The sequence below is a fragment of the Burkholderia sp. BE12 genome (assembly GCF_002959955.1).
GTDB lineage: Bacteria > Pseudomonadota > Gammaproteobacteria > Burkholderiales > Burkholderiaceae > Burkholderia.
In genome coordinates this window covers 113,081-159,899 of record NZ_PREY01000018.1, presented here as the reverse complement: position 1 = coordinate 159,899, position 46,819 = coordinate 113,081, and the positions used below count along the sequence as shown (strand labels likewise).

The 46,819-nt window shown below is 66.6% G+C and carries 45 protein-coding genes, 1 tRNA gene and 2 pseudogenes (1 of these 48 only partly in view); 28 read left to right on the top strand and 20 right to left on the bottom strand.

Features of this window, described 5'->3' with window-relative positions:
* The 7 genes and pseudogenes from C4B30_RS21270 to C4B30_RS21240 form a co-directional block, all read right to left on the bottom strand.
* A pseudogene (locus C4B30_RS21270) lies at positions 1 to 319 on the bottom strand (acetyl-CoA C-acetyltransferase); the annotation flags it as partial.
* Positions 320 to 609: 290 nt separating this feature from the next.
* Complete coding sequence (phaP, locus tag C4B30_RS21265; RefSeq protein ID WP_027785442.1) at positions 610 to 1,197, bottom strand: TIGR01841 family phasin; 588 nt, start codon at positions 1,195 to 1,197, stop codon at positions 610 to 612.
* Positions 1,198 to 1,700: 503 nt separating this feature from the next.
* Complete coding sequence (locus C4B30_RS21260; protein ID WP_027785443.1) at positions 1,701 to 2,465, bottom strand: ParA family protein; 765 nt, start codon at positions 2,463 to 2,465, stop codon at positions 1,701 to 1,703.
* A 102-nt stretch (positions 2,466 to 2,567) separates the two neighbouring features.
* Entirely contained in the window at positions 2,568 to 3,191 is a 624-nt protein-coding gene (locus tag C4B30_RS21255) for a DNA-3-methyladenine glycosylase (RefSeq protein ID WP_027785444.1), read from the bottom strand.
* Positions 3,178 to 3,707, bottom strand: a pseudogene (gene mug, locus C4B30_RS21250) (G/U mismatch-specific DNA glycosylase). The gene C4B30_RS21255 and the pseudogene mug overlap by 14 nt, the downstream one beginning before the upstream one ends.
* Before the next feature lie 122 nt (positions 3,708 to 3,829).
* Positions 3,830 to 4,384, bottom strand: coding sequence for a single-stranded DNA-binding protein (locus C4B30_RS21245; protein WP_027785445.1), 555 nt, complete (start codon positions 4,382 to 4,384; stop codon positions 3,830 to 3,832).
* A 103-nt stretch (positions 4,385 to 4,487) separates the two neighbouring features.
* The gene (locus C4B30_RS21240) at positions 4,488 to 5,675 is read right to left on the bottom strand and encodes an MFS transporter (RefSeq protein ID WP_027785446.1); all 1,188 of its coding nucleotides are present in this window, start codon (positions 5,673 to 5,675) and stop codon (positions 4,488 to 4,490) included.
* Between the two features lie 263 nt (positions 5,676 to 5,938).
* Here C4B30_RS21240 and uvrA point away from each other — a divergent pair, with 263 nt between their 5' ends.
* Together uvrA and C4B30_RS21225 are read left to right on the top strand one after the other, a co-directional pair.
* Complete coding sequence (gene uvrA / locus C4B30_RS21230) at positions 5,939 to 8,824, top strand: excinuclease ABC subunit UvrA (RefSeq protein WP_027785447.1); 2,886 nt, start codon at positions 5,939 to 5,941, stop codon at positions 8,822 to 8,824.
* Positions 8,825 to 9,066: 242 nt separating this feature from the next.
* Positions 9,067 to 10,149, top strand: a complete 1,083-nt coding sequence (locus C4B30_RS21225) for an AI-2E family transporter (RefSeq protein WP_027785448.1) — start codon at positions 9,067 to 9,069, stop codon at positions 10,147 to 10,149.
* 93 nt (positions 10,150 to 10,242) lie between these two features.
* Here the strand turns inward: C4B30_RS21225 and purU are convergent, their stop codons facing one another.
* From purU to C4B30_RS21200, 5 genes are all read right to left on the bottom strand, one after another.
* Positions 10,243 to 11,127 (bottom strand): formyltetrahydrofolate deformylase, encoded by an 885-nt coding sequence (gene purU / locus C4B30_RS21220; RefSeq protein WP_027785449.1) that lies wholly within the window; start codon positions 11,125 to 11,127, stop codon positions 10,243 to 10,245.
* A 61-nt stretch (positions 11,128 to 11,188) separates the two neighbouring features.
* On the bottom strand, positions 11,189 to 12,055 hold the full coding sequence (locus C4B30_RS21215) for an NUDIX hydrolase (RefSeq protein ID WP_027785450.1): 867 nt from the start codon (positions 12,053 to 12,055) through the stop codon (positions 11,189 to 11,191).
* Positions 12,056 to 12,060: 5 nt separating this feature from the next.
* Positions 12,061 to 12,675 carry a LysE family translocator gene (locus C4B30_RS21210; RefSeq protein WP_027785451.1) on the bottom strand — a complete coding sequence of 205 codons (615 nt, stop codon included), beginning with the start codon at positions 12,673 to 12,675 and terminating at the stop codon, positions 12,061 to 12,063.
* A 65-nt stretch (positions 12,676 to 12,740) separates the two neighbouring features.
* Entirely contained in the window at positions 12,741 to 13,307 is a 567-nt protein-coding gene (locus C4B30_RS21205; RefSeq protein ID WP_027785452.1) for an adenine phosphoribosyltransferase, read from the bottom strand.
* A gap of 77 nt (positions 13,308 to 13,384) precedes the next feature.
* Positions 13,385 to 15,391: a monovalent cation:proton antiporter family protein gene (locus tag C4B30_RS21200; RefSeq protein ID WP_027785453.1), complete on the bottom strand. Its 2,007-nt coding sequence runs from the start codon at positions 15,389 to 15,391 to the stop codon at positions 13,385 to 13,387.
* 125 nt (positions 15,392 to 15,516) lie between these two features.
* Here C4B30_RS21200 and kdsD point away from each other — a divergent pair, with 125 nt between their 5' ends.
* The 11 genes from kdsD (at position 15,517) to C4B30_RS21145 (ending at position 24,760) form a co-directional block, all read left to right on the top strand.
* Positions 15,517 to 16,500 (top strand): arabinose 5-phosphate isomerase KdsD, encoded by a 984-nt coding sequence (kdsD, locus tag C4B30_RS21195; RefSeq protein ID WP_027785454.1) that lies wholly within the window; start codon positions 15,517 to 15,519, stop codon positions 16,498 to 16,500.
* On the top strand, positions 16,500 to 17,036 hold the full coding sequence (locus C4B30_RS21190; protein ID WP_027785455.1) for a KdsC family phosphatase: 537 nt from the start codon (positions 16,500 to 16,502) through the stop codon (positions 17,034 to 17,036). The genes kdsD and C4B30_RS21190 overlap by 1 nt, the downstream gene beginning before the upstream one ends.
* A 3-nt stretch (positions 17,037 to 17,039) precedes the next feature.
* A complete protein-coding gene (gene lptC / locus C4B30_RS21185) occupies positions 17,040 to 17,654 on the top strand; it encodes an LPS export ABC transporter periplasmic protein LptC (RefSeq protein WP_027785456.1) in 615 nt (204 codons plus the stop codon).
* Between the two features lie 20 nt (positions 17,655 to 17,674).
* Positions 17,675 to 18,340 carry a lipopolysaccharide transport periplasmic protein LptA gene (lptA, locus tag C4B30_RS21180; RefSeq protein ID WP_012329239.1) on the top strand — a complete coding sequence of 222 codons (666 nt, stop codon included), beginning with the start codon at positions 17,675 to 17,677 and terminating at the stop codon, positions 18,338 to 18,340.
* Positions 18,337 to 19,113 (top strand): LPS export ABC transporter ATP-binding protein, encoded by a 777-nt coding sequence (lptB, locus tag C4B30_RS21175; protein ID WP_027785457.1) that lies wholly within the window; start codon positions 18,337 to 18,339, stop codon positions 19,111 to 19,113. The genes lptA and lptB overlap by 4 nt, the downstream gene beginning before the upstream one ends.
* Before the next feature lie 171 nt (positions 19,114 to 19,284).
* Positions 19,285 to 20,790, top strand: coding sequence for an RNA polymerase factor sigma-54 (locus C4B30_RS21170; RefSeq protein WP_027785458.1), 1,506 nt, complete (start codon positions 19,285 to 19,287; stop codon positions 20,788 to 20,790).
* Positions 20,791 to 20,948: 158 nt separating this feature from the next.
* Positions 20,949 to 21,308 (top strand): ribosome hibernation-promoting factor, HPF/YfiA family, encoded by a 360-nt coding sequence (gene hpf, locus C4B30_RS21165; RefSeq protein ID WP_006477786.1) that lies wholly within the window; start codon positions 20,949 to 20,951, stop codon positions 21,306 to 21,308.
* 195 nt (positions 21,309 to 21,503) lie between these two features.
* On the top strand, positions 21,504 to 22,016 hold the full coding sequence (locus C4B30_RS21160) for a PTS sugar transporter subunit IIA (protein ID WP_027785459.1): 513 nt from the start codon (positions 21,504 to 21,506) through the stop codon (positions 22,014 to 22,016).
* 129 nt (positions 22,017 to 22,145) lie between these two features.
* Positions 22,146 to 23,114, top strand: coding sequence for an HPr(Ser) kinase/phosphatase (gene hprK / locus C4B30_RS21155; RefSeq protein WP_006483133.1), 969 nt, complete (start codon positions 22,146 to 22,148; stop codon positions 23,112 to 23,114).
* 74 nt (positions 23,115 to 23,188) lie between these two features.
* On the top strand, positions 23,189 to 24,097 hold the full coding sequence (gene rapZ / locus C4B30_RS21150; protein ID WP_027785460.1) for an RNase adapter RapZ: 909 nt from the start codon (positions 23,189 to 23,191) through the stop codon (positions 24,095 to 24,097).
* 27 nt (positions 24,098 to 24,124) lie between these two features.
* Positions 24,125 to 24,760, top strand: coding sequence for an LON peptidase substrate-binding domain-containing protein (locus tag C4B30_RS21145; RefSeq protein ID WP_027785461.1), 636 nt, complete (start codon positions 24,125 to 24,127; stop codon positions 24,758 to 24,760).
* Between the two features lie 103 nt (positions 24,761 to 24,863).
* Here the strand turns inward: C4B30_RS21145 and mutY are convergent, their stop codons facing one another.
* Positions 24,864 to 25,970 carry an A/G-specific adenine glycosylase gene (gene mutY, locus C4B30_RS21140; protein ID WP_027785462.1) on the bottom strand — a complete coding sequence of 369 codons (1,107 nt, stop codon included), beginning with the start codon at positions 25,968 to 25,970 and terminating at the stop codon, positions 24,864 to 24,866.
* A gap of 24 nt (positions 25,971 to 25,994) precedes the next feature.
* Complete coding sequence (gene mutM, locus C4B30_RS21135) at positions 25,995 to 26,822, bottom strand: bifunctional DNA-formamidopyrimidine glycosylase/DNA-(apurinic or apyrimidinic site) lyase (RefSeq protein WP_027785463.1); 828 nt, start codon at positions 26,820 to 26,822, stop codon at positions 25,995 to 25,997.
* Between the two features lie 246 nt (positions 26,823 to 27,068).
* Between mutM and C4B30_RS21125 the strand changes: the two genes are divergently transcribed.
* The 8 genes from C4B30_RS21125 to hisC all read left to right on the top strand — a co-directional run bounded on the left by C4B30_RS21125 (position 27,069) and on the right by hisC (position 34,226).
* Positions 27,069 to 28,892: a tetratricopeptide repeat protein gene (locus C4B30_RS21125; protein WP_027785464.1), complete on the top strand. Its 1,824-nt coding sequence runs from the start codon at positions 27,069 to 27,071 to the stop codon at positions 28,890 to 28,892.
* Entirely contained in the window at positions 28,892 to 29,512 is a 621-nt protein-coding gene (gene lolB / locus C4B30_RS21120; protein ID WP_027785465.1) for a lipoprotein insertase outer membrane protein LolB, read from the top strand. The genes C4B30_RS21125 and lolB overlap by 1 nt, the downstream gene beginning before the upstream one ends.
* Before the next feature lie 26 nt (positions 29,513 to 29,538).
* A complete protein-coding gene (gene ispE, locus C4B30_RS21115) occupies positions 29,539 to 30,420 on the top strand; it encodes a 4-(cytidine 5'-diphospho)-2-C-methyl-D-erythritol kinase (RefSeq protein WP_027785466.1) in 882 nt (293 codons plus the stop codon).
* Between the two features lie 55 nt (positions 30,421 to 30,475).
* Positions 30,476 to 30,552, top strand: a tRNA-Gln gene (locus tag C4B30_RS21110).
* Positions 30,553 to 30,596: 44 nt separating this feature from the next.
* Entirely contained in the window at positions 30,597 to 31,559 is a 963-nt protein-coding gene (locus C4B30_RS21105; protein ID WP_027785467.1) for a ribose-phosphate pyrophosphokinase, read from the top strand.
* 158 nt (positions 31,560 to 31,717) lie between these two features.
* A complete protein-coding gene (locus tag C4B30_RS21100; RefSeq protein ID WP_027785468.1) occupies positions 31,718 to 32,323 on the top strand; it encodes a 50S ribosomal protein L25/general stress protein Ctc in 606 nt (201 codons plus the stop codon).
* A gap of 120 nt (positions 32,324 to 32,443) precedes the next feature.
* Complete coding sequence (gene pth, locus C4B30_RS21095) at positions 32,444 to 33,043, top strand: aminoacyl-tRNA hydrolase (protein WP_027785469.1); 600 nt, start codon at positions 32,444 to 32,446, stop codon at positions 33,041 to 33,043.
* 115 nt (positions 33,044 to 33,158) lie between these two features.
* Positions 33,159 to 34,226 carry a histidinol-phosphate transaminase gene (hisC, locus tag C4B30_RS21090; protein ID WP_027785470.1) on the top strand — a complete coding sequence of 356 codons (1,068 nt, stop codon included), beginning with the start codon at positions 33,159 to 33,161 and terminating at the stop codon, positions 34,224 to 34,226.
* Between the two features lie 81 nt (positions 34,227 to 34,307).
* On the opposite strand, the gene C4B30_RS21085 is transcribed toward hisC, so the two are convergent.
* The 3 genes from C4B30_RS21085 to rsmD form a co-directional block, all read right to left on the bottom strand.
* Positions 34,308 to 34,574: a YfhL family 4Fe-4S dicluster ferredoxin gene (locus C4B30_RS21085; protein WP_027785471.1), complete on the bottom strand. Its 267-nt coding sequence runs from the start codon at positions 34,572 to 34,574 to the stop codon at positions 34,308 to 34,310.
* A 59-nt stretch (positions 34,575 to 34,633) separates the two neighbouring features.
* Positions 34,634 to 35,131: a pantetheine-phosphate adenylyltransferase gene (gene coaD / locus C4B30_RS21080; protein ID WP_027785472.1), complete on the bottom strand. Its 498-nt coding sequence runs from the start codon at positions 35,129 to 35,131 to the stop codon at positions 34,634 to 34,636.
* 111 nt (positions 35,132 to 35,242) lie between these two features.
* Positions 35,243 to 35,857, bottom strand: a complete 615-nt coding sequence (rsmD, locus tag C4B30_RS21075) for a 16S rRNA (guanine(966)-N(2))-methyltransferase RsmD (protein WP_027785473.1) — start codon at positions 35,855 to 35,857, stop codon at positions 35,243 to 35,245.
* A 216-nt stretch (positions 35,858 to 36,073) separates the two neighbouring features.
* On the opposite strand from rsmD, the gene ftsY reads away from it, so the two are divergent.
* On the top strand, positions 36,074 to 37,234 hold the full coding sequence (ftsY, locus tag C4B30_RS21070; protein ID WP_027785474.1) for a signal recognition particle-docking protein FtsY: 1,161 nt from the start codon (positions 36,074 to 36,076) through the stop codon (positions 37,232 to 37,234).
* A gap of 93 nt (positions 37,235 to 37,327) precedes the next feature.
* Here ftsY and maiA read toward each other — a convergent pair whose 3' ends face one another.
* Entirely contained in the window at positions 37,328 to 37,972 is a 645-nt protein-coding gene (maiA, locus tag C4B30_RS21065) for a maleylacetoacetate isomerase (protein ID WP_027785475.1), read from the bottom strand.
* Positions 37,973 to 38,152: 180 nt separating this feature from the next.
* On the opposite strand from maiA, the gene ybiB reads away from it, so the two are divergent.
* Both ybiB and leuA read left to right on the top strand, forming a co-directional pair.
* On the top strand, positions 38,153 to 39,127 hold the full coding sequence (gene ybiB / locus C4B30_RS21060; RefSeq protein WP_027785476.1) for a DNA-binding protein YbiB: 975 nt from the start codon (positions 38,153 to 38,155) through the stop codon (positions 39,125 to 39,127).
* A gap of 376 nt (positions 39,128 to 39,503) precedes the next feature.
* Entirely contained in the window at positions 39,504 to 41,150 is a 1,647-nt protein-coding gene (gene leuA, locus C4B30_RS21055) for a 2-isopropylmalate synthase (protein WP_027785477.1), read from the top strand.
* Between the two features lie 142 nt (positions 41,151 to 41,292).
* Here the strand turns inward: leuA and C4B30_RS21050 are convergent, their stop codons facing one another.
* Together C4B30_RS21050 and pagL are read right to left on the bottom strand one after the other, a co-directional pair.
* Positions 41,293 to 41,676, bottom strand: coding sequence for a nuclear transport factor 2 family protein (locus C4B30_RS21050; RefSeq protein WP_027785478.1), 384 nt, complete (start codon positions 41,674 to 41,676; stop codon positions 41,293 to 41,295).
* Positions 41,677 to 41,721: 45 nt separating this feature from the next.
* Positions 41,722 to 42,291 carry a lipid A 3-O-deacylase PagL gene (gene pagL / locus C4B30_RS21045; RefSeq protein ID WP_027785479.1) on the bottom strand — a complete coding sequence of 190 codons (570 nt, stop codon included), beginning with the start codon at positions 42,289 to 42,291 and terminating at the stop codon, positions 41,722 to 41,724.
* A 359-nt stretch (positions 42,292 to 42,650) separates the two neighbouring features.
* Here pagL and rpoH point away from each other — a divergent pair, with 359 nt between their 5' ends.
* The 4 genes from rpoH to cydB all read left to right on the top strand — a co-directional run.
* Positions 42,651 to 43,586 (top strand): RNA polymerase sigma factor RpoH, encoded by a 936-nt coding sequence (gene rpoH, locus C4B30_RS21035; protein ID WP_027785480.1) that lies wholly within the window; start codon positions 42,651 to 42,653, stop codon positions 43,584 to 43,586.
* 360 nt (positions 43,587 to 43,946) lie between these two features.
* On the top strand, positions 43,947 to 44,234 hold the full coding sequence (gene cydP, locus C4B30_RS21030) for a cytochrome oxidase putative small subunit CydP (protein ID WP_027785481.1): 288 nt from the start codon (positions 43,947 to 43,949) through the stop codon (positions 44,232 to 44,234).
* Entirely contained in the window at positions 44,224 to 45,804 is a 1,581-nt protein-coding gene (locus tag C4B30_RS21025; protein ID WP_027785482.1) for a cytochrome ubiquinol oxidase subunit I, read from the top strand. Before cydP ends, C4B30_RS21025 begins: the two co-directional genes overlap by 11 nt.
* A 31-nt stretch (positions 45,805 to 45,835) precedes the next feature.
* On the top strand, positions 45,836 to 46,819 hold the 5' portion of the coding sequence (gene cydB / locus C4B30_RS21020) for a cytochrome d ubiquinol oxidase subunit II (protein ID WP_027785483.1). The gene runs 153 nt beyond the window's last position; the window shows 984 of its 1,137 coding nt (coding positions 1–984); it begins with the start codon at positions 45,836 to 45,838; its stop codon lies off the right edge, out of view.

Here is a 46,819-nt window from a genome sequence, read left to right as displayed (position 1 = left end):
CGTCGCCCGCGACGATCGCGTTCGCCGCCAGCATCACGGCCTTCAGGCCCGAGCCGCACACCTTGTTGATCGTCATCCCCGGCACCGCGCTCGGCAGCCCCGCCTTGATCAGCGACTGCCGCGCCGGGTTCTGCCCCGAGCCGGCCGTCAGCACCTGGCCCATGATCACTTCGCTGACCTGCTCGGGCTTCACGCCCGCACGCTCCAGTACCGCGCGAATCACCGTCGCGCCCAGTTCGGGCGCCGCGATCTTCGCCAGCGAGCCGCCGAATTTGCCGACCGCGGTCCGTGCGGCCGATACGATCACTACATCCGTCATGTTCAATCCCTGCATTGAAATCAGTTCGTCGTTCCGACGCCGGCACGAGGCCGCAGCACGTGGCGATGGCGTGCGGCGGGCCATCCGGCGCGGGCGCGGTCGCATGCCGTCGCATGGTGGGCAGCGCCTGTTCGCACCGTCGGCACGGCACACCGCGGCACGGGCAACCGTGCACGGTCGTCTTGCGGCGCATCGGACGTTCGTCGGACCCCGTGTGGCACACGCGGCGTCCGGCGCCATCCGGCGCCGATCAATCGTGTCGCGCCTGCGCGCGACACGCACTCACGCGGTTACGTAGCCGATTCGCCGCGCGCAGCTGCTGCGTCCTTGCGGGCGGCAGACGCCGTCTGCTTGGCGCCGCGCGTGGCCGTTTCGCTGACCGCGTCGAAGCCGCTCTGCGCCGCTTCAATCGCCTGCCCCGTCGCCGCACGCACGGAGTCGGCCGCGGCGGTCGCCGCGGACAGCGCCGAATTCAGCGCGGCCACCACCGGTGCCGAGCCGGCCGGCGCATGCTTCGACAGTTCGCCAAGCACGTCCTTCAGGCGCTTGTCGTTCTGCTCGTACTGCGCCTGCGCGACCTTCGCCCATTCGGACTGCGTCGACACCGCGATGTCGAACAGATGGCGGCCGTACGACACGGCCTTGCCGGCCGCTTCCTGCGGCGCGGCAACCTGCTGCGCGAGGCCCGCGGCCGGGTTGTTGCTGTTGAACGCGTTCTTCAGCTTGTCCTCGTATTCCTCGAGCGCCGTCCGGGCCGCCTGCAGGTTGAGTTCGACGACGGCCTCGAAACCGTGGATCGCCGGACGGGCGATCGCGAACCAGGCGGCGATACCGGATTGATAATCGGCGGCGAGTTTTTCGGGGGCAAATACGGACATCGGGCACGCTCCTGTTAGCAATGCGAGAGACGACTTGAAGAAAAATGGAAGCTTGATCGACAGCTGCTTCCTTATTGACGACCCGTTACCTGTTTGAGCACGGGCAGTTGAAGGAAGCCATTCTAGAGCGATTAATTGTCAATTAAGTGGCATTAATGATAGGTGTAAACCCTTATTACCCTTTACGGCCCCCGTCGAAGCCCGCGGCATGCCGATTTCGCGACCGGAGATACCCACCGACTCCGACCCGCAACGCCTTTTTACCTTTTTACAGCATAGCGCATCGTGACTTCGCGCAATATTTACCAATTCATTATTCCGCTTATTAGAAAACCGGCCCTCATTAAAAATCTGGCGGCGACCCATGTAATCGTTTTTTTCGAGATTTATTATGAAATCGTTTTCGGTATTATTAATAACGAATTCAATAATCGGACGAATTGCGGATTGCGATAAAAAAAGGCCGCTCGAAGCGGCCCCGGTCGATGCGGTCGGGCGCGGGATCAGCCGGCCAGTTCACGGTGCAGCGCGCGGAACTCCTGCGCGAGCTTGTGCGTCGGCTCGAGATGGATCACCGGCATCGACTGCTGATGCGATTCGCGGATCTTCACCGACGCGGACAACCGCGACGCGAGGACCGGCAGCCCTTCGTCGACGAGCTCGTCGACCAGCCGTTGCGGCAGGCTCGCGCGCGGCTGGAACTGGTTGATGACGATTCCTTCCACCTCGAGCGCGGCGTTGTGGTCCTGCTGGATTTCCTTCACGTTCTCTAGCAGCGTGTACAGCGCGCGGCGCGAGAAATCGTCGCAGTCGAACGGGATCAGGCAGCGCTCGACCGCGATCAGCGCCGAGCGCGTATAGAAGTTCAGCGCGGGCGGCGTGTCAATGTATACGGCGTCGTACATGTCGAGCTCGTTCAGTGCGTCGCGCAGCTTGTAGATCTTGTAGCGCGATTCGAGCTTGCCGTGCAGCGTGTCGAGATCCGGATGTGCGGGCATCACGTCGAGCCCGTCGAACGGGGTCGCGTGGATGAACGACGCGACGTCGACCGGACGGAAGTTGAAGGTCAGCGCGGTTTCGAAGAAGCCGGCCACGCCCGGTCGCGCATCCGCCGCGGCGTCGCCGAGCAGGTAGCGCGTCGAGTTCGCCTGCGCGTCGAGATCGATGACGAGCGTGCGCAATCCTTCGCTCGCGCTGATCGCCGCCAGGTTGCAGACGATCGTCGACTTGCCCACGCCGCCCTTCTGGTTGAATACGACCCGCCGCATGGTGTCCCCTCGATCGAAACGTCGAAACGGCCAGCTTAGCCGCTCAATCATGGCGGCCGCGTGACGCAGATCGAATCGGACGCGACTTGTGCGCGGCACACGTCACATGCGCGGCACCGCGCCCGATACGTAGCGGTTGCCGGGCACGCTCCACCGCCACGGGAGATCCTGGCCGACGCGAATGCCGATGCGCGGCCCGCCCGCCAGATCGTCGGGCGGCGCCATCCCGTCGTCGACGATCGCGAACCCTTCATGCGCACCGACCAGGTCGACGCCATCCTGCGCGCCGCTGATCCCCATCGCCTGCGTCAACCGTGCCGGCCCGCGGCACAGGTCGCGATCGCGCGTCCGCGGCGGCCGCGCCGCACGCATCAGATCGAGCCCGTGCAGCGGCTCCAGCGCACGGATCAGCACGCCCGTTCCGGCGCCGTCCGGACCGCACACGCAGTTGCAGCACCAGTGCATGCCGTACGTGAAATAGACGTAGAAGTGCCCGGGCGGCCCGAACATCGTCGCGTTGCGCGGCGTCTTGCCGCGATAGGTGTGCGCGGCCGGATCGAGCGCGCCCGCATACGCTTCCACTTCGACGATGCGGCCGGCCCGGCCGTCCGCGGCCGCGAGGATCTTGTTCAGCAGTTGCGGCGCCACCTCGGTGGCCATGCGGTTGAAGAATGCGCGCGGCACGATGGCGCCGGGCCACGCAGCCGCCGTCTTACTGCGTCGCATCGTGCCTCTCCGTCATCGCCGCGAGATGAAGCTCACGATACGCATCGACCAGATCGCCGAGCCGAATGCGAGGTTTCTCCCGCTGGGATTGGGCAGCACCCACACTCGCGCATGCCGGATGCGTGATGGCTGCAACCCCCACGCGACTTCGCGTTGCCCGGACAGCGCCGAATACGCCGCCTTGCCGAGAAACGCGACGAAGCGCGGCGCATGCTGCGCGACCTTCTGCTCGAACACGGCGGCCGCGGCCATGAATTCCGCGCGCGAAAGCTGATCGGCACGCGCGGTCGGCCGCGGCACCACGGCCGTCAGCCCGCAGCCGTACTGAAGAATCGCGCGATCGTCCTGCGGCGAAATTTCCGTCGGCGTGAAGCCCGCGAGATGGATCACGCGCCAGAAGCGGTTGTTTCTTCCCGCGAAGTGATGGCCGGTCGCGGCCGCGACCAGGCCGGGATTGATCCCGCAGAACAGGACATCGAGATCGGGAGCGATGAGGTCGAGGAGTGCGTCAGCCAAGTTTCATCCGGAGCGCGACGGGAAGGCGCGACGTAAACGAAGCAAGGCCCGAAGACCCGTGCCAAGCGACTGGCTTGACTCGGACATTCGGGCCCATCGTGATACGCGGGTGCGACTCGCGATCAGAACGGAATATCGTCGTCCATCTCGTCGAAGCCGCCGCCAGCCGGTGCGCTCGGACGGCTCTGGCCGCCGCCACCCGCACCGCCACGCGCCGCGCCGCCGGCACGACCGCCGCCGCCACCGCCGCGCTCCGCCTGCTCGCCGCGACCGCCGCCGCCACCACCGTAGCCGCCGCCATAACCGCCTTCGTCACCGCCGCCACCGCCGCCGCCCGAACCACCGCGGCCGCCGAGCATCTGCATCTGTTCGGCGACGATTTCGGTCGAGTAACGGTCCTGGCCGTCCTGGCCCTGCCACTTGCGCGTACGGATGCGGCCTTCGATATAGACCGACGACCCCTTCTTCAGGTATTCGCTGACGATTTCCGCCAGACGGCCGAAGAACGCGACGCGATGCCACTCGGTCATTTCCTTGAAATCGCCGCTCGCCTTGTCTTTATAGCGATCGGTCGTCGCGAGACGGATGTTCGCAACCGCGTCGCCGCTCGGCAGGTAACGGACTTCAGGATCGGCGCCGAGATTGCCGACGAGGATGACCTTGTTGACGGATGCCATGTGTTTCTCCAGTAAATTCGATGCGGGGCCGCCCGCGAAAGCCGTCGGAGCGGCCCGCCGGGCGAGCCGGCGAACGCCGCCCGTGCCTGCCCGACAATCAGATTCAGGCCTTGCGCGGCGGCGCTTTCATGCTGGCCGCGATTATAAGCCACGCGGCAACGAGCCCAGAACACGTGTAAAACACCGTGTTCGCGCCGCCGTGCTTCAGCAGCCAGCCGCCCACGATGCCACCGAGTGCGAGCCCGATCGACTGCGTGGTGTTGTAGACGCCCGTGGCCGCGCCCTTGCGCGAACCCGGCGCGAGCTTCGACACGAGCGACGGCTGCGACGCTTCCAGGATGTTGAACCCGAGGAAGTACACGAACAGGATCGCCGCCACAATCAGAATGGTATGCGGTGCGCTGCCGAGCAACAATTGGCCAATCAGGATAGCCAGAATGCCGCCGAGCAGTACCGGCTTCATCTTGCCCCGTTTTTCCGCGACGATGATCGCCGGCACCATCATCACGAACGCGAGCCCCATCACCGGCAGATAGACCTTCCAGTGCGCGGCGACCGGCAGCCCGCCGTCCACCAGCAGGCGCGGCACGACGAGGAACAGCGCCGTCTGCGTCGCATGCAGCACCAGCACGCCGAAGTTCAGGCGCAGCAGCTCGACGTTGTGCAGCACCTCGGCGAACGGCGCGGGCACGTGCACGGGCTTTGCCGCATCGGGCACGATCCACAGGACGACGCCGATCGCGAGGATCGACAGCACGCCGACGATCGCGAACAGCCCGCTCATCCCGACCCAGTGGAACACGATCGGCGCGCCGACGATCGCGACCGCGAACGACACGCCGATCGAGCCGCCGACCATCGCCATCGCCTTCGTGCGGTTCTGCTCGGAGGTCAGGTCGGCGATGAACGCGAGCACCGCGGACGACACCGCGCCCATCCCCTGGATCACGCGGCCGACGATGATCCACGTGATGTCGTGCGCGAACGCGGCGACGAAGCTGCCGAGCGCGAAGATCACGAGGCCCGTGGCGATCACCGGCTTGCGGCCGAACTTGTCGGACGCCCAGCCGTAGAAGATATAGAACAGCGACTGCGTGACGCCGTAGGCCCCGAGCGCGACACCGACGAGCAGCACGTTGTCGCCGCCCGGGATGGTTTTCGCGTAGACCGAGAACACCGGCATGATCATGAACAGGCCGAGCATGCGCAGCGCGAAGATCGCCGCGAGCGACGTGGTCGCGCGCAGTTCGGGCGCAGTCATGCGGGAAGACGTGGCAGACGGATTGGACATCGGGAATGAATTTCGAATGATCGGAATGTCCGCCCGGCAGCGGGCGGCGGAAGATCAGGACCGGCGGCCTGGCGGCCTTTCGGACGACACGTCGGGGCCGGATGCAGGCGGCCTGCGAACCGCCCGGAACGTGCGGCGCGACCGCTTTCCCCGGCGCAGGTGTCGCCTTGCTGCCACTTGCCGTAAAGGCTGGGGGCCGTAAACGACGGTCTCGAAAAGCCGTTATAGTAGCAGGTTTGGTTCCCTCCATTTTCGCCAGGTTCATGGAACAGATCCGTATCCGTGGGGCACGCACCCACAACCTGAAAAACGTCAATCTCGACCTGCCGCGCCACAAGCTGGTCGTGATTACCGGGTTGTCCGGGTCGGGCAAGTCGTCGCTCGCGTTCGACACCCTTTATGCCGAGGGCCAGCGCCGCTACGTGGAAAGCCTGTCCGCGTATGCCCGCCAGTTCCTGCAGCTGATGGAGAAACCCGACGTCGACCTGATCGAAGGGCTGTCGCCGGCGATCTCGATCGAGCAGAAGGCAACGTCCCACAACCCGCGTTCGACCGTCGGCACGGTCACGGAAATCCACGACTACCTGCGACTTTTGTACGCACGTGTCGGCACGCCGTACTGCCCCGACCACGACATCCCGCTCGAGGCGCAGAGCGTGTCGCAGATGGTCGACGCGGCGCTCGCGCTGCCCGAGGAAACCAAGCTGATGATCCTCGCGCCCGTCGTCGCGAACCGCAAGGGCGAGCACGCCGAGCTGTTCGAGGAGATGCAGGCGCAGGGCTTCGTGCGCTTTCGCGTGCGCTCGGGTGGCGGCACCGCGAACGAAGGCGTCGCGAAGATCTACGAGGTCGAGTCGCTGCCGAAGCTGAAGAAGAACGACAAGCACACCATCGACGTCGTCGTCGATCGCCTGAAGGTGCGCCCGGACATGAAGCAGCGGCTCGCCGAATCGTTCGAGACGGCGCTGCGCCTCGCCGACGGCCGCGCGATCGCGCTCGAGATGGATACCGACCGCGAGCACCTGTTCAGCTCGAAGTTCGCGTGCCCGATCTGCTCGTACTCGCTGCAGGAGCTCGAGCCGCGCCTGTTCTCCTTCAACAACCCGATGGGCGCGTGCCCGGAATGCGACGGCCTCGGCCAGATCACGTTCTTCGACCCGAAGCGGGTCGTCGCGCACCCGTCGCTGTCGCTTGCCGCCGGCGCGGTGAAGGGCTGGGACCGCCGCAACCAGTTCTACTTCCAGATGCTGCAGAGCCTCGCGGCATTCTACGAATTCGACATCGACGCCGCATTCGAGGATCTGCCCGAAAAGATCCGGAAGGTGCTGCTGTTCGGTTCGGGCAAGCAGACGATCCCGTTCTCGTACATCAACGAGCGCGGCCGCACGACGATCCGCGAGCACGTGTTCGAGGGGATCATCCCGAATCTCGAACGCCGCTACCGCGAGACCGATTCGGTCGCGGTGCGCGAAGAGCTGTCGAAATACCAGAACAACCAGCCGTGTCCGTCGTGCGACGGCACGCGCCTGCGCCGCGAGGCGCGCCACGTGCGGATCGGCACCGGCGACGACGCGCGCGGCATCTATGAAATCAGCGGCTGGCCGCTGCGCGACGCGCTCGGCTATTTCGACGGGCTGACGCTCGAAGGCGCGAAGCGCGAGATCGCCGACAAGGTGATCAAGGAAATCGTCGCGCGCCTGACGTTCCTGAACAACGTCGGCCTCGACTACCTGTCGCTCGAGCGCAGCGCCGAAACGCTGTCGGGCGGCGAGGCGCAGCGGATCCGGCTCGCGTCGCAGATCGGCTCGGGGCTGACGGGCGTGATGTACGTGCTCGACGAGCCGTCGATCGGCCTGCACCAGCGCGACAACGACCGCCTGATCGGGACGCTCAAGCATCTGCGCGACCTCGGCAACTCGGTGATCGTCGTCGAGCACGACGAGGACATGATCCGCACGGCCGACTACGTCGTCGACATGGGCCCCGGCGCGGGCGAGCACGGCGGCGTGGTCGTCGCCGAAGGCACGCCGAAACAGGTGCAGTCGAACCCGCAATCGCTGACCGGCCAGTACCTGCTCGGCAAGCGCGTCATCGAGTACCCGGACGAGCGGCTCGCGCCCGATCCGGAGCGGATGCTGCGCATCGTCGACGCGCACGGCAACAACCTGAAGCACGTCGATCTCGAACTGCCGGTCGGGCTGCTGACCTGCATCACCGGCGTGTCGGGCTCCGGCAAGTCGACGCTGATCAACGACACGCTGTATCACGCGGTCGCGCGCCACCTGTACGGCTCGTCGGCCGAGCCGGCGCCGCACGAGGCGATCGAGGGCCTCGAGCACTTCGACAAGGTGATCAACGTCGATCAGTCGCCGATCGGCCGCACTCCGCGCTCGAACCCGGCCACGTACACGGGCCTGTTCACGCCGATCCGCGAGCTGTTCTCGGGCGTGCCGACCTCGAAGGAGCGCGGCTACGATCCGGGCCGCTTCTCGTTCAACGTGAAGGGCGGCCGCTGCGAATCGTGCCAGGGCGACGGCGTGCTGAAGGTCGAGATGCACTTCCTGCCGGACGTCTACGTGCCGTGCGACGTGTGCCACGGCAAGCGCTACAACCGCGAAACGCTCGAAGTGCAGTACAAGGGCAAGAACGTCAGCGAAGTGCTCGACATGACGGTCGAGCACGCGTACGAGTTCTTCAGCGCGGTGCCGGTCATCGCGCGCAAGCTGAAGACGCTACTCGACGTCGGCCTCGGCTACATCCGCCTGGGCCAGTCGGCCACGACGCTGTCGGGCGGCGAGGCGCAGCGCGTGAAGCTGTCGCTGGAGCTGTCGAAGCGCGACACCGGCCGCACGCTGTACATCCTCGACGAGCCGACCACCGGCCTGCACTTCCACGACATCGCACTGCTGCTGGAAGTGATCCACCGGCTGCGCGACCAGGGCAACACGGTCGTGATCATCGAGCACAACCTCGACGTGATCAAGACGGCCGATTGGGTGATCGACCTCGGCCCCGAAGGCGGCGCCGGCGGCGGCCAGATCATCGCGCAGGGCACGCCCGAGCAGGTCGCGAAGACGAAGGCGAGCTTCACCGGCAAGTACCTCGCGCCGCTGCTCAAGCGTGCGGCCCGCAAAGTCGCGGCCGGCTGACACCCGTTCCGCCCTTCCCCGCGCGCGGCCGCCCGGCCGCGCGCGCGCCGAAGGAAGGCCGCGCCCCCTCGTTTTCCCTTCTGCGTTTACACCACGCGCCAAACGGCCCGATTGCGGACCATAATGGCAGCTATACTTTACGGTCGTAAGGTTCGCCATCCGCACCAATCCGGTGCGGCGCCGGGCGGGCGGCGCTCTGCCGCGCGGCGCCCGGCACGACACACGGACGACAGGAATCCACGATGGAGAAGCAACAGGAGTCGCGCGACACGCAGAACCGCGAGCCGCATCTGCGCAGCGTGCGGCTGACGAGCGACTTGAGCCTGCCGAAGCTGTCGGCGCTCGAGGTCGGCAGCTATCTCTTCGCGCTCGTCATGATGTGGCTCGTCCTCGAGCTCCGGCTGCTTGGCGGGATGCTGGCCGGCCTGCTCGTCTATCAATTGATCCACACGATCGCGCCCGTGATCGAGCGCCATACCACGAGCATGCGCGCGCGCTGGGTCGCCGTCGTGCTGCTGTCGATCGCGATCGTCGGCGGGCTCACCGGCCTGACGATCGGCATCATCGAGCATTTCGAGCACACGGTGCCGAACCTGCAGAGCCTGCTCGACCAGCTGATGCAGATCGTCGAGCAGACGCGCGCACGCACGCCGGCCTGGATCGCGAATCTGCTGCCCGTCGATGTCGAACAGATGAAGACGAAGGCGGCCGTGCTGATGCACTCGCACATGGACCAGCTCCAGCAAAGCGGCAAGAGCGTCGCGCGCGGCTTCGGCCACGTGCTGTTCGGGATGATCATCGGCGCGATGATCGCGATCGGCGTCGAGCAGGGCAAGGTGCGCCGGCCGCTGTCGACCGCGCTCGTCACGCGCGTGTCGCGCTTCTCCGATGCGTTCCGCCGCATCGTGTTCGCGCAGATCAAGATCTCGGCGATCAACGCGACCTTCACCGGCATCTACCTGCTCGTCGCGCTGCCGATCTTCCACCAGCGGCTGCCGCTGTCGAAAACGCTCGTGCTCGTCACGTTCATCGTCGGCCTGCTGCCCGTGATCGGCAACCTGATCTCGAACACGCTGATCGTCGCGGTGTCGCTGTCGGTCAGCATGGGCACCGCGATCGCGTCGCTCGCGTTCCTCGTCGTCATCCACAAGCTCGAATACTTCCTGAACGCGAAGATCATCGGCGGCCAGATCGAATCGCGCGCGTGGGAGCTGCTGCTCGCGATGCTGATCATGGAAGCCGCGTTCGGGCTGCCGGGCGTGATCGCCGCGCCGATCTTCTATGCGTACCTGAAACGCGAGCTGTACCTGCTGCGGTTGATCTGAGGCCGCCCGCTCGCCGACGGCGTAAAAAAACGCCGCGCCCCGTGAAGGGCGCGGCGTTTTTGCTCGTGGAGCCCGCCTTTCGGCGTCGGCGGATCAGCGGAACACGACCGTCTTCGTCCCGTTCAGCACGACCCGGTGCTCGACGTGCCACTTCACCGCGCGCGCGAGCGTCACGCACTCGACGTCGCGACCGATCGCGGTCAGTTGGTCGGGCGTCATGCTGTGGTCGACGCGCTCGACTTCCTGCTCGATGATGGGGCCTTCGTCGAGATCGGTCGTCACGTAGTGCGCGGTCGCGCCGATCAGCTTCACGCCGCGGTCGAACGCCTGGTAGTACGGCTTCGCGCCCTTGAAGCTCGGCAGGAACGAATGGTGGATGTTGATCGCGCGCCCGGCGAGCTGCTCGCACATGTTCGGCGACAGGATCTGCATGTAGCGCGCGAGCACGACGAGATCGGCCTGATGCTCGTCGATCACTTCCAGCACGCGCGCTTCCTGCGCGGCCTTCGCGGCATCGGACGACCCGCCGATCAGCGGGAAGTGATGGAACGGAATGTTGTAGCTCGCCGCGAGCTGGTAGAACTCCTTGTGGTTCGACACGATCGCCGGAATCTCGATCGGCAACTGGCCGGTGCGATAGCGGAACAGCAGGTCGTTCAGACAGTGGCCGATCTTCGACACCATGATCACGACGCGCGGCTTCACGGCCGCGTCGTGCAGCTCCCAGCGCATCGAGAACCGTTCGGCGAGCGGCGCGAATTCCTTGCGAAGTGTGTCGAGCGCCGACGCAGCATCCACGCCGCCGCCGTCCTGCTCGAAGTGCACGCGCATGAAGAACTCGCTGGTGCGGCTGTCGCCGAACTGCGCGGAATCGAGGATGTTGTTGCTGCGCTCGAACAGGAAGCCCGAGACCGCATGGACGATGCCGTGCCGGTCGGGGCACGACAGTTTCAAGATAAAGCTGTGATCGGTCGGCATGACCGCGACTCCCATTGTTTCCGTATTCGTCAAATTGCCCGTTCGCGCCGCGCGGCGCGCGTCACGCGGCCGGCACGAACAGCGCGTCGATGCCGGCCGCGTCGGCCGCCGGAATCCAGCGGTGGCGCAGCAGCGTATCGAGCGTCGCGAGGCTCGCATCCATCGTCGCGCGGCCTTCGCGCAACCAGCCGATCACCTCGGGCACGCCGGCCAGCAGGTGTTCGGCCACTTCGCCGTCCTGGTTGCGCGGCGCGAAGTCGTGCGGCAGCGGCAGGTCGTACACGAAGATCAGTTCCGACTGCGTGCCTTCCGGCAGCGCGTTCAGCACCTGCACCGTGCGGCCCGCGATCGCGCGCGCCGCCAGCTCGGCCGGAATGCCGGCTTCTTCCCAGCATTCCTTCGCGAGCGTCTCGTGAACGCCCAGCCCCCAGCCGATCCCGCCCGCGACGACGTTGTCGAGCATGCCGGGGTCGGTGGCCTTGGTCGCGCTGCGGCGGCCGAGCCACATCTTCGGCGCGGCCGCGGCGGCCGGCTCGCCCGGCGTAACCGCATATTCTACGATGCCGTTCACGTGCACCGCATAGGTCTGCGTGCCGAAGAAGCGCGACGCGGCGCGCTCGATGTAGGCGAGCGGCGGATCGTCGAAGCGGTTGCGGATCGCGTAGATCTCGTCGCGCCAGCCGGGAATCGCGCCTTCGGCGGCGAGCGCGCCGATCGCGCCGGCGAGCGCCATGCTGCGCGCGTCGACCGAATCGTAGCGCGCCGACAGCACGACCCGCTCGCCGGTCAACTCGAACACGTCGGGCCAGCGCGCGAGCTTCGCGACGTCCTGGCGGCGCACCCAGCCGACCGCCTGGCCGGCGATCTCGAAACGCAGGTGCGCGGCCGGATCGAAGCGGCGCGCGGCCGCGATGCACGGAAACGTCATGGCGCTCAGTCCTTCAGCGCGACGCGGATGCCGATCGCGATGAACGTCGCGCCGGCGATCCGGTCGAGCCACACGCCGGCCTTCGGGCGACGCTTCAGCCACGCGCCGATCATGCCCGCGCCGACGCCGAACAGCGAGAAGACCGCGGCCGTCTGCAGCATGAACAGCGCGCCGAGCTCGAACATCTGCAGCGTCACGCCCTGCGCGCCGTGCGGATCGACGAACTGCGGCAGGAACACGACGAAGAACAGCGTGACCTTCGGGTTCATCAGGTTGCCGATCATGCTCTGCCGGAAAATCGCGCCGAGCGGCTGCGGCGGGCGCGCATGCGCGTTCGCGAGGCCCTGGCTGCGCAGCGCCTTGATGCCGATCCACACGAGGTACGCGGCGCCCGCGAGCTTCAGGATCTGGAACGCGACCGGCGACGAACGCAGCACGGCCGCGACGCCGAGCGCCGCGAGCGTCGTGTGGAACAGGATCCCCGCCGTGAAGCCGAGCGCGGCGACGAAGCCGGCCGCGCGGCCCTGCGAGATGCCGCGTGCGAGCACCTGCAGGTTGTCGGGACCCGGCGCGAACGTGATCGCGATCGACGTGGCGAGAAACAGCATGAAGTTGGGCATCGTGACCTCGCTGCGTAACGTGAACCGGGGCAAGCCGGGGCGGCAAGCCCCGAGCGCACCGGCGTTCAGTGGCCGGAGAATTCGGTGACGGTATAGACGGGCAGGCCGGCGTTGCGCAGCAGCGCCGAGCCGCCGAGATCGGGCAGGTCGATGATCGCCGCGCCTTCGACGACCACCGCGCCGAGCCGCTGCAGCAGGTTGCGCCCCGCCATCATCGTGCCGCCGGTCGCGATCAGGTCGTCCATGACGATCACGCGGTCGCCGGGGCGGCACGCATCTTCGTGGATCTCGACCGTCGCGCTGCCGTATTCGAGGTCGTACGATTCCGAACGGGTCTTGTACGGCAGCTTGCCGACCTTGCGGATCGGCACGAAGCCGACGCTCAGCTCGTACGCGACGATCGGCGCGATGATGAAGCCGCGCGCGTCGAGCCCCGCGACGTAATCGAGCTTCGCATCGACATAGCGTTCGACGAACAGGTCGACGAGGATGCGCAGCGCCTTCGGGCTCTGCAGCAGCGTTGTGATGTCGCGGAACTGCACGCCCGGCTGCGGCCAGTCGGGCACCGTGCGGATCTGGCTGTGGATGAAGGCGACCGGATCGAGCGGTGCGCCCGACGACGAATGCGGCATGAAACTCTCCGAAAAAAACGGTGCGCGAAGATCGGGCACCGTTTCTGAACAATACGGGTCAGGTTGTGAATCGCGGCTCACGCAGCCGCGGCCGGCGGATCGCGCCGATGGCGCGACAACCGCTCCTCCGCGAGCGCGAGCGCCTCGGGCAGCCCGCGCAGCACCACGATGTCGCTCGCGCGCAGCTTGGTCTGCGGATCGGGTTCGACGCCGCGAATGCCGTGCCGGCGGATCGCCGTGACTTCCAGCCCGAGCGCGTACAGCCCGAGTTCTTCCAGCGAGCGCCCGACCGCGTCCGCGCGTGCATCGACCGGCACCGATTGTAGCCGCACCTGCTCGTGATCGTCGTCGTCCGCGTCGTCCGCGCCGCGGAAATAGCCGCGCAGCAGGCTGTAGCGCTCGTCGCGCATCTCCTCGACGCGCCGCACGACCTTGCGCATCGGCACGCCGACCAGCACCAGCGTGTGCGACGCGAGCATCAGGCTGCCCTCGACGATCTCCGGAATCACCTCGGTCGCGCCGGCCGCGAGCAGCTTCTCCAGATCGGCATCGTCGACGGTGCGCACGATCGCCGGCAGCGTCGGCTCGAGCTCGTGCACGTGATGGAGCACGCGCAGCGCGGACGGCGTGTTCGCGTAGGTGATCGCGACGGCCGCCGCACGGTGGATACCGGCCGCGAGCAGCGATTCGCGGCGCGCCGCGTCGCCGAACACGACCGATTCGCCGGCCGTCGCGGCCGCGCTCACGCGATCGGGATCGAGGTCGAGCGCGACGTACGAAATGCCTTCCTGCTCGAGCATGCGCGCCAGGTTCTGGCCCGCGCGGCCATAGCCGCAGATGATCACGTGGCCGCGCTGCTTCAGGCTCTGCGTCGCGATCCGCGTCATCTGCAGCGACTGCTGCATCCATTCCGTCGACGACAGCCGCATCACGATCCGGTCGGCGTTCTGGATCAGGAACGGCGCGGCGAGCATCGACAGCAGCATCGACGCGAGGATCGCCTGCAGCAGCGTCGAATCGACGAGATGCCGGTCGAGGATCAGGTTCAGCAGCACGAAGCCGAATTCGCCGGCCTGCGCGAGGCCGATGCCCGTGCGCATCGCGACGCCCGGCGTCGCCCCGAACAGCCGCGCGAGCCCCGCGATCATGGTCGCCTTGAACAGGATCTGCCCGACGAAAAAACCGAGCACGATCAACGGATGCTCCCAGATCACGCGTGGATCGAGCAGCATCCCCGTCGTCACGAAGAACAGGCCGAGCAGCACGTCGCGAAACGGCTTGATGTCCTCTTCCACCTGATGGCGGAACGGCGTCTCGGAGATGAGCATCCCCGCGATGAACGCGCCGAGCGCGAGCGACAGGCCGAAGCGGTCGGTGATGAACGCGGCGCCGAGCGTGACGAGCAGCAGGTTCAGCACGAACAGCTCCTGCGAGCGGCGCCGCGCGACGACGTTGAGCCAGCGCGTCATGAAACGCTGGCCGATGACCAGCAGCAGCGTGAGCGCGATCACGATCTTGACCGCCGCGAAGCCGAGCGTGATCGCGAGGTCCTTCGACGATTCGGCGCCGAACGCGGCGATCACGATCAGCAGCGGCACGACCGCGAGATCCTGGAACAGCAGCACGCCGAAGATGTTGCGGCCGTGCTCGGTCTCGATCTCGAGCCGCTCGGCGAGCATCTTCGACACGATCGCCGTCGACGACATCGCGAGCGCGCCGCCGAGCGCGATGCTGCCCTGCCACGTGATGTGCACCCAGCGCTCGAACAGCGCGCCGAGCACGAGCGCGAGCACGAGGGTCGCGACGACCTGCAGCAGGCCGAGCCCGAACACGAGCCGCTGCATCGCCCTCAGTTTCGCAAGCGAGAATTCGAGGCCGATCGAAAACATCAGGAACACCACGCCGAACTCCGCCAGGTGCTCGGCCCGTTCGAGATCCGCCGCGACGCCGAATGCGTGCGGGCCGACCAGGATGCCGACGGTCAGGTAGCCGAGCATCGGCGGCAGGTTCAACGAGCGGAATACGACGACGCCCACCACCGAGGCCAGCAGCAGCAGCAGGGTCATTTCGAGCGGGGAAATCACAGGCGAAGCGTCCTCGTTCGTCGGGGCCACGGCAATGCGGGCGCGGGTGGTGGCGGTGGGCAAGCGACATCGGACGGGTCCGAAGGCGCGGCGCGGCGAACAAACGCCTTTGCTATACTCCGCGCATGATAGCGAAAATCAATGATGATCGGGCGCTCGCGCTCGCCCGCGACGTGCTCGACATCGAGGCGGACGCCGTGCGCGCGCTGCGTGACCAGCTCGACGGCGGCTTCGTCCAGGCCGTTGCGTTGCTGCTCGACTGCCGCGGCCGCGTCGTGGTCTCCGGCATCGGCAAATCGGGGCATATCGCCCGCAAGATCGCAGCCACGCTGGCCAGCACCGGTACGCCGGCCTTCTTCGTCCACCCTGCCGAGGCCAGCCACGGCGACCTCGGGATGGTCACCTCCGACGACGTCTTCATCGGCATCTCCTATTCCGGCGAATCGGAAGAGCTCGTCGCGATCCTGCCGCTCGTGAAGCGGATCGGCGCGAAGCTGATCGCGATCACGGGCCGCGCGGGGTCGAGCCTCGGCACGCTCGCCGACGTGAACCTGAACGCCGCGGTGTCGAAGGAAGCGTGCCCGCTGAACCTCGCGCCCACCGCGAGCACGACCGCCGCGCTCGCGCTCGGCGACGCGCTCGCCGTCGCCGTGCTCGACGCGCGCGGCTTCGGCTCGGAAGATTTCGCGCGCTCGCATCCGGGCGGCGCGCTCGGCCGGCGCCTGCTCACCTACGTGCGCGACGTGATGCGCTCGGGCGACGACGTCCCGTCCGTCGGGCTGAACGCGACGCTGTCGGACGCGCTGTTCCAGATCACCGTGAAGCGCCTCGGCATGACGGCCGTGGTCGACGCCGGCGGCAAGGTCGTCGGCATCTTCACGGACGGCGACCTGCGCCGCGTGCTCGCGCGCGACGGCGACTTCCGCACGCTGCCGATCACCGAAGTCATGACGCGCGACCCGCGCACGATCGCGCCGGATCACCTGGCGGTCGAGGCCGTGGAACTGATGGAGCGCCACCGGATCAACCAGATGCTGGTCGTCGATGCCGACGGCGCGCTGATCGGCGCGCTGAACATGCACGACCTGTTTTCGAAGAAGGTGATCTGATGAGCGCAGCACTGACTGCGGCCGAACGCGCGAGCCGCGTGAAGCTGATGATTTTCGACGTCGACGGCGTACTGACCGACGGCGGCCTGCTGTTTACCGCGGCCGGCGACGCGATGAAATCGTTCAATTCGCTCGACGGTCACGGCGTGAAGCTGCTCGGCGAAGCCGGCATCGCGACCGCGATCATCACGGGCCGCCGCTCGGACATCGTCGCGGCACGCGCGAAGGAAATGAAGATCGCGCACCTGTTCCAGGGCGTCGAGAACAAACTCGCCGTGTTCGCCGACCTGATCGCGTCGCTCGGCCTGACGGCCGACGCATGCGGCTACATGGGCGACGACTGGCCCGACCTGCCGGTCATGCTGCGCTGCGGCTTCGCCACGGCCCCCGCGAACGCGCACCCCGAGGTGATCGCCCGCGCGCACTGGGTCGCCGAGGCCCGCGGCGGCCACGGCGCCGTGCGCGAGGTCTGCGATGCGATCCTGCGCGCGCAGCGCCGCTACGACGCGCTGCTCGCCGCCGTCTGCGGAGCCTGACCGATGAGCACGCATTTCCGCTGGACCCAGATGCTGCCGCTCGCCGCGGTCGCCGCGCTCGCGGGCGTCACCTGGTGGCTGCTGCAAGCCACGCTGCCGCCGCCCGGCGAGGGCGCCGTGCAGCCGAAGCGCCATACGCCCGACTATTTCGCGGACAACTTCTCGGTCACCGAGCTCGACCAGTCCGGCACGACCCAGTACCGGCTGACGGCCGCGAAGCTGGTCCATTACGAAGACACCGAAAGCAGCGACCTGACCGATCCGGCCATGCGCGCGTTCCAGCCCGGCAAGCCCGTCGTGACGACCACCGCGAAGCGCGGCACCGTCAACGGCGACGTGTCGATCGTCGATTTGTACGACGATGCGCGGATCCTGCGCGCGGCCGGCGGCGGCGACCCGCAGATGCAGGCCGATTCCCAGCATTTCCGGATCTTCGTCAATGACGATGTGATCCAGACCGAAAAGCCGGTTAAACTTCAGCGCGGCCTGTCGCTCGTCAACGCGACCGACGGCATGAAGTACAACAACGTCACCCGGGTCATCGAGCTTTACGGCAACGTGCGCGGCACGATCGCCGCGGCGGACACGTCCGGCGGCTCGAAAGGTCAACCCAAGTGACGCATCCCTCACGTGACTGCATGAACGAACCGTTCCCTCGACAGATTTCCGGCGGCGCTGCGCGCGCCGTCCGCGCCGCGCTCGCCGCGACGCTCGTGGCGCTCCCGCTGGTCGGGCTGGCGCCGCTCGCCCATGCCGAGAAGGCCGACCAGAACAAGCCGATCAACGTCGAGGCAGACAACCTGACCTATGACGATCTGAAGCAGGTCACGGTCGCGACCGGCAACGTCGTGATCACGAAGGGCACGATCATCATCAAGGGCGATCGTGTCGAAGTGCGCCAGGACCCGGAAGGCTACCAGTACGCGACGTCGTTCGGCAGCGGCAAGAAGCACGCGACGTTCCGCCAGAAGCGCGAAGGCCTCGACGAATACATCGACGGCGACGCCGAGCGGATCGACTACGACGGCAAGCAGGACCTGACCACGCTGACCACCGCCGCGACCGTGCGCCGCCTGCAGGGCACGTCGACGATCGCCGATACCGTGCACGGCAGCGTGATCACGTACGACGGCCAGCGCGACTTCTACACCGCGAAGGGCGGCAAGGACGTCGCCGCGCCGGGCAACCCGAACGGCCGCGTGCGCGCGATGCTGTCGCCGAAGAACGGCGGCCCCGCGCCGCTGAACGGGGCGCCGGCCAAGCTGTCGCCGTCCACCACGATCCAGGGAGCGCCCGGCCAATGAACGCGCTCCCGAACCGCCAGCCGGCCGGCACCACGAGCTCGCTCGTCGTCCGCAACCTGAAGAAGCGCTACGGCTCGCGCACGGTCGTCAAGGACGTGTCGCTCGACGTGAAGAGCGGCGAAGTCGTCGGCCTGCTCGGCCCGAACGGCGCCGGCAAGACCACGTCGTTCTACATGATCGTCGGTCTGGTGCCGACGGACGCGGGCGAAATCTCGCTGAACGGCAGCTCGATCAGCCTGCTGCCGATCCACAAGCGCGCGTCGCTCGGCCTGTCGTACCTGCCGCAGGAAGCGTCCGTGTTCCGCAAGCTGACCGTCGAGGAGAACATCCGCGCGGTGCTCGAGCTGCAGTACGGCGAAGACGGCAAGCGGCTGTCGAAGGACGCGATCTCGTTGCGCACCGAAGCGCTGCTCGACGAACTGCAGATCGGTCACCTGCGCGAGAACCCCGCGCTGTCGCTGTCGGGCGGCGAACGGCGCCGCGTCGAAATCGCGCGCGCGCTCGCGACCAACCCGAGCTTCATCCTGCTCGACGAACCGTTCGCCGGCGTCGACCCGATCGCGGTGCTCGAGATCCAGAAGATCGTCAAGTTCCTGAAGCAACGCAACATCGGCGTGCTGATCACGGACCACAACGTCCGCGAAACGCTCGGTATCTGCGACCACGCGTACATCATCAGCGACGGTTCGGTGCTGGCCGCCGGCGCGCCGAGCGAAATCATCGAAAACGAAAGCGTGCGCCGCGTGTACCTCGGCGAACACTTCCGCATGTAACTCCCTCCTCGTGGCTGGCTGCACCCCGCCCGGCATCGCCGCGCGGGGCCGCGCCCCGCTTGCATCCACGCCCGCGGCCATGCCCGCGGCCAGGCGGCGCGCCGCGCGTAATCGCGGATGGCTCAATGCGCCTGGGTCGTGGCAAACTGCCGGTATGACTCCCTCCTTGCCATGAAAGCCAGCCTTCAACTCCGCCTGTCGCAACATCTGGCGCTGACGCCGCAGCTGCAGCAGTCGATCCGGCTCCTGCAGTTGTCGACGCTCGAGTTGCAGCAGGAAGTCGCGATGGCCGTCGCGCAGAACCCGCTGCTCGAGAGCGACGACGAATGGATCGCGAGCCCGTTGCGCGTCGCGTCGGACGGATCGCTGATCGCGCAGACGCCGCCCGCACAAAACACCGAGCCCGCCGCGACGAACGGCAGCGGCACGTCCAGCGATCGCGCGGAGCGCGACGAGCCGGCCGGCGCCGACGAATACGACGGTTACGGGTCGGGCGACGGCAACGACGGCCCGCAGTGGAACCTGGACGACTACGGCCGCTCGAGCGGCGCGTCCGACGACGACGACCTGCCGCCGCTGCAGGTGCAGGAAGCCGCGACGTCGCTGCGCGAGCACCTGTCCGCGCAGTTGCGCGTCACGCAGGCCGGCCCGCGCGATCGCGCGCTCGTGATGTTCCTGATCGAATCGCTCGACGACGACGGCTACCTGACCGCCACGCTCGACGAAGTACTCGCCGACCTGCCGCCCGAACTGGACATCGACTGCGACGAACTGAACGCGGCGCTCGCGTTGCTGCACAGCTTCGACCCGGCCGGCGTCGGCGCGCGCTCGGCTTCCGAATGCCTGAAGCTGCAGTTGCTGCGGCTCGATCCGTCCCCGACGCGCACGCTCGCGCTCGAGATCGTGTCGCAGCATCTCGAACTGCTCGCCGCGCGCGACTTCACACGGTTGCGCAAGCACCTGAAGGCGAGCGACGACGCGCTGCGCGACGCGCACGCGCTGATCCGCTCGCTCGAGCCGTTTCCCGGCGCCGCATACGGCAAGGCCGAGGCCGACTACGTCGTGCCCGACATCATCGTGAAGAAGGCCGGCCAGGGATGGCTCGCGGAGCTCAACCCGGAGGTCATGCCGCGCCTGCGGATCAACAACCTGTACGCGAACATCCTGCGCAACAGCCGCGGCGATCCGGCGGCCGGATCGCTGAAGCAGCAGCTTCAGGAAGCACGCTGGTTGATCAAGAATATCCAGCAGCGTTTCGAGACGATCCTGCGTGTCGCGCAGGCTATTGTCGAGCGTCAGAAGAATTTCTTTGCGCACGGTGAAATTGCCATGCGCCCCTTGGTTTTGCGGGAAATAGCTGATACGCTGGGCCTACACGAGTCGACTGTCAGCCGTGTGACAACCGGGAAGTACATGCTGACCCCGTTCGGGACGCTGGAATTTAAGTACTTCTTCGGATCTCACGTTTCGACCGACACCGGTGGCGCCGCTTCGTCGACCGCCATCCGAGCCCTCATCAAGCAACTGATAGGAGCTGAAGACCCAAAATCGCCACTTTCGGACAGCCGCATTGCCGAGCTGCTGGCAGAACAGGGTTTCGTGGTCGCGCGCCGCACGGTTGCCAAATATCGCGAAGCCCTCAAGATCCCGGCAGTGAATCTGCGCAAGTCTCTTTAAGCCTGCTGCCTGCCCGGCGGCAGGCGTGTTCCGGCCACCGCGCACACGGGGAACAGGCCGGGCGACCTGTCCGCGATACGCCGCCTCGTGCGGCACGGGCAAGTCGGCCGGAGCGCCGCCTCGATGCGGCCGGGTGGTCACTCGCTTGGAGAAGCACTATGAACCTGAAGATCAGTGGACATCATCTCGAAGTCACGCCTGCAATTCGCGAATACGTGATCACCAAGCTGGACCGGGTGCTACGGCATAGCGATCAGGTGATCGATGGCACTGTGATCCTCTCGGTCGACAACCACAAGGAAAAGGACAAGCAGCAGCGCGCGGAAATCAACCTGCACCTGAAGGGCAAGGACATCTTCGTCGAAAGCGCGAACGGCAACCTGTACGCCGCGATCGATCTGCTGATCGACAAGCTGGATCGCCAGGTCGTCAAGCACATGGAGCGCCTGCAAACGCACGCGCACGACCCGATCAAGCTGCAGCCGTCGATCGACCAGATCGAACTGCCGCCGCAATAACCGTCACTGCGACACGCACGCCGCCCGGTTCGCCGGGCGTTTTTTTTGCCACTCCGCGCGAAGGTGCGGCCGGTCCGTCCGTGCCGCGCCACGCACGCGGCTGTGCTCTATAATGTTCCGGTTATCGCCGGGGGGTGTTGGATTGCGGTAGCTGCGTTGCAGGTTGCCATGCCACATGCCGTGATATCGCCGAACATGGAAAATCAGTCCGCCGCCGCAAGGAGACCCCAGGCCGCCCAATCGCCTGCCAACATGAATCGCCTAGCCAAAATCCTGCCCATAGAGAACGTCGTCATCGACCTCTCGGTCACCAGCAAGAAACGCGTCTTCGAACAAGCCGGGCTGATGTTCGAGAATCAGAATGGCATCGGCCGCAGCACCGTCACGGACAACCTGTTCGCGCGCGAGCGCCTCGGTTCGACCGGGCTCGGCGAAGGTGTCGCGATTCCGCACGGCCGCATCAAGGGCCTCAAGCACCCGCTCGCCGCGTTCGTCCGCCTCTCCGAGGCGATCCCGTTCGAAGCGCCCGACGGCCAGCCGGTCGGCCTCCTGATCTTCCTGCTCGTCCCGGAGCAAGCCACCCAGCAGCACCTCGAGATCCTGTCGGAAATCGCGCAACTGCTGTCCGATCGCGACGCCCGCGAGCGTCTGCACAACGAAACGGATATCGCCGAGTTGCATCGCCTGCTCACTCAGTGGCAACCTTGAGTTGTTCCGGGCGGAATATTTCCCCGTACTAGGCGGCACACGCCGCCGTCCAGGGCCGCTCGGCGCCGGCCCGGCATGGCGACGTCCGTCGCCGCGCGCCCGCACCGGCCCATTGGAGTGACGAGAGTGATGGATACGTCCAGCATCAACGCCCAGAGCATCTTCGACGACAACGCAGCCACGCTGAAACTGAGCTGGCTGACGGGGCATGAAGGCTGGGAACGCGGCTTTTCGGCCGACACGGTCGGCAACGCAACGTCGAGCGCCGACCTCGTCGGCCACCTGAACCTGATCCACCCGAACCGGATCCAGGTGCTCGGCGAAGCCGAAATCGACTACTACCAGCGCCAGACCGACGAAGACCGCTCGCGCCACATGGCCGAGCTGATCGCGCTCGAGCCGCCGTTCCTCGTCGTCGCCGGCGGCGCCGCGGCACCGCCCGAACTGGTGCTGCGCTGCACGCGCTCGTCCACGCCGCTGTTCACGACGCCGATGTCGGCCGCCGCGGTGATCGACAGCCTGCGGCTCTACATGTCGCGCATCCTCGCGCCGCGCGCGACGCTGCACGGCGTGTTCCTCGACATCCTCGGGATGGGCGTGCTGCTGACCGGCGATTCGGGCCTCGGCAAGAGCGAACTCGGCCTCGAGCTGATCAGCCGCGGACACGGCCTCGTCGCCGACGACGCGGTCGATTTCGTCCGTCTTGGCCCCGATTTCGTCGAAGGGCGCTGCCCGCCGCTGCTGCAGAACCTGCTCGAAGTGCGCGGCCTCGGCCTGCTCGACATCAAGACGATCTTCGGTGAAACCGCGGTGCGCCGGAAAATGAAGCTGAAGCTGATCGTCCAGCTCGTGCGGCGTCCCGACGGCGAATTCCAGCGCCTGCCGCTCGAAAGCCAGACCGTCGACGTGCTCGGTTTGCCGATCAGCAAGGTCACGATCCAGGTGGCGGCCGGCCGCAACCTCGCGGTGCTCGTCGAGGCGGCCGTCCGGAACACGATCCTGCAGTTGCGCGGAATCGACACGTTGCGCGATTTCATGGATCGGCAACGACTCGCGATGCAAGATCCCGACAGTCAGTTCCCCGGCAAGCTGGTGTAACCCGCACGCGCCGGCCGCGCAACGCCGACGCGTCGAGCCGGTGCTATGATGAAACGTCAGGATTCTCTGTTCCCATGCGCATCGTCCTCATTACCGGCATCTCCGGCTCAGGCAAGTCCGTCGCGCTGAATGCGCTCGAAGACGCAGGCTATTACTGCGTCGACAACCTGCCGCCGCACGTGCTCCCCGAACTCGCCCGCTACCTCGCCCAGGACGGCCAGCGCCGGCTCGCGGTCGCGATCGACGCACGCTCGAGCGCCTCGCTCGACGAAATGCCCGGCCTGATCCGCGATCTGTCCCGCGAGCACGACGTGCGCGTGCTGTTCCTCAACGCGAGCACCCAGGCGCTGATCCAGCGCTTCTCCGAAACGCGCCGCCGCCACCCGTTGTCCGGCTCGCGGTCGCACGATGCGGACGTCGGCCTGCTGTCGTCGCTCGAGGAAGCGATCGAGCGCGAGCGCGAACTCGTCGCGCCGCTCGCCGAATTCGGCCACCAGATCGATACCAGCACGCTGCGCGCGAACGCGCTGCGCACCTGGGTCAAGCGCTTCATCGAGCAGAAGAACAACGACCTGATGGTGATGTTCGAATCGTTCGGCTTCAAGCGCGGCGTGCCGCTCGACGCCGACCTGATGTTCGACGTGCGCGCGCTGCCGAATCCGTACTACGACCATCAGTTGCGCCCGCTCACCGGGCTCGACCAGCCGGTCATCGCCTTTCTCGACGCACTGCCGATCGTCCATCAGATGATCGACGACATCCATGCGTTCCTGATGAAATGGCTGCCGCACTTCCGCGATGACAACCGCAGCTACCTGACCGTCGCCATCGGCTGTACGGGCGGGCAGCATCGCTCGGTATTCATCGCGGAAACGCTCGCCGCGCGCCTCGCCCGCGACGCGAACGTGATCGTGCGGCATCGTGACGCGCCAGTGGATGTCGACGCGTCGTCGCGGCTCGTCTCCGAGGTCGACCGACCCTAGCGACACCCGCCCCCACGCCCGCGCGCCATGTCCTCCCTATCGACCACCCTGATCGACCTGCCGCTGTTTCCGCTGCACACGGTGCTGTTTCCGGGAGGGTTGCTCCCGCTCAAGGTGTTCGAGGCGCGCTATCTCGACATGTCCCGCGCGTGCCTGCGCGACGACGTGCCGTTCGGCGTGTGCCTGCTCAAGAGCGGGCCCGAAGTCGCGCAGGACGGCGCGGTGTCGGTGCCCGAAACCATCGGCTGCATGGCGCGCATCACCGAATGCGATACCGGCGAATTCGGGATGCTGTATCTGCAGGCGGTCGGCACGCAGCGTTTCGAGCTGCTGTCGTATCGCGTCGAAAGCAACGGGCTGCTGGTCGGCATCGCCGAACCGCTGCCCGACGACATCCCGCTCGAAGGCGAACAGGCGCTCGCGCAGTTCGGCTCGTGCGCCGAGGTGCTCGAGCGCATCATCGACGCGCTGAAGAAGTCCGATCCGGAGAAAATGCCGTTCGTCGAACCGTTCCGCCTCGACGATCCGAGCTGGGTATCGAATCGCCTCTCGGAACTGCTGCCGCTCGACCTGCGCGCGCGGCAGAAGCTGATGGAGTTTCCGGACGTCGGCGCGCGCATCGACGCCGTGCACCACGTGCTCGACCGGCACGGCTGGCTGTAACGCCGCCGGTCGCGCGTGCCCGGCGGGCCGCCTGCGCGAGGGCAATGCCGCGGCGGTCAGGCGCCTTCCCGAACGCGGCCCGCGCCGCGCCCTTCCCCGTTCGTTACAGCAGCGGCCCGCTCAGCGCATCGAGCAGCTTGCGCACGGGCGCCGGCACGCCGTACGCGTCGAGCCGGCTCAGCGGCACCCATGCGGTATCCGCGTCCCGCGCCGGCGACGGCAGGCCGCCGCCGTCCGCCAGATCGCTCAGCCGCGGCTCGATCTCGAGCCGGAAATGCGTGAACGTATGCATGAACGGCGCGAGCGGCACCGTGCCGCCGCCGCCGAAGCCGCGCGCGAGATCCGCGAGCGCGGCTTCGCCGTCCGCTTGCGGCAGGCTCCACAGTCCGCCCCAGATGCCGGTCGGCGGCCGTCGCTCGAGCAGCACGGCGTCGCCGTCGCGCAGCACGAGCATCCAGGTCTTGCGCGTCGGCACGGCCTTCTTCGGCCGCGCGGCCGGCAATTCGCGCTGACGGCCGGTCGATTGCGCGACGCAGTCGCCCGCGAACGGGCAGCGCGCGCAGTCGGGTCTGCCGCGCACGCACAGCGTCGCGCCCAGATCCATCAGCCCCTGCGTGTACGCGCTCACGTCGGCCGGGTTCGCGGCGTCGGGCAGCAACGATTCGGCGAGCGCCCACATGTCGTTCTCGACACGCTTCTCGCCCGGAAAGCCCTCGACGCCGAACACCCGCGCGAGCACGCGCTTCACGTTGCCGTCGAGGATCGTCGCGCGCGCACCGTACGCAAACGACGCGATCGCGGCGGCCGTCGAACGACCGATGCCCGGCAGTTCGGCCAGCGCGTCGGGCGTCGCCGGAAACGCGCCGCCGTGCTCGGCGACGACGACCTGCGCGCAGCGGTGCAGGTTGCGCGCGCGCGAGTAGTAGCCGAGCCCCGCCCACAGCGCCATCACGTCGTCGCCGGGCGCAGCCGCGAGCGCGGCGACATCGGGGTAGCGGTCGAGAAAACGCGTGTAGTACGGAATGACGGTCGATACCTGCGTCTGCTGCAGCATGATTTCCGACAGCCAGATCCGGTATGGATCGCGGGTGTTCTGCCATGGCAGGTCATGGCGGCCATGCTCGCGCTGCCACGCGACGAGACGCGTGGCGAACGTGCGGTGCAGCGGCGTGACGGGGAACGGAGCGGGGGCGATGCGGGGCGGCTTCAAGTGATGGGATCGAGGAAAAGGGTTTCAACGCTGGCACGTCGGGCAGAAATAGGTCGACCGCTGGCCCTGCACGATCTGGCGGATCGATGTGCCGCATACGCGGCACGGCTGGCCGGCGCGATCGTAGACGAAGCAGTCGAGCTGGAAGTAGCCGCTTTCGCCGTTGCTGCCGACGAAATCGCGCAACGTGCTGCCGCCGCGCTCGATCGCATCGGCGAGCGTCGCGCGTACCTCATCGGCCAGCCGCTCGTAGCGCGGCAGCGAAACCTTGCCGGCGGCCGTCGTCGGCCGGATGCCGGCGCGAAACAGGCTCTCCGACGCGTAGATGTTGCCGACGCCGACGACCATGTCGCCCGCGAGCAGCGCCTGCTTGACCGACACCGTGCGGCCGCGCGTACGCGCATGCAGCAGCGCGCCGGTGAACGCCGGCGAGAACGGCTCGACGCCGAGGCTCGCGAGAAGCGGATGCGCATGCACGTCGCCTGCTTCGCGCGGATGCCACAGCACGGCGCCGAAGCGGCGCGGATCGCGGAACCGCAGCACGAATTCATCGAAGATCCAGTCGATGTGGTCGTGCTTCGCGGCGATCGGCACGCCGGCCGCGGGCAGCACGCGCAGCGTGCCGGTCATCCCGAGATGGACGATGAACCAGCCTGCATCGACCTCGAACAGCAGGTACTTGCCGCGGCGCTCGACGGCGAGCACCTCGCGCGCGCGCAACTGTTCGGCGAGCCCTGCCGGCACGGGCCAGCGCAGCATCGCGGTACGGACGTCGACACGCTCGACGCGGCGGCCCGCGACAAAGGGCTCGATGCCCCGGCGCGTGACTTCGACTTCTGGCAACTCTGGCATGTTTTGCGGGTCTGAGGCTACGGTCTGTTTACATCGCGAATACGCATGCGGCGCCACGAGAACGGCCGTTCTCGCGCCGACCCCGAATTAAACACGGGAATGCCCGAAATCGCCCGCCTGGCAGCACGCGAGGCGGGCGATTTCGGGCATTCGCATGGGGATTCCACAGGTAAACGGAACCTATCACGATCGTGCGTGTATTGTAGCGAGCGCGTTACAATCGGTTGAAACATCGAACGGATTTCCATGACCCTGCCCTCGAAGCTGCTTCAGAAGCGCCCCGCCGCCGTGCGCGGCGCGCGCGCCTTCCCGGTCCGCCGTGCACTCGGTGCCGCGCTGTTTGCCGCCTGGACCCTCACCGCCTTTCCGGCCCACGCGCAGGATCCGGCACCGGACGACGCGGAGCCGCAGGGTGCGTTCGAGCACGTGATGCCGGACGAGCAGAAGAATCTCCCCGGCGTGCCGCTGACGAGCCAGATCGTCTACCAGGTGCTCGCCGCCGAGGTCGCGCTCCAGCGCAACCAGCCGGCGCCGGCCTACCAGACCTACCTTGCGCTTGCCCGCGACACGCGCGATCCGCGCATGGCGCAGCGCGCGACCGAAATCGCGCTCGGCGCGCAGAGCCCGGCCGACGCGCTGTCCGCCGCGAACCTGTGGCGCCAGTACGCACCCGACTCGAACCGGGCGTCGCAGGTCGACGCCGCGCTGCTGGTGCTCGCCGGCAAGCCGGCCGACGCGCAGCCGATGCTCGCGCGCGAGCTGGCCCGCGCGACCGGCGACACGCGCGGCCCGGCGATCCTCGCGCTGCAGGCGCTCCTCGTGCGCGGCTCCGACCGCGTGGGCGGCCTCGCGGTGCTGAAGGACATGCTGAAGAACGACATGAATCGCCCCGAGGCGCAGCTCGCGATCGCGCGGCAGCAGCTCGCGGTCGACGACAAGGACGGCGCCGCGCAATCGCTGAAGCAGGCGTTGCAGATTCGCCCCGATTACCTGCCGGCGGCGCTGATGCTGTCGCAGATGGGGCCGGCGGAACGCGCCGCGGGCATCGCGTCGTTCGAGAAGTATGTTCAGCAGAATCCGAAGTCGCGCGACGCACGGCTCGCGCTGTCGCAGCTCTATCTCGCCGACGACCGCCTCGACGACGCGCAGAAGCAGTTCGAGACGATGCGCAAGCTCGACTCGAAGGATCCGACGCCGCTGATGGCGCTCGCGCTGATCAAGATCCAGCAGAAGAAACTCGACGAGGCGACCGGCTACCTGAAGCAGTACGTACAGCTCGGCGACAAGCAGCCGAACCTCGACGTCGGCCAGGGCTACATCTACCTCGCGCAGATCGCGATCGACCAGAACAACGACGCGCAGGCGTCGCAATGGCTCGACAAGGTCGACCAGACGAGCCAGCACTACCTGCCCGCGCAGATCACGCGCGCGCAACTGTTGCAGAAACAGGGCAAGACCGACGAGGCGCGCAAGGTGCTCGACAACCTGCCGATCACGGATCCGCGCGACGCGGCCGTGGTGGCGCGCACCGATGCGTCGATCCTGTTCACGGCGAAGCGCTATCCGGAAGCGGAGGCGCGGCTCGGGCAGGCCGTCCAGGACTTCCCGGACGATCCCGACCTGCGCTACGACTACGCGATGGCGGCCGAAAAGACGGGCCACTATGCGACGATGGAAAAGCAGTTGCGCGAGCTGATCCGCACGCAGCCCGACAATCCGCAGGCCTACAACGCGCTCGGCTATTCGCTCGCCGACCGCAACCAGCGCCTGCCCGAGGCCAGCAAGCTGATCGACAAGGCGATGGCGCTCGCGCCGAACGACGCGTACATCATGGACAGCCTCGGCTGGGTGAAGTACCGGATGGGCGACACGGCCGGCGCGACGAAGGTGCTGCAGCGCGCATACGAACTGCAGCCGAACGCCGAAATCGGCGCGCATCTCGGCGAAGTGCTGTGGAAGAGCGGCGCGCAGGACGACGCGCGCAACGCGTTGCGTGCCGCGCAGAAGCTCGAGCCCGACAACGAAACGCTCGTGCAGACGCTGAAGCGCCTGCAGATCAACGGCCTCTGATGCGGATGTTCCCGATGTTTTCCCTGTCCTCCCGCGCGCGGCGCACGCTGGCCGCGGCCGGCGCGGCGCTCGCGCTCGCCGGCTGCGCGAGTACGCCGCCGTCGGCCGGCACGCCGGCGGGCGCCGCACTGCAGACGGCGGCGATGCATGCGTACCATGGCCGCTTCGCGGTGCGGTACGACGATCGTCTCGGCAACCCGCAGAACGTGTACGGCAACTTCGACTGGCAGGAACACGGCGACGACGTGTCGCTCGAACTGCGCAGCCCGCTCGGCCAGACGCTTGCGGTCGTGAAATCGACGCCGCGCGCGGCGTCGCTCGAATTGCCGAACCGTCCGACCCAATATGCGCCGGACGTCGGCGACCTGATGCAGAAAGCGCTCGGCTTCGAGCTGCCGCTCGCGGGCCTGCGCTACTGGCTGCTGCCGACCGCCGCACCCGCGACGCCGGCGGAAACCGTGCGCGACCCGGCCGACGGCACGCGCCTCAAGCAGCTCCGTCAGGACGGCTGGACGATCGACTACCTTGCCTACGCGGATGCCCCGGCCACGGGCGTCAAACGCGTCAACCTCGTGCGCGCGACGCCGCCGCTCGACATCAAGCTCGTGCTCGATCAGTGAGCACGCGCGCCTAGCCCGATACCCGCATGACCGATTCGACCCGCTCGCTGCGCAACTGCCTGGCGCCCGCGAAACTCAACCTGTTCCTGCACATCACCGGCCGCCGTCCGAACGGCTATCACGATCTGCAGAGCGTATTCCAGCTGCTGAACTGGGGCGACACGCTGCACTTCACGTTACGCGACGACGGCCGCGTCGCCCGCGCCACCGAGGTACCCGGCGTGCCCGAGGAAAGCGATCTCGTCGTGCGCGCGGCCAACCTGCTGAAAACGCATACGGACACCGCGCACGGCGTCGACATCGAGATCGACAAGATCCTGCCGATGGGCGCCGGCCTCGGCGGCGGCAGCTCCGACGCGGCGACGACGCTGCTCGCGCTGAACCGCCTGTGGCAACTCGATTTGCCGCGCGCCGAACTCCAGTCGCTCGCGGTCAAACTCGGCGCCGACGTCCCGTTTTTTATTTTTGGAAAAAATGCATTCGCAGAGGGTATCGGAGAAGAATTAGCTGAGGTAGAATTGCCGACTCGCTGGTTCCTGGTTGTGACGCCACGCGTTCATGTCCCGACCGCTGAAATATTTTCAGATGAGTTGTTGACAAGAAATACGAAGCCCGTCACAATTGCTGACTTTCTTGCACGGCAAACCAGCGATGCGGGATGGCCAGACAGCTTCGGCCGGAACGATATGCAGGAAGTTGTAACAAAGAAGTACGCGGAAGTTGCGCAGGTGGTCAAATGGTTGTATGATGTGACCCCCGCGAGGATGACCGGCTCCGGAGCTAGCGTGTTTGCAGCGTTTCACAGCAAGCACGAGGCAGAAGCGGCGAAAGCCAAACTGCCCGCCAGTTGGAATGGCGCAGTTGCCGAAAGCCTGAACGAGCATCCGCTCTTCGCTTTCGCGTCATGAAGTTTTACTTTGCCGAACGGCCTACACGAGTTCGGTGAAGTTATCAGTTAAGTGTAGGGGAGTCGCCAAGTTGGTCAAGGCACCGGATTTTGATTCCGGCATGCGAGGGTTCGAGTCCTTCCTCCCCTGCCAAAAATTTTCCCGCATTTCCCGCCCAAGCCTGAAGCAGGTGCACGATGAGCAGCCACAGCCATGATGGCCTGATGGTCTTTACTGGCAACGCGAATCCCGCGCTCGCCCAGGAAGTCGTCAATATCCTTGGTATTCCCCTCGGCAAAGCGATGGTCAGCCGTTTCTCCGACGGCGAGATCCAGGTCGAGATCCAGGAAAACGTGCGCGGCAAGGACGTCTTCGTCCTGCAATCCACGTGCGCACCGACGAACGACAACCTGATGGAACTGATGATCATGGTCGATGCGCTCAAGCGCGCATCCGCCGGCCGGATCACTGCTGCCATCCCCTACTTCGGCTATGCACGTCAGGATCGCCGCCCGCGTTCGGCGCGCGTCGCGATCTCGGCGAAGGTCATCGCGAACATGCTGGAAATCGCCGGCGTCGAGCGGATCATCACGATGGATCTGCACGCCGACCAGATTCAAGGCTTCTTCGACATCCCGGTCGACAACATCTACGCGACGCCGATCCTGCTGGGCGACCTGCGCAAGCAGAACTACTCGGATCTGCTCGTCGTGTCGCCGGACGTCGGCGGCGTGGTGCGTGCCCGGGCACTCGCGAAGCAGCTCAACTGCGATCTCGCGATCATCGACAAGCGTCGTCCGAAGGCGAACATCGCCGAAGTGATGAACATCATCGGTGAAGTCGAAGGCCGCACCTGCGTGATCATGGACGACATGGTCGATACGGCCGGCACGCTCTGCAAGGCCGCGCAAGTGCTGAAGGACCGCGGTGCGAAGCAGGTGTTCGCCTACGCGACGCACCCGGTGCTGTCGGGCGGCGCCGGGGATCGCATCGCCGCATCGGAACTCGACGAGCTGGTCGTCACCGATACGATCCCGCTGTCGGCCGAATCGCTGGGATGCTCGAAGATCCGCTCGCTGACGAGCGCGAGCCTGCTGGCCGAGACGTTCTCGCGGATTCGCCGCGGCGATTCGGTGATGTCGCTGTTCGCGGAATCCTGATCGCGAATCGACGGAACAAAGTATGCGCGGAAAGCGAAGCGGCAACGCTTCGCTTTTTGCACAATCGGACGGGATAGACGAAACCCCGGCCGTTTCATCTGGGGCCGCTTGATGGCCCCGTTTCACTGCCTGGTCGCGGGCAGCCATTGGAGAATCACATGAAAGTCGTCGCTTTCGAGCGCCAACAGCAAGGTACGGGTGCGAGCCGCCGCCTGCGCAATTCGGGTAAGACCACGGGTATCGTCTACGGTGGCGAAGCAGCCCCGCAAAAGATCGAACTCGATCACAACGCCCTGTGGCACGCCCTGAAGAAGGAAGCCTTCCACTCGTCGATCCTCGACCTCGAAGTGGCCGGCCAGTCGCAGCAGGTTCTGCTGCGCGACGTGCAATACCACCCGTTCAAGCAACTGGTGCTGCACGTGGACTTCCAGCGCGTCGACGCGAAGAAGAAGCTGCACACGAAGGTGCCGCTGCACTTCCTGAACGCTGAAGTCAGCCCTGCCGTGAAGCTGTCGAGCGCGATCGTTTCGCACGTCGCGACGGAAATCGAAATCGAGTGCCTGCCGGCCGCGCTGCCGGAGTTCCTCGAAGTCGACCTGTCGAAGATCGAAGCCGGTCAGTCGCTGCACGCGAAGGACATCGCGCTGCCGAAGGGCGTCGCGCTGGTCGCGCACATCGACGCGGAAAACCCGGTTGTCGCCTCGGCGACGGTCCCGGCGGGTGCCGTGTCGGACGCAGCAGAAGGCGAAACGCCGGCTGCCTGAGCGGCTGCCTGCACGCTCCATCGATCCGTTTCACGAAACGGTCGACGCAACCCGCCGCGGCTTGCCCGGCGGGTTTTTCTTTTTCTGCGCCCAGGCGGCAGCCGCCGCCTTCGAAACGTCATGATCAAACTGATCGTCGGCCTCGGCAATCCCGGGGCGGAATACACCGCGACGCGCCACAACGCCGGTTTCTGGCTGATCGACCAGCTCGCCCGCGAAGCCGGCACGACGCTGCGCGACGAACGCCGTTTCCACGGCTTCTATGCGAAAGCACGCCTGCACGGCGAGGAAGTCCACCTGCTCGAGCCGCAAACCTATATGAACCGCTCCGGCCAGTCGGTCGTCGCGCTCGCGCAATTCTTCAAGATCCTGCCCGACCAGATCCTCGTCGCGCACGACGAGCTCGACCTGCCGCCCGGCACCGTGAAGCTGAAGCTCGGCGGCGGCAGCGGCGGCCACAACGGCCTGAAGGACATCTCCGCGCACCTGTCGTCGCAGCAGTACTGGCGGCTGCGGATCGGCATCGGCCATCCGCGCGACCTGATTCCGGAAAGCGCGCGCGCTGGCGCGAAGCCCGACGTCGCGAACTTCGTGCTGAAGCCGCCGCGCCGCGAGGAACAGGACGTGATCGACGCATCGATCGAACGCGCGCTCGCCGTGATGCCGATGATCGTCAAGGGCGAACTCGATCGCGCGACGATGCAGCTGCATCGCAACTGAGTCCGACGCACCGGCCTGGTGCATCGGCCGTTCGGCGCAACCGAGCGGCCTCGCCCGCCCCACCGCGACGCACACATGCGGTAATCTCGACGTTTTGCCCGACAGGAGCCAAGCGGTGAGCCGTTACTGGAGCGACGTCGTTCAGCAACTCGTGCCTTACGTGCCGGGCGAACAGCCTGCACTCGCGCACCCCGTCAAGCTGAACACCAACGAGAATCCCTATCCGCCGTCGCCGCGCGTCGTCGCGGCGATCGCACGCGAACTCGGCGACACCGGCGACACGCTGCGCCGCTATCCGGACCCGGTCGCGCGCGCACTGCGCGAGACGGTCGCGGCCCATCACCGCATCAAGCCCGAGCAGGTGTTCGTCGGCAACGGCTCCGACGAGGTGCTCGCGCACGCGTTCCAGGCGCTGCTCAAGCACGACCGGCCGCTACGCTTTCCCGACATCACGTACAGCTTCTATCCGACCTACGCGCGCCTGTACGGCGTCGAGACCACGGTCGTGCCGCTCGCGGACGATTTCTCGATCCGCGTCGACGACTATCTCGACGACGCCGGCGGCGTACTGTTTCCGAACCCGAATGCGCCGACCGGGCGCGCGTTGCCGCTCGCGGACGTCGAGCGGATCGCGGCCGCGAATCCGTCGTCGGTCGTCGTGATCGACGAAGCGTACGTCGATTTCGGCGCGCAGTCGGCCATCACGCTGATCGACCGTCATCCGAACCTGCTCGTCGTGCATACGACGTCGAAGGCGCGCTCGCTCGCGGGCATGCGCGTCGGCTTCGCGTTCGGCGATACGGCACTGATCGATGCGCTGAACCGCGTGAAGGACAGCTTCAACTCGTATCCGCTCGACCGGCTCGCGCAGGTGGCCGCGCAGGCCGCATACGAGGACACCGATCATTTCAACGCCACCTGCCGGCGCGTGATCGACAGCCGGGCCCGGCTCACGCATGCGCTCGACGCACTCGGCTTCGAGATCGTGCCGTCGGCCGCGAATTTCGTGTTCGCGCGCCACCCCGCGCACGATGCGGGCACGATCGCGGCGAAGCTGAAGGAACGGGAAATTTTCGTGCGGCACTTCCGGCTGCCGCGGATCGACCAGCACCTGCGCATCACCGTCGGCACCGATGCCGAATGCGACGCGCTTGTCGCGGCGTTGCGCGAGCTGCTGGCCTGACACGAAAGAATCGGCGCCGGGCGGCGCCGATCTGAAGCAGGACGCGCGTTCGCCAGTCAGCGTGCGTGCGTCAACTCAGGATCACGACGCGTCGTCGCCCTTCGCGGCGATCAACGCGTGATACTTCTCCATCAATTGCGCGTGCGATTCGTCATGCTGCGGATCGCGCGGAATGCATTCGACCGGACACACCTGCTGGCACTGCGGTTCGTCGAAATGGCCGACGCATTCGGTGCACTTGTTCGGGTCGATCACGTAGATGTCCGGGCCCATCGAAATCGCGCCGTTCGGGCACTCGGGCTCGCACACGTCGCAATTGATGCACTCGTCGGTAATCATCAAAGACATACTGATCTCACTTCTTCAGGCCGGCGGCCGGCTTCGCAACGAAACCGGCCGGCGCCGCATCACGCGGCAGGGCCTCCGATCGCGGCGACTTTCTCGGTCAGCCACTTCTCGACGGACGGAAACACGAATTTGCTGACATCGCCGCCCAACTGCGCGATTTCGCGCACGATCGTTCCCGAGATGAACTGGTACTGGTCGGACGGCGTCATGAACATCGTCTCGACGTCGGGCAGCAGATAGCGGTTCATCCCCGCCATCTGGAACTCGTATTCGAAATCGGACACGGCGCGCAACCCGCGCACGATCACGCGCGCATTGTTGACGCGCACGAAATCCTTCAGGAGGCCGGTGAAACTCATCACCTTCACGTTCGGGTAATGGCCGAGCACTTCGTTCGCAATCGTCAGACGTTCTTCGAGCGAGAAAAACGGCTTTTTCGCGCGACTGTCGGCAACACCCACCACCAGCGTATCAAAAATGCTCGACGCACGCCGCACGAGGTCTTCGTGCCCGCGCGTCAGCGGATCGAACGTACCGGGATACACGGCGACTACCATGTCGCTCCTCCTGTCATCACGCAAACGGGATGGCAGCCGCGCGATGCGCACGCCGCTGCCGAGATGGGCATGCGTCGCCTTTGCGGCGCGCCGCCTCGTATGGAACGCGCATTATTCATCATTTTCGCGCCGCAGCAAATGATAGTGAACCGCACCGGCCTTGCCGTGCTTCACCACCTGCCAGCCCGCGAGCGCGTCGTGCGCGGCCGGATCGAGTTCCGCCCCCGTTTCGACGTACAGCGCGCCGCCTGCCGCGACGAGCGGCGCCGACAGCGAGATCGCGCGCTCGAGCGCGGCCAGGTCGTCGAACGGCGGATCGAGGAACACGACGTCGAACGCGCCCGGCGTGAGCCCGGCCGCGAGCCGCAGCGCATCGGCTTCGGCGATCTCGACCGAACGGGCGCCGAGCTTGTCCTTGATCGCACGCAACTGCTGCGCGGCGCGCGGATGGCGCTCGACCATCACGACGCTCGCCGCGCCGCGCGACGCGGCCTCGAAGCCGAGCGCGCCGGTGCCCGCGAACAGATCGAGGCAGCGCCATCCTTCGAGATCCTGGCCGAGCCAGTTGAACAGCGTCTCGCGTACGCGATCGGGGGTCGGGCGCAGGCCGTCGAGATCGAGCACTGCAAGCGGCGTGCGTTTCCAGTCGCCGCCGATGATGCGGATCGTGTGCGGCTTGCCGCGGCCAGAGGGGGCCGCCGGGCGGCCGGAAGAAGAACGGGACATACGGGATATCGACAACGGAGGGACCGGGCGCGCGCAAGGGGGCGCCGCCAAACAGGCGCACGTTACCACAGCGGCGACGCGCACTGACGCGTGCGCCACGCCGCACTGATAAAATGCACGGTTTCGGCCGCCGTGCGCCGCGCCCGCGCGAACGCAGAACGGCCCGCCCGGCGCCCGCCCTCGGCGGCGGCCCACCCCTCTTCCCGACGTCAGACCATGTTCAGTTTCTTCAAACGATTCAAGAAAACGCAGGAGCCCGATCCGGCGGAATCGCAATCGGCCGACGCGCAGCAAGCGGACGAAGCGTCCGACGCCGACGCGCCCGCGCTCGAGACGCCGCCCGCGGCCGACGTGCCGCAGGCGCCCGCGCAACCGGCCGCGCCGGCCGTCGTGATGACGGTCACGCCGACCAACGACGGCCGCGACGAAGTCGTCGAGACGGTCGAGATCGTCCCGCCGCCGCTGCAGGACGCCTCCGCGAAGAAGTCGTGGCTCGCGCGCCTGAAAACGGGGCTCGCGAAGACGGGCTCGAACATCACCGGCGTATTCGTCAACACGAAGATCGACGAGGACCTGTACGAGGAGCTCGAAACCGCGCTGCTGATGTCCGACGCGGGCGTCGACGCGACCGAATACCTGCTCGACGCGCTGCGCGAGAAGGTGCGCGCGGGCCGGCTGACCGATCCGCAGCAGGTGAAGGATGCGTTGCACGACCTGCTCGTCGAGCTGCTGACGCCGCTCGAGAAATCGCTGATGCTCGGCCGCGCGCAGCCGCTCGTGATGATGATCGCCGGCGTGAACGGCGCGGGCAAGACGACCAGCATCGGCAAGCTCGCGAAGCATCTGCAGAGCTTCGACCAGTCGGTGCTGCTGGCCGCCGGCGACACGTTCCGCGCGGCCGCGCGCGAACAGCTGGCGATCTGGGGCGAGCGCAACAACGTGACGGTCGTGCAGCAGGAAAGCGGCGATCCGGCCGCGGTGATCTTCGACGCGGTCAGCGCCGCGCGCGCGCGCAAGATCGACGTGATGATGGCCGACACGGCCGGCCGCCTGCCGACGCAGCTCCATCTGATGGAAGAGCTGAAGAAGGTGAAGCGCGTGATCGCGAAGGCGCACGACGGCGCGCCGCACGAAGTGCTGCTGGTGATCGACGCGAACACCGGCCAGAACGCGCTCACGCAGGTGAAGGCATTCGACGACGCGCTCGGCCTCACCGGCCTGATCGTCACGAAGCTCGACGGCACCGCGAAGGGCGGGATTCTCGCCGCGATCGCGCGGCAACGCCCGGTGCCCGTCTACTTCATCGGCGTCGGCGAGAAGGTCGAGGACCTGCAGCCGTTCAGCGCGGTGGAATTCGCGGACGCGCTGCTCGGCTGAACGCCGCCGGCTGACGTCGCACGGGGCGCCTTCGAGCGCCCTTTTTCATGCGCGCCCGATCATGATCGCTGCCCGCCGCGCCGCGCGCCGCGCTCATTCCGCGTCGGGTTGCACGCCCGGCTCGGCGGCCTTGAACGCATCGATCGTCGCTGCATGGTCGACGATGCGCTGGATCGTCGGGAAACGCGTCGTGTCGATCGAGAAGCGGTTCGCGTTGAACACCTGCGGCACGAGGCACACGTCGGCGAGCGTCGGCGTGTCGCCGAAGCACAGCTTGCCGGTGCGCGGATCGTTCGCGAGACGCGTCTCGAGCGATTCGAAGCCCGCCTCGATCCAGTGCCGGTACCACGCGTTCTTCGCCTCCTCGGGCACCTGCAGCGTGTGCTTCAGGTACTTCAGCACGCGCAGATTGTTGAGCGGGTGGATCTCGCATGCGATCTGCAGCGCAATCGCGCGCACGTACGCCCGGTCGACCGGCTGCTTCGGCAGCAGCGCGGGCTCGGGATGGGTTTCGTCGAGATATTCGATGATCGCGAGCGACTGCTGCAGCGTCGCGTCGCCGTCGATCAGCGTCGGCACGACCGCATCCGGATTCAGCGCGCGGTATGCGTCCTTCAGTTGCTCGCCGCCGTCGCGCAGCATGTGCACGGGTGCGTAGTCGAACGGCAACTGCTTCAGGTTCAGGGCAATCCGCACGCGGTACGACGCGGAACTGCGGAAATAGCTGTAGAGCTTCATGGGATGTCTCTCGTAGTCGTATTCGGCCGGCGGGGCGGCACGGGCGCGGCGCAGCCGGTGCGCGCGTCGCCGGGAACCAGAGTGTAGCGCGGCACGATGCACGGCCGCGCCCGTGCGATACTCGGGCATTCCTCACCGCTCGCCGCGCGGCCCGATGCCGGCCGCCCGCCCCACGCCCCGATGACCGCTTCCCACGATCCCGCCGCCGCTCCGTTCCCTTGCGCCCGCTTCATCAAGGAAATCGGCCGCGGCCCGCACGGCGCGCGCGCCCTGTCCGCCGAGGACACGTTCGAGCTCTATCGCGCGATGCTCGATGCGCGCGTGTCGGACGTCGAACTCGGCGCGATCCTGATCGCCTACCGGCTGAAGGGCGAATCCGCCGACGAACTGGCCGCGATGCTCGCCGCCGCGCAGGCGTCGTTCGAGCCCGTGCACGTGCAGGACGCCGCGTTCCGCCCGGTGTCGATCCCGAGCTACAACGGCGCGCGCAAGCAGCCGAACCTCGTGCCGCTGCTCGCGCTGCTGCTCGCGCGCGAAGGCGTGCCGGTGCTGGTGCATGGGGTGGAGCGCGATCCGGGCCGCGTGACGAGCGCCGAGATTTTCTCGGCGCTGTCGCTGGCGCCGTCGACGTCGCACGACGCGATCGAGGACACGCTCGCCGAACGCCGCGTCGCGTTCGCACCGATCGACGTGCTGGCACCGCGTATCGCGCACCTGCTGTCGATGCGCAGCGTGCTCGGCGTGCGCAATTCGACGCATACGCTCGTGAAGATCCTGCAGCCGTTCGCGCCGGCCGGGCTGCGGCTCGTCAACTACACGCACCCGCCGTACCGCGACAGCCTCGCGCAGTTGTTCCGCGACCATCCGGACGCCGCGCGGGGCGGCGCGCTGCTCGCGCGCGGCACCGAAGGCGAAGCGGTGGCCGACACGCGACGCCAGGTGCAGGTCGACTGGCTGCACGACGGCGTGTGCGACACGCTGATCGACGCCGAGCGTTCGTCGACCGACGCGCCGCCCGTCGCGCTGCCGGAGTCGCGCGATGCCGCGACCACGGCCGCGTGGACGGACGCCGTGCTGCGAGGCGAGATGCCGGTGCCCGACACGGTGGCGCGACAGGTCGCGACGATCGTACGGATCGCCCGCGTCGCGCGCTGAAGGTGCCGCGGTGCCCGCCCCTTTATCCCGATAATTGACACGCGTCGGCATCCTGGCATAGAGTGGCCGTCATGCGTTCCTTTCCGAACCCCCTCCGAATTACCTCCGGCCGCCTAGCGCGGCCGCTATCGCTACGACTAGCCTAAGGCTGTCGTAGCGCCGTGTGCTGTCCGCACGGTCCTCCCAGCAGTTCCTCGCAGTACCCCTCTCGCAATTTTTACAACCCGAAGTCGTCAGCATTCGTCCGTCCATCCGTCGGCCGATTCGCGAAGATCATCCGCATCCGCGGCGCCATCGCGCGCCGGGTGCGAGGCAGCGCCAACCGACGCCCCTGCCGCCCGTCTTCGCTCGCGACTTGAGACCCGAGGTCCAGAAGATGATGCGCAATCCGCAAGACAAGTACCGCCCGTTCGAGCCCGTCCGCCTCAATGGCCGCCGCTGGCCGGCCCGCACCATCGAGCGCGCGCCCGTATGGATGAGCACCGACCTGCGCGACGGCAACCAGTCGCTGATCGAGCCGATGAGCATCGAGCAGAAGCTCGAGTTCTTCGAGATGCTGGTCGCAATCGGGTTCAAGGAGATCGAAGTCGGTTTTCCGTCGGCGTCGCAAACCGACTTCGATTTCGTCCGCAAGCTGATCGACGACCAGCGGATTCCCGACGACGTGACGATCGAAGTGCTCGTGCAGTCGCGCGAAGACCTGATCGCGCGCACGTTCGATGCGCTCGAAGGCGTGCCGCGCGCGATCGTGCACCTGTACAACGCGGTCTGCCCGTCGTTCCGCCGCATCGTGTTCGGGATGTCGAAGGACGACGTGAAGGCGCTCGCGATCGACGGCACGCGCGTCATCAAGGCACACGCGGCCGCGCGCCCCGATACGCAGTGGACCTTCCAGTACTCGCCGGAAACCTTCAGCATGACCGAGCTGACGTTCGCGCGCGAGATCTGCGACGCGGTCGCGCAGACGTGGCGTCCGACCCGCGACCACAAGATGATCGTCAACCTGCCGGCCACCGTCGAAGCCGCGAGCCCGAACGTGTTCGCCGACCAGATCGAATGGATGGACCGCAACCTCGCGTATCGCGACAGCATCGTGCTGTCCGTGCATCCGCACAACGATCGCGGCACCGCGGTCGCGGCGGCCGAACTCGCGCTGCTCGCGGGCGCCGACCGCATCGAAGGCTGCCTGTTCGGCAACGGCGAGCGCACCGGCAACGTCGATCTCGTCACGCTCGCGCTGAACCTCTACACGCAGGGCATCGATCCGGGCCTCGACTTCTCCGACATCGACGCGGTGCGCCGCGTCGTCGAACGCTGCAACCAGATTCCCGTGCATCCGCGCCATCCGTACGCGGGCGACCTCGTGTTCACCGCGTTCTCGGGCTCGCACCAGGACGCGATCCGCAAGGGGTTCGCGCAGCAGCGCCCCGACGCGGCGTGGGAGGTCCCGTACCTGCCGATCGACCCGGCCGATCTCGGCCGCAGCTATGACGCGGTGATCCGCGTGAACAGCCAGTCCGGCAAGGGCGGCGCGACGTTCCTGCTCGAACGCGGGATGGGCTTCACGCCGACGCGCCGCGTCCAGATCGAGTTCAGCCATGCGGTGCAGACGCTCGCCGATGCATCGGGCGAGGAAGTGACGGGCGACGCGATCTGCGCGCTGTTCGCGCGTGAATTCTTCGAAACCGACGGCCCGGCCGCACGCCACGGCAGCGGCGCGCGCTGGCAAAACCGCGAGATCGCGACAGCGCCCGCCGCCGAAGCGATGCCCGACGATGCCGTGCGGCATTTCGCCGCGGCATTTGCGGCGGCCGCCGGCGCCGCGATCGACGTCGCGTCGTGCGAACACACGCGCGCCGCGGATGGCCGGATCGCGGTATCGGTCGGCTGCCGGGTCGGCGAGGCGCCGCTGCGGCACGGTGTCGGCATGCATGCCGATGCGGCGAGCGCAGCGCTCGATGCGGTCGTCAGCGCGATCAACCGCTCGGCATGGCACTGCGCGGACCACCGCGCGGCGGCCTGAGCGCCGGGCTTCGATGCAGGTTGAAACGTCAGCGAGCGGTGCGTGACCGCCCGTGCGCCGCGCGATCCGCGCCGCACGAGGCAGCAAAAAGCGGCTCAGAAGGCCGCTTCGGTCGACACATGAAAAGGAGCGCCACCCGCGCTTACGTGTCGGTCGCGCACCGCGTCGCCTGCCACGCGAACAGGCACCAGCGGCCCCGGTCGTGCGTGTGGACGGACGTATAGGCAATCGGGAAGACGAGGCCGCCGTTGTTCGTTTCCATCTCGATCAACGCGCGCCCGGTGACGACGCAGGTCTCGTCGCCGACGGGCAGCACGTCCTGCGACTGGATTTCGATCTGGCGATAGCGGCGGCGGCCGGCGACGATGGCGTCGATGAACTGCTGCTTGGTTTCGCGCTTGCCGTTGGTGTGGACGAAAAACACCTTGTCCGACAACAGCGCGTCGAGCGCCTCGCCGTCGCCGTCCACCATCGCCCGGAATCGATCGCGCTCGAGCGCGCGGATCGCATCGACCACCTTCGCCATCGCCTGACTCCTCGGCAACGCGCCCGCCTTGCACGGGCGTACGGATCAGAAGTTGTACTGCAGGTAGAACTGGTGGAAATTTATACCAGGATTCGGCTCTTTGATACCCGCGTTAGACACATGTTCGAAACGGTAGCCGACCTGATATTGTTGCCGTTGGCCGAACTGCACGCCCACGCCGCCGGTCGGCGCGAACTGGAACGCGGTCGACAGCGAGAAATTGTCCGAGATCGTCGGGTGCGTCAGAAGCCGGACGCCGCCACCCGCCTCGATGAACGGGCGAATCTGCCCGCTGCTCTTGATGAAGCGGAACATCGGCGTCACGCCGAACTCGCCGATGTTGCCGTGGACGTTGCCGCCCGTGTGCCAGTAGCCGGCGTGCCCTTCGACGACGAACGTGAAGTGCCAGCCGCCGATTTCCCACCAGTTCCAGCCCGGATCCCACACCACGCCGATATCGGCCTTGTCGATCCCGCGACGATCCGAAAACCCGCCGCCCGCCTGGATCCCCCATCGATCCGCGAAAGCCGCACCCGATCCGCCCAGAAGAGACGCTGCCAGCATCGCATGCAGCGCGAGCCGGCTGCGGGACCGGCGATTCTTCTTGTTGTTCATCTGACACTCCAACTTTGTGGGTTGAATGGAGCCTGCCGCAACGGCCGGGCCCGAGCGAACTGAATGGTATGGTAAAGGACTTTTCGGATCGGCATCACGAAGCGAAATAGCTTGCTTCCAAAAAGACAAAAATCGAAATCGTCTACCGATTCTCATCAGAAACAACGGCTTACGGAACTCCCCGACGCGGCCCTTGTCGCAGAATAGACTATCGACTCGGCCAATTCGATAGAAAAGCGGGAACTCCGATGCCCCCGCCCGCTCTAAGGAATTAGCACTCGTATTCCGGGAGTGCTAAGATGACCCACGGAATCTCATCCGAGACCGGGGGTTTGTCCCTGATTCCAAAGGAGTTTTTAGTGAGCCACGCCCTGACCCTCCCGAACACCCTGAGCCCGACGCCGGCCAAGGCCGAATCGGCAGGCTCGCTGGCGCTCGCAGCCCAATCGATGTTGCCCGGCCAGCTCGGCAACATCGACGCGTACATCCAGGCCGTCAACCGCATTCCGCTGCTGACCGCCGAGGAGGAACGCCGCTACGCAACCGAATTCCGCGAAAACAACGACCTCGACTCGGCGCGCCGCCTCGTGCTGTCGCACCTGCGTCTCGTCGTGTCGATCGCGCGCAACTATCTCGGCTACGGCCTGCCGCATGGCGACCTGATCCAGGAAGGCAACATCGGCCTGATGAAAGCCGTGAAGCGGTTCGACCCGGCGCAAAACGTGCGCCTGGTGTCGTATGCGATTCACTGGATCAAGGCCGAAATCCACGAGTACATCCTGCGCAACTGGCGCATGGTGAAGGTCGCCACGACGAAGGCGCAGCGCAAGCTGTTCTTCAACCTGCGCAGCCACAAGAAGAGCATGCAGGCGATGACGCCCGAGGAAATCGACGGCCTCGCGCAAGAGCTCAACGTCAAGCGCGAAGAAGTGACCGAGATGGAAACGCGCCTGTCGGGCGGCGACATCGCGCTCGAAGGGCAGGTGGAAGACGGCGAGGAATCGTACGCGCCGATCGCCTACCTGGCCGACTCGCACAACGAGCCGACCGCCGTGCTCGCCGCGCGCCAGCGCGACATGCTGCAGACGGACGGCATCGCGCAGGCGCTCGACGCGCTCGATGCGCGCAGCCGCCGCATCATCGAGGCGCGCTGGCTGCACGTCGACGACGACGGCTCGGGCGGCTCGACGCTGCACGATCTCGCCGCCGAGTTCGGCGTGTCGGCGGAACGCATCCGCCAGATCGAAGCGAGTGCAATGAAAAAGATGCGCACCGCCCTCGCCGAATACGCGTAAATCCCCGGCGAGTCAGAATCGCTTCATCGAAAACCGCTGCCCGACGCAGCGGTTTTTTTCGTCCGTTTTTTCCGCTGCTTTTCACCCGCTTTTCAGCGCGCTTCACGCGCCGTTTCCTCGCCGATCAATTGACCTGATTCATCGGGTATTACGTCATTTGCGGCGCCCTTCCGCATAACCTTGATCTGCCTCAATTTTTACCCCATGTTTCGCGACGGTCTGCCGCAGCGCGGCACTCGGCATCGGAAAGCCGTCCTTTTAAAATTGGCATGTCAGGCGCAAAAGGATTAAAACAGCTTCACGGCCGTCATAAATCCGACGTAAAGTCGCCCCCAATCCGACTTAAATCGATTCAGGATAATCGCCTTGATCTCGATCAATAAAGAGCCCGCACCGCCGCCTCCCCAACGGCCGGCCGGCACGATCGGCTGGCGCGCGCGCATCGCCGCGTGGGCACGCGGACCCACCCTCGGCCGCGACATCACCGTGGTGCTGATCGTCAAGCTGATCCTCCTGATGTCGCTCAAATACGCATTCTTCAATCATCCGCAGGCCGAGCACATGTCGTTGCCGCCTGCCGCCGTGGCCGAGAAGCTGCTCTCGGTGCCGGCGCCTGCACCCTCCGAGGGAGACCACCATGATAAGTAGTGAAGTCGTCGATCTGTCACGTCTGCAGTTCGGCATCACGGCGCTCTACCACTTCCTGTTCGTGCCGCTGACGCTCGGCCTGTCCTGGCTGCTCGTCATCATGGAAGCCGTCTACGTGATGACCGGCAAACAGGTCTACAAGGACATGACCCAGTTCTGGGGCAAGCTGTTCGGGATCAACTTCGCGATGGGCGTGACGACCGGCATCACGCTCGAATTCCAGTTCGGCACGAACTGGTCGTACTACTCGCACTATGTCGGCGACATCTTCGGCGTGCCGCTCGCGGTCGAGGGCCTGATGGCGTTCTTCCTCGAATCGACGTTCGTCGGCCTGTTCTTCTTCGGCTGGAACCGCCTGTCGAAGGTCAAGCACCTGATCGTCACGTTCCTCGTCGCGCTGGGTTCGAACCTGTCGGCTCTGTGGATCCTCGTCGCGAACGGCTGGATGAACAACCCGGTCGGCGCCGAGTTCAACTACCAGACGATGCGCATGGAGATGACGAGCCTGTTCGACGTGCTGTTCAACCCGGTCGCGCAGGTGAAGTTCGTGCACACCGTGTCGGCCGGCTACGTGTCGGCGGCGATGTTCGTGCTCGGCGTGTCGTCGTGGTACCTGCTGAAGAAGCGCGACGTCGACTTCGCGCTGCGCTCGTTCGCGGTCGCGGCCGGCTTCGGCCTCGCCGCCACGCTGTGCGTGATCGTGCTCGGCGACGAATCGGGCTATACGACCGGCGAAGTGCAGAAAATGAAGCTCGCCGCGATCGAATCCGAGTGGGACACGCAGCCGGCGCCCGCGTCGTTCACGCTGATCGGCATCCCGAACCAGGAGCAACAGCGCACCGACTACGCGATCAAGATCCCGTACGCGCTCGGCCTGATCGCGACGCGCTCGATCGACGAACCGGTGATCGGCCTGCGCGATCTCGCGAAGCACAGCGAGGAACACATCCAGAGCGGGATGATCGCGTACGGCGCGCTGCAAAAGCTCAAGCAGGGCGACACGAGCGACGCGACCCGCGCGCTGTTCGACCAGCACAAGCAGTATCTCGGCTACGGGCTGATGCTCAAGCAATTCACGCCGAACGTGACCGACGCCACGCCCGAGCAGATCAAGGCCGCCGCGAAGAAGACGATCCCGCCCGTCGCGCCCGTGTTCTTCTCGTTCCGGATCATGGTGTTCCTCGGCTTCCTGTTCGTCGCGACGTTCGTTGCCGCGTTCTGGTTCTGCGCGCGCCGCCAACTGCTGCAGGACAACCGCCGCTGGTTCCTGCGCTATGCCGTGTGGGCGATCCCGCTGCCGTGGGTCGCAATCGAATTCGGCTGGATCGTCGCCGAGCTCGGCCGCCAGCCGTGGACGATCGCCGGCGTGCTGCCGACGCATCTGTCGGCGTCGAGCCTGCAGCCGAGCGACCTGTACCTGAGTCTCGCCGGCTTCATCCTGTTCTACACCGCGCTGTTCGTCATCGAGATCAAGCTGATGTTCAAGTACGCGCGCCTCGGCCCGTCGTCGCTGCATACCGGCCGCTATCACCACGAACTCGCCGCTGCCGGCGAGCGGGCCGCCGTCTGAGCACGCCCTCGCAACGGAACAAGGAATCGCTATGGACTATGCAACTCTCAAGCTGATCTGGTGGCTGCTCGTCGGCGTGCTGCTGATCGGCTTCGCCGTCACCGACGGCTTCGACATGGGCGCGACCGCGCTGCTGCCGTTCCTCGGCAAGACCGACGAGGAGCGCCGCATCATCGTCAACACCGTCGGCGCGACGTGGGAAGGCAACCAGGTGTGGCTGATCACGGCCGGCGGCGCGATGTTCGCCGCGTGGCCGCTCGTCTACGCGGCGTCGTTCTCCGGCTTCTACTTCGCGATGCTGCTCGTGCTGTTCGCGCTGTTCTTCCGGCCGGTGGGCTTCGACTACCGCAGCAAGCGGCCCGACCCGCGCTGGCGCGCGGGCTGGGACTGGGGCCTGTTCGTCGGCGGCTTCGTGCCGGCGCTGGTGTTCGGCGTCGCGTTCGGCAACCTGCTGCAGGGCGTGCCGTTCAAGTTCGACAGCGACCTGCGCGTGACCTACTACGGCGGCTTCTGGGCGCTGCTGAACCCGTTCGCGCTGCTGTGCGGGCTCGTCAGCCTCACGATGCTCGTCGCGCACGGCGCCGCGTTCATCAAGATGAAGACCGACGGCGCGATCGCGCGCCGTGCGTCGATCGCGCTGCGCGTCGCGTCGTTCCTCGCGGTCGTGCTGTTCGTGCTGGCCGGCGTGCTGGTGGCCGCTTATATCGGCGGCTTCCACATCACCCACGCCGCGCCGACCGATACCGTCGCGAACCCGCTGCTCAAGGACGTCGCCGCCGGTTCGGGCCTGTGGCTCGCGAACTACGGCGAATATCCGTGGATGATCGCGGCGCCCGTCGTCGGGATCGCGGGCGGCGTGCTCGCGCTGCTGCTCGCCGGCTCGAAGCAGGAGAAGACGGCGTTCTTCTGCACGGGCCTGATGATCGTCGGCGTGATTCTGACCGCCGGCTTCTCGATGTTTCCGTTCATCATGCCGTCGTCGCTCGACCCGCGCAGCAGCCTGACCGTATGGGAT

Excerpts from the sequence above, each read along its gene's own strand:
- C4B30_RS21240 (WP_027785446.1), bottom strand. The coding sequence starts at position 5,675 with ATGTCCAATCCGTCTGCCACGTCTTCCCGCATGACTGCGCCCGAACTG.
- C4B30_RS21105 (WP_027785467.1), top strand. The coding sequence starts at position 30,597 with ATGAGCAGCCACAGCCATGATGGCCTGATGGTCTTTACTGGCAACGCG.
- C4B30_RS21255 (WP_027785444.1), bottom strand. The coding sequence starts at position 3,191 with ATGCGACGCAGTAAGACGGCGGCTGCGTGGCCCGGCGCCATCGTGCCG.
- rsmD (WP_027785473.1), bottom strand. The coding sequence starts at position 35,857 with ATGTCCCGTTCTTCTTCCGGCCGCCCGGCGGCCCCCTCTGGCCGCGGC.
- C4B30_RS21260 (WP_027785443.1), bottom strand. The coding sequence starts at position 2,465 with ATGCGGCGGGTCGTATTCAACCAGAAGGGCGGCGTGGGCAAGTCGACG.
- lolB (WP_027785465.1), top strand. The coding sequence starts at position 28,892 with ATGCGGATGTTCCCGATGTTTTCCCTGTCCTCCCGCGCGCGGCGCACG.
- purU (WP_027785449.1), bottom strand. The coding sequence starts at position 11,127 with ATGCCGACCGATCACAGCTTTATCTTGAAACTGTCGTGCCCCGACCGG.
- C4B30_RS21125 (WP_027785464.1), top strand. The coding sequence starts at position 27,069 with ATGACCCTGCCCTCGAAGCTGCTTCAGAAGCGCCCCGCCGCCGTGCGC.
- ftsY (WP_027785474.1), top strand. The coding sequence starts at position 36,074 with ATGTTCAGTTTCTTCAAACGATTCAAGAAAACGCAGGAGCCCGATCCG.
- leuA (WP_027785477.1), top strand. The coding sequence starts at position 39,504 with ATGATGCGCAATCCGCAAGACAAGTACCGCCCGTTCGAGCCCGTCCGC.
- C4B30_RS21050 (WP_027785478.1), bottom strand. The coding sequence starts at position 41,676 with ATGGCGAAGGTGGTCGATGCGATCCGCGCGCTCGAGCGCGATCGATTC.
- C4B30_RS21100 (WP_027785468.1), top strand. The coding sequence starts at position 31,718 with ATGAAAGTCGTCGCTTTCGAGCGCCAACAGCAAGGTACGGGTGCGAGC.
- C4B30_RS21190 (WP_027785455.1), top strand. The coding sequence starts at position 16,500 with ATGAGCGCAGCACTGACTGCGGCCGAACGCGCGAGCCGCGTGAAGCTG.
- C4B30_RS21225 (WP_027785448.1), top strand. The coding sequence starts at position 9,067 with ATGGAGAAGCAACAGGAGTCGCGCGACACGCAGAACCGCGAGCCGCAT.
- C4B30_RS21085 (WP_027785471.1), bottom strand. The coding sequence starts at position 34,574 with ATGTCTTTGATGATTACCGACGAGTGCATCAATTGCGACGTGTGCGAG.
- mutM (WP_027785463.1), bottom strand. The coding sequence starts at position 26,822 with ATGCCAGAGTTGCCAGAAGTCGAAGTCACGCGCCGGGGCATCGAGCCC.
- lptC (WP_027785456.1), top strand. The coding sequence starts at position 17,040 with ATGAGCACGCATTTCCGCTGGACCCAGATGCTGCCGCTCGCCGCGGTC.
- phaP (WP_027785442.1), bottom strand. The coding sequence starts at position 1,197 with ATGTCCGTATTTGCCCCCGAAAAACTCGCCGCCGATTATCAATCCGGT.
- rapZ (WP_027785460.1), top strand. The coding sequence starts at position 23,189 with ATGCGCATCGTCCTCATTACCGGCATCTCCGGCTCAGGCAAGTCCGTC.
- C4B30_RS21215 (WP_027785450.1), bottom strand. The coding sequence starts at position 12,055 with ATGACGTTTCCGTGCATCGCGGCCGCGCGCCGCTTCGATCCGGCCGCG.
- kdsD (WP_027785454.1), top strand. The coding sequence starts at position 15,517 with ATGATAGCGAAAATCAATGATGATCGGGCGCTCGCGCTCGCCCGCGAC.
- C4B30_RS21160 (WP_027785459.1), top strand. The coding sequence starts at position 21,504 with ATGGAAAATCAGTCCGCCGCCGCAAGGAGACCCCAGGCCGCCCAATCG.
- C4B30_RS21205 (WP_027785452.1), bottom strand. The coding sequence starts at position 13,307 with ATGCCGCATTCGTCGTCGGGCGCACCGCTCGATCCGGTCGCCTTCATC.
- pth (WP_027785469.1), top strand. The coding sequence starts at position 32,444 with ATGATCAAACTGATCGTCGGCCTCGGCAATCCCGGGGCGGAATACACC.
- C4B30_RS21170 (WP_027785458.1), top strand. The coding sequence starts at position 19,285 with ATGAAAGCCAGCCTTCAACTCCGCCTGTCGCAACATCTGGCGCTGACG.
- hprK (WP_006483133.1), top strand. The coding sequence starts at position 22,146 with ATGGATACGTCCAGCATCAACGCCCAGAGCATCTTCGACGACAACGCA.
- pagL (WP_027785479.1), bottom strand. The coding sequence starts at position 42,291 with ATGAACAACAAGAAGAATCGCCGGTCCCGCAGCCGGCTCGCGCTGCAT.
- lptB (WP_027785457.1), top strand. The coding sequence starts at position 18,337 with ATGAACGCGCTCCCGAACCGCCAGCCGGCCGGCACCACGAGCTCGCTC.
- ybiB (WP_027785476.1), top strand. The coding sequence starts at position 38,153 with ATGACCGCTTCCCACGATCCCGCCGCCGCTCCGTTCCCTTGCGCCCGC.
- maiA (WP_027785475.1), bottom strand. The coding sequence starts at position 37,972 with ATGAAGCTCTACAGCTATTTCCGCAGTTCCGCGTCGTACCGCGTGCGG.
- C4B30_RS21210 (WP_027785451.1), bottom strand. The coding sequence starts at position 12,675 with ATGCCCAACTTCATGCTGTTTCTCGCCACGTCGATCGCGATCACGTTC.
- C4B30_RS21025 (WP_027785482.1), top strand. The coding sequence starts at position 44,224 with ATGATAAGTAGTGAAGTCGTCGATCTGTCACGTCTGCAGTTCGGCATC.
- coaD (WP_027785472.1), bottom strand. The coding sequence starts at position 35,131 with ATGGTAGTCGCCGTGTATCCCGGTACGTTCGATCCGCTGACGCGCGGG.
- C4B30_RS21145 (WP_027785461.1), top strand. The coding sequence starts at position 24,125 with ATGTCCTCCCTATCGACCACCCTGATCGACCTGCCGCTGTTTCCGCTG.
- uvrA (WP_027785447.1), top strand. The coding sequence starts at position 5,939 with ATGGAACAGATCCGTATCCGTGGGGCACGCACCCACAACCTGAAAAAC.
- C4B30_RS21245 (WP_027785445.1), bottom strand. The coding sequence starts at position 4,384 with ATGGCATCCGTCAACAAGGTCATCCTCGTCGGCAATCTCGGCGCCGAT.
- lptA (WP_012329239.1), top strand. The coding sequence starts at position 17,675 with ATGAACGAACCGTTCCCTCGACAGATTTCCGGCGGCGCTGCGCGCGCC.
- ispE (WP_027785466.1), top strand. The coding sequence starts at position 29,539 with ATGACCGATTCGACCCGCTCGCTGCGCAACTGCCTGGCGCCCGCGAAA.
- hpf (WP_006477786.1), top strand. The coding sequence starts at position 20,949 with ATGAACCTGAAGATCAGTGGACATCATCTCGAAGTCACGCCTGCAATT.